Source organism: Pseudoduganella sp. GW821-FHT11H04, from assembly GCF_058807935.1.
This window is the reverse complement of record NZ_JBXARE010000020.1, coordinates 1-57,671: the sequence shown is the minus strand read 5'-3', so window position 1 is coordinate 57,671 and position 57,671 is coordinate 1. Positions and strand designations below refer to the sequence as shown.

General features: G+C 62.9%; 43 protein-coding genes (1 of these 43 running past the window's edge). 27 read left to right on the top strand and 16 right to left on the bottom strand.

Annotated features, from left to right (window positions below):
* The 4 genes from AC1RTP_RS26525 to AC1RTP_RS26510 form a co-directional block, all read left to right on the top strand.
* Positions 1–1,437, top strand: partial view of a glycoside hydrolase family 35 protein gene (locus AC1RTP_RS26525; RefSeq protein ID WP_498611635.1) — the 3' portion only. It extends 387 nt beyond the left edge of the window; only the last 1,437 of its 1,824 coding nucleotides appear in the window; its start codon lies off the left edge, out of view; the stop codon is at positions 1,435–1,437.
* Between the two features lie 242 nt (positions 1,438–1,679).
* Complete coding sequence (locus AC1RTP_RS26520; RefSeq protein WP_498611662.1) at positions 1,680–10,208, top strand: GH36-type glycosyl hydrolase domain-containing protein; 8,529 nt, start codon at positions 1,680–1,682, stop codon at positions 10,206–10,208.
* Between the two features lie 66 nt (positions 10,209–10,274).
* Positions 10,275–12,116 carry a M1 family metallopeptidase gene (locus AC1RTP_RS26515; RefSeq protein ID WP_498611634.1) on the top strand — a complete coding sequence of 614 codons (1,842 nt, stop codon included), beginning with the start codon at positions 10,275–10,277 and terminating at the stop codon, positions 12,114–12,116.
* Positions 12,117–12,118: 2 nt separating this feature from the next.
* Complete coding sequence (locus AC1RTP_RS26510) at positions 12,119–13,732, top strand: serine hydrolase (RefSeq protein WP_498611633.1); 1,614 nt, start codon at positions 12,119–12,121, stop codon at positions 13,730–13,732.
* Positions 13,733–13,964: 232 nt separating this feature from the next.
* Here AC1RTP_RS26510 and AC1RTP_RS26505 read toward each other — a convergent pair whose 3' ends face one another.
* Together AC1RTP_RS26505 and AC1RTP_RS26500 are read right to left on the bottom strand one after the other, a co-directional pair.
* Complete coding sequence (locus AC1RTP_RS26505) at positions 13,965–14,834, bottom strand: substrate-binding periplasmic protein (protein ID WP_498611632.1); 870 nt, start codon at positions 14,832–14,834, stop codon at positions 13,965–13,967.
* Positions 14,835–15,623: a class I SAM-dependent methyltransferase gene (locus tag AC1RTP_RS26500; RefSeq protein WP_498611631.1), complete on the bottom strand. Its 789-nt coding sequence runs from the start codon at positions 15,621–15,623 to the stop codon at positions 14,835–14,837.
* A gap of 261 nt (positions 15,624–15,884) precedes the next feature.
* On the opposite strand from AC1RTP_RS26500, the gene AC1RTP_RS26495 reads away from it, so the two are divergent.
* The 11 genes from AC1RTP_RS26495 to AC1RTP_RS26445 all read left to right on the top strand — a co-directional run bounded on the left by AC1RTP_RS26495 (position 15,885) and on the right by AC1RTP_RS26445 (position 30,023).
* A complete protein-coding gene (locus tag AC1RTP_RS26495; RefSeq protein ID WP_498611630.1) occupies positions 15,885–17,519 on the top strand; it encodes a TldD/PmbA family protein in 1,635 nt (544 codons plus the stop codon).
* A gap of 11 nt (positions 17,520–17,530) precedes the next feature.
* Positions 17,531–18,868, top strand: coding sequence for a TldD/PmbA family protein (locus AC1RTP_RS26490; protein ID WP_498611629.1), 1,338 nt, complete (start codon positions 17,531–17,533; stop codon positions 18,866–18,868).
* A 125-nt stretch (positions 18,869–18,993) separates the two neighbouring features.
* Positions 18,994–20,631, top strand: coding sequence for a TldD/PmbA family protein (locus AC1RTP_RS26485; RefSeq protein WP_498611628.1), 1,638 nt, complete (start codon positions 18,994–18,996; stop codon positions 20,629–20,631).
* Positions 20,632–20,640: 9 nt separating this feature from the next.
* Positions 20,641–21,975 carry a TldD/PmbA family protein gene (locus tag AC1RTP_RS26480; RefSeq protein WP_498611627.1) on the top strand — a complete coding sequence of 445 codons (1,335 nt, stop codon included), beginning with the start codon at positions 20,641–20,643 and terminating at the stop codon, positions 21,973–21,975.
* A 3-nt stretch (positions 21,976–21,978) separates the two neighbouring features.
* Positions 21,979–22,599 carry a DUF4159 domain-containing protein gene (locus AC1RTP_RS26475; protein ID WP_498611626.1) on the top strand — a complete coding sequence of 207 codons (621 nt, stop codon included), beginning with the start codon at positions 21,979–21,981 and terminating at the stop codon, positions 22,597–22,599.
* Complete coding sequence (locus tag AC1RTP_RS26470; RefSeq protein ID WP_498611625.1) at positions 22,596–23,597, top strand: AAA family ATPase; 1,002 nt, start codon at positions 22,596–22,598, stop codon at positions 23,595–23,597. Before AC1RTP_RS26475 ends, AC1RTP_RS26470 begins: the two co-directional genes overlap by 4 nt.
* Positions 23,598–23,599: 2 nt before the next feature.
* Positions 23,600–24,490, top strand: coding sequence for a DUF58 domain-containing protein (locus AC1RTP_RS26465; protein WP_498611624.1), 891 nt, complete (start codon positions 23,600–23,602; stop codon positions 24,488–24,490).
* Positions 24,487–25,485 carry a hypothetical protein gene (locus AC1RTP_RS26460; RefSeq protein ID WP_498611623.1) on the top strand — a complete coding sequence of 333 codons (999 nt, stop codon included), beginning with the start codon at positions 24,487–24,489 and terminating at the stop codon, positions 25,483–25,485. The genes AC1RTP_RS26465 and AC1RTP_RS26460 overlap by 4 nt, the downstream gene beginning before the upstream one ends.
* Entirely contained in the window at positions 25,469–27,526 is a 2,058-nt protein-coding gene (locus AC1RTP_RS26455; RefSeq protein ID WP_498611622.1) for a hypothetical protein, read from the top strand. The genes AC1RTP_RS26460 and AC1RTP_RS26455 overlap by 17 nt, the downstream gene beginning before the upstream one ends.
* Positions 27,527–27,528: 2 nt before the next feature.
* Positions 27,529–29,202 carry a hypothetical protein gene (locus tag AC1RTP_RS26450; RefSeq protein WP_498611621.1) on the top strand — a complete coding sequence of 558 codons (1,674 nt, stop codon included), beginning with the start codon at positions 27,529–27,531 and terminating at the stop codon, positions 29,200–29,202.
* Between the two features lie 26 nt (positions 29,203–29,228).
* Positions 29,229–30,023 carry a PPK2 family polyphosphate kinase gene (locus AC1RTP_RS26445; protein WP_498611620.1) on the top strand — a complete coding sequence of 265 codons (795 nt, stop codon included), beginning with the start codon at positions 29,229–29,231 and terminating at the stop codon, positions 30,021–30,023.
* Here the strand turns inward: AC1RTP_RS26445 and AC1RTP_RS26440 are convergent.
* Together AC1RTP_RS26440 and AC1RTP_RS26435 are read right to left on the bottom strand one after the other, a co-directional pair.
* Positions 30,020–30,469 carry a GNAT family N-acetyltransferase gene (locus AC1RTP_RS26440; protein WP_498611619.1) on the bottom strand — a complete coding sequence of 150 codons (450 nt, stop codon included), beginning with the start codon at positions 30,467–30,469 and terminating at the stop codon, positions 30,020–30,022. The two genes, AC1RTP_RS26445 and AC1RTP_RS26440, sit on opposite strands and share 4 nt — an antisense overlap.
* Positions 30,470–30,490: 21 nt before the next feature.
* The gene (locus tag AC1RTP_RS26435) at positions 30,491–31,132 is read right to left on the bottom strand and encodes a pyridoxamine 5'-phosphate oxidase family protein (protein WP_498611618.1); all 642 of its coding nucleotides are present in this window, start codon (positions 31,130–31,132) and stop codon (positions 30,491–30,493) included.
* Positions 31,133–31,202: 70 nt separating this feature from the next.
* Here AC1RTP_RS26435 and pdxR point away from each other — a divergent pair, with 70 nt between their 5' ends.
* Both pdxR and AC1RTP_RS26425 read left to right on the top strand, forming a co-directional pair.
* Positions 31,203–32,687 carry a MocR-like pyridoxine biosynthesis transcription factor PdxR gene (gene pdxR, locus AC1RTP_RS26430; protein ID WP_498611617.1) on the top strand — a complete coding sequence of 495 codons (1,485 nt, stop codon included), beginning with the start codon at positions 31,203–31,205 and terminating at the stop codon, positions 32,685–32,687.
* Positions 32,688–32,780: 93 nt separating this feature from the next.
* Positions 32,781–33,410: a Crp/Fnr family transcriptional regulator gene (locus AC1RTP_RS26425; RefSeq protein WP_498611616.1), complete on the top strand. Its 630-nt coding sequence runs from the start codon at positions 32,781–32,783 to the stop codon at positions 33,408–33,410.
* Here AC1RTP_RS26425 and AC1RTP_RS26420 read toward each other — a convergent pair.
* From AC1RTP_RS26420 to AC1RTP_RS26385, 8 genes are all read right to left on the bottom strand, one after another.
* The gene (locus AC1RTP_RS26420) at positions 33,407–34,027 is read right to left on the bottom strand and encodes a Crp/Fnr family transcriptional regulator (protein ID WP_498611615.1); all 621 of its coding nucleotides are present in this window, start codon (positions 34,025–34,027) and stop codon (positions 33,407–33,409) included. The genes AC1RTP_RS26425 and AC1RTP_RS26420 overlap by 4 nt on opposite strands.
* A gap of 95 nt (positions 34,028–34,122) precedes the next feature.
* Positions 34,123–34,878 (bottom strand): spermine/spermidine synthase domain-containing protein, encoded by a 756-nt coding sequence (locus AC1RTP_RS26415; RefSeq protein ID WP_498611614.1) that lies wholly within the window; start codon positions 34,876–34,878, stop codon positions 34,123–34,125.
* A gap of 91 nt (positions 34,879–34,969) precedes the next feature.
* Positions 34,970–36,238, bottom strand: a complete 1,269-nt coding sequence (locus AC1RTP_RS26410) for a sensor histidine kinase (RefSeq protein WP_498611613.1) — start codon at positions 36,236–36,238, stop codon at positions 34,970–34,972.
* Between the two features lie 186 nt (positions 36,239–36,424).
* On the bottom strand, positions 36,425–37,777 hold the full coding sequence (locus AC1RTP_RS26405) for a sigma-54-dependent transcriptional regulator (protein ID WP_498611612.1): 1,353 nt from the start codon (positions 37,775–37,777) through the stop codon (positions 36,425–36,427).
* A gap of 187 nt (positions 37,778–37,964) precedes the next feature.
* Complete coding sequence (locus tag AC1RTP_RS26400) at positions 37,965–39,200, bottom strand: ABC transporter permease (protein ID WP_498611611.1); 1,236 nt, start codon at positions 39,198–39,200, stop codon at positions 37,965–37,967.
* Positions 39,201–39,207: 7 nt separating this feature from the next.
* Entirely contained in the window at positions 39,208–40,518 is a 1,311-nt protein-coding gene (locus AC1RTP_RS26395) for an ABC transporter permease (RefSeq protein ID WP_498611610.1), read from the bottom strand.
* 1 nt (position 40,519) lies between these two features.
* The gene (locus AC1RTP_RS26390) at positions 40,520–41,224 is read right to left on the bottom strand and encodes an ABC transporter ATP-binding protein (protein WP_498611609.1); all 705 of its coding nucleotides are present in this window, start codon (positions 41,222–41,224) and stop codon (positions 40,520–40,522) included.
* Between the two features lie 18 nt (positions 41,225–41,242).
* On the bottom strand, positions 41,243–42,508 hold the full coding sequence (locus AC1RTP_RS26385; protein ID WP_498611608.1) for an efflux RND transporter periplasmic adaptor subunit: 1,266 nt from the start codon (positions 42,506–42,508) through the stop codon (positions 41,243–41,245).
* 217 nt (positions 42,509–42,725) lie between these two features.
* Here AC1RTP_RS26385 and AC1RTP_RS26380 point away from each other — a divergent pair, with 217 nt between their 5' ends.
* On the top strand, positions 42,726–44,222 hold the full coding sequence (locus tag AC1RTP_RS26380) for a MutS-related protein (protein ID WP_498611607.1): 1,497 nt from the start codon (positions 42,726–42,728) through the stop codon (positions 44,220–44,222).
* Here the strand turns inward: AC1RTP_RS26380 and AC1RTP_RS26375 are convergent.
* On the bottom strand, positions 44,219–45,322 hold the full coding sequence (locus tag AC1RTP_RS26375; RefSeq protein WP_498611606.1) for an acetyltransferase domain-containing protein: 1,104 nt from the start codon (positions 45,320–45,322) through the stop codon (positions 44,219–44,221). The genes AC1RTP_RS26380 and AC1RTP_RS26375 overlap by 4 nt on opposite strands.
* 103 nt (positions 45,323–45,425) lie before the next feature.
* Here AC1RTP_RS26375 and AC1RTP_RS26370 point away from each other — a divergent pair, with 103 nt between their 5' ends.
* Positions 45,426–46,418 (top strand): alpha/beta fold hydrolase, encoded by a 993-nt coding sequence (locus tag AC1RTP_RS26370; protein WP_498611605.1) that lies wholly within the window; start codon positions 45,426–45,428, stop codon positions 46,416–46,418.
* Here the strand turns inward: AC1RTP_RS26370 and AC1RTP_RS26365 are convergent.
* Positions 46,381–47,517 carry an acetyltransferase domain-containing protein gene (locus tag AC1RTP_RS26365; protein WP_498611661.1) on the bottom strand — a complete coding sequence of 379 codons (1,137 nt, stop codon included), beginning with the start codon at positions 47,515–47,517 and terminating at the stop codon, positions 46,381–46,383. The genes AC1RTP_RS26370 and AC1RTP_RS26365 overlap by 38 nt on opposite strands.
* Positions 47,518–47,624: 107 nt before the next feature.
* On the opposite strand from AC1RTP_RS26365, the gene AC1RTP_RS26360 reads away from it, so the two are divergent.
* The 4 genes from AC1RTP_RS26360 to AC1RTP_RS26345 all read left to right on the top strand — a co-directional run bounded on the left by AC1RTP_RS26360 (position 47,625) and on the right by AC1RTP_RS26345 (position 50,293).
* Entirely contained in the window at positions 47,625–48,149 is a 525-nt protein-coding gene (locus AC1RTP_RS26360; protein WP_498611604.1) for a GbsR/MarR family transcriptional regulator, read from the top strand.
* 94 nt (positions 48,150–48,243) lie between these two features.
* Positions 48,244–48,564: a hypothetical protein gene (locus AC1RTP_RS26355; protein WP_498611603.1), complete on the top strand. Its 321-nt coding sequence runs from the start codon at positions 48,244–48,246 to the stop codon at positions 48,562–48,564.
* Positions 48,561–49,841 carry an SDR family oxidoreductase gene (locus AC1RTP_RS26350; protein ID WP_498611602.1) on the top strand — a complete coding sequence of 427 codons (1,281 nt, stop codon included), beginning with the start codon at positions 48,561–48,563 and terminating at the stop codon, positions 49,839–49,841. The genes AC1RTP_RS26355 and AC1RTP_RS26350 overlap by 4 nt, the downstream gene beginning before the upstream one ends.
* A complete protein-coding gene (locus AC1RTP_RS26345; protein WP_498611660.1) occupies positions 49,826–50,293 on the top strand; it encodes a DUF2269 family protein in 468 nt (155 codons plus the stop codon). The genes AC1RTP_RS26350 and AC1RTP_RS26345 overlap by 16 nt, the downstream gene beginning before the upstream one ends.
* Before the next feature lie 3 nt (positions 50,294–50,296).
* Here the strand turns inward: AC1RTP_RS26345 and AC1RTP_RS26340 are convergent, their stop codons facing one another.
* Together AC1RTP_RS26340 and AC1RTP_RS26335 are read right to left on the bottom strand one after the other, a co-directional pair.
* Positions 50,297–52,150 carry a phosphoethanolamine transferase gene (locus tag AC1RTP_RS26340; protein ID WP_498611601.1) on the bottom strand — a complete coding sequence of 618 codons (1,854 nt, stop codon included), beginning with the start codon at positions 52,148–52,150 and terminating at the stop codon, positions 50,297–50,299.
* Between the two features lie 56 nt (positions 52,151–52,206).
* Entirely contained in the window at positions 52,207–53,880 is a 1,674-nt protein-coding gene (locus AC1RTP_RS26335; RefSeq protein ID WP_498611600.1) for a phosphoethanolamine transferase, read from the bottom strand.
* Positions 53,881–54,255: 375 nt separating this feature from the next.
* Here AC1RTP_RS26335 and rpsL point away from each other — a divergent pair, with 375 nt between their 5' ends.
* The 4 genes from rpsL to AC1RTP_RS26315 all read left to right on the top strand — a co-directional run.
* Positions 54,256–54,639: a 30S ribosomal protein S12 gene (gene rpsL, locus AC1RTP_RS26330; RefSeq protein ID WP_028102972.1), complete on the top strand. Its 384-nt coding sequence runs from the start codon at positions 54,256–54,258 to the stop codon at positions 54,637–54,639.
* A 109-nt stretch (positions 54,640–54,748) separates the two neighbouring features.
* On the top strand, positions 54,749–55,219 hold the full coding sequence (gene rpsG / locus AC1RTP_RS26325) for a 30S ribosomal protein S7 (RefSeq protein WP_028102973.1): 471 nt from the start codon (positions 54,749–54,751) through the stop codon (positions 55,217–55,219).
* Between the two features lie 102 nt (positions 55,220–55,321).
* Positions 55,322–57,427: an elongation factor G gene (gene fusA / locus AC1RTP_RS26320; RefSeq protein WP_090436020.1), complete on the top strand. Its 2,106-nt coding sequence runs from the start codon at positions 55,322–55,324 to the stop codon at positions 57,425–57,427.
* A 77-nt stretch (positions 57,428–57,504) separates the two neighbouring features.
* The coding region (locus AC1RTP_RS26315; protein WP_498611659.1) for a GTP-binding protein at positions 57,505–57,671 on the top strand (167 nt) is incomplete at its 3' end.

The window sequence follows — 57,671 nt, the reverse complement described above, 5'->3', positions numbered from 1 at the left end:
CTGCGTACGCCCGGCTTGCGCGTGCGCAGCATGGATCCGCGCTACATGGAAGCAAGCGCGCGCTACCTGAAGCGGGTGGCGCAGGAAGTGGCGCCGCTGCTGTCCTCGCGCGGCGGCCCGATCCTGATGACCCAGGTCGAAAACGAATACGGTTCCTACGGCGACGACCACGACTACATGGCCGCCATGGAGAAGCAGGTGCGCGATGCCGGCTTCGACACGCCGCTGTTTACTTCCGACGGTCCCGATCCCAGCCTGCTCGACCGCGGCACCCTGCCCGGCGTAACGGCCGTGGTCAATTTCAACGGCAAGGTGGATGAAGTGAAGGACGCCTTTGCGCAACTGGCCGGCTTCCGCCAGAATGTGCCGCGCATGGCAGGCGAATACTGGGCCGGCTGGTTCGACGCCTGGGGTTCGCGCCACAACCAGACCAGCCCGAAGATGGCCGCCGACGCGGTGGACTGGATGCTGGGCCAGGGCATCTCGTTCAACCTGTACATGGCGCACGGCGGCACCAGCTTCGGCTGGCAGCCAGGCGCCAATGGCCAGGGCACCACCTACACGCCCGATACCACCAGCTACGACTACGACGCCGCCATCGACGAAGCAGGCCGGCCGACGCCGAAGTTCTTCGCCATCCGCGAAGCCATCGCGCGCCACCTGCCGCCGGGCGAGCGCTTGCCGGACCTGCCCAAGGCCACCCCGACCATGACCCTGCCGCGCATCACGCTCGATGAATCGGTGGCCATGGTCGACGCGCTGCGCAAGCCGACCGCATCGCACCTGCCGCGCAATATGGAAGCGTATGGGCAAGGCTACGGCTTCATCGTGTACCGCAAGCGTTTTGCAGACGGCGCCAGCGGCAAGCTCGACCTGGGCAGCGTGCGCGATTACGCCCACCTGCTGGAAGACGGCGTCACGTTCGCCACCCTGGACCGCCGCCGCAACGAGCACGAAACGGACATCGACCTGAAGGCCGGCGGCACCTTGGACATCGTGGTCGAAAACATGGGCCGCGTGAATTTCGGTCCGCTGCTGCCGGATGAGCGCAAAGGCCTGGTGCGTCCTGTGCGCCTGGCAGGCAAGGCCTTGCTCGACTGGGAAGTGTTCAATATGCCGCTGGCCGACTTGAGCGGCTTGCGCTTCGCCAAGGGAGCACCTTCGCGCCGCGGTCCGGCCTTCTGGCGCGGCCACTTCCGCAGCGACGCGGCAGGCAGCACCTTCCTCGACATGCGCGCGCTGGGTAAAGGCCATGTCTGGGTCAACGGCCATCACCTCGGCCGCTACTGGCGTGTTGGTCCGCAGCAAAGCTTGTTCCTTCCAGCTCCATGGCTGAAAAAAGGCGAGAACGAAATCATCATCCTCGATCTCGACGGCGCGAAGGAAGCGCCGAGCGTGCAAGGCTTGCCTGATCCGGTATTCAGGACGCCGGGTTAGCCAAACCTATATGTACGCTAGCGAACAGTCGTCTTCCGTGCGCCCGCCTAACATTCTTTGAAAGATACTGCCCGTCTACGCGGCGGTGCGAAGAATAAAGCGAGGCCACCTTGAAAGAGCATCTATTTTTTTGGCCGGCCCCCAGTGCCGGGTTCAAGGAATCGGAATCGGGCTCCCTGGAACGGGGAGCTGGCGAGGAAGACGATTTGCCGCTGCGCGGAGAACTGTTCAGCGCGCAGCAGATGGAACACCATGGCCGTTCGCTGGCGGCCAGCCATGAACTCAGCAAGCGCGGCGGCGGGGATCGCCTGCTCGCGCGGCTCAGCGAAAATGAAGCGCTGATCGCGACTACATGCGAAGGCTTGACCGAGGCGGTGAAGGAGGGGCGCCAGGTCACGCCCGCTTCCGAGTGGCTGCTCGATAATTATTACCTGATCGAAGACCAGATCCGCACCGCGCGGCGTCACTTGCCGAAGGACTACAGCAAGGAATTGCCGCGCCTCGCGAAAGGCGCACCGGAGGGCACGCCGCGCGTCTACCAGATAGCGCTAGAGATCATCGCCCACGGCGACGGCCGCGTTGATCCGGAAAGCCTGTGCCGCTTTGTCGAGGCCTACCAGGAAAAGGAAACGCTGAAGCTGGGCGAGCTGTGGGCGATCCCGATCATGCTGCGCCTGGCGCTGATCGAGAACCTGCGCCGCGTGGCCGCGCGCGTGGCGGAAAACCGCTTCCAGCGCGACCTGGCCAACGGCTGGGCCGACCAGATGCTGGAAATCGCCGACAAGAACCCGAGCGGCTTGATCCTGCTGGTAGCCGACATGGCGCGCTCCGAGCCGCCGATTACCAGCGGCTTCGTGGCCGAACTGGCGCGCCGCCTGCAGGGCCAGAGTCCGGTGCTTACACTAGCGCTGAACTGGATCACTTACCGCCTGGCGGAGGCGGGCCAAACCGTCGAGCAGCAGATCCAGGCCGAGATCCATTTGCAGGCGGCGGAGCAGGTGTCGATCTCCAACAGCATCGGCAGCCTGCGCTTCCTCGGCACCATGGATTGGCAGGAATTCGTCGAGACCATGAGCGTGGTCGAGCAGACCCTGCGCGAAGACCCGTCCGGCACCTATCCGGACATGGACTTCTTCACGCGCGACCAATACCGTCACTGCGTGGAGCGCATGGCCCGCTATTCGCCGGCCTCGGAAGCGGAAGTGGCGCAGCAGGCGCTGGAACTGGCGCGCACCCGCGCCGGCGACCACGACACCCGCCTGCATCACGTCGGCTACTACCTGGTAGGCGACGGCATGCTGCTGCTGGAACGCCAGGTTGGCGTGCGCCTGCCGCCGCTGCGGTCCCTCAAGCGCACTTTGCGTACTTCGCCGCTCCTGTCTTACCTGGGCGCCATTGGCGTGTTGTCGGTGATCGCTACCGCGCTGATGCTGGAACGCGCCTGGCGCGACGGGGTGCAGCCATGGGCGCTGATCGTGCTTGCCATCCTTGGCTTGATGGGCAGCAGCCAGCTCGCGCTCGCGCTGGTGAACTGGGCGGCGACGCTATTCGTCGAGCCGCGACCCTTGCCGCGCATGGACTTCCGCAATGGCATTCCACCGGAAGCGCGCGCCATGGTGGTGGTGCCGACGCTCTTGTTCAGCCGCGAAAATGTCGACGAGCTGTGCGAGCAGCTGGAAGTGCGTTTTCTCGCCAATCGCGACCCCAACCTGCGTTTCTGCCTGCTGACCGACTTTGCGGACGCGCCTGAAGAAATCCTGTCGACCGATGCCGCACTGACCGAACGCGCCGCCGCCAATATCGCGCGGCTGAATCTCAAATACACGGAAGAAGGCGCCGCCGCGCCCTTCCTGTTGCTGCACCGCCCGCGCCGCTGGAACGCATCGCAGCGCGCCTGGATGGGCGAGGAGCGCAAGCGCGGCAAGCTGTCCGACCTGAACCGCTTCATGCGCGGTGGCGCACAAGAGGCGTTTTCCCTGATCGTGGGCGATATCGAAGACCTGGCATCGTTCAAGTATGTGATCACGCTGGACACCGACACCCAGCTGCCGCGCGATGCGGCGCGCCAGTTCGTCGCCACCATGCGCCATCCACTGAATATGCCGCGCATCGATCCCCGCCTGCGGCGCGTGGTGGCCGGCTACGGCGTGCTGCAGCCGCGCGTGACGGTCAGCCTGCCAAGCGATGACGCCTCGCACTATGAAAAGCTATGCGGAGGCGAGCCCGGTATCGACCCGTATACACGTACGGTCAGCGATGTGTACCAGGACGTATTCGCGGAAGGTTCCTTCATTGGCAAGGGCATTTACGACATCGACGTGTTCGAGGAAGTGCTGGGCGAGCGATTCCCGGACAACCGCATCCTGAGCCACGACCTGCTGGAAGGCTGCTACCTGCGCGCGGGCTTGCTCAGCGACGCCCAGCTGTATGAACACTATCCGGCGCGCTACCGCGACGACGTGAGCCGGCGCCAGCGCTGGATGCGGGGCGACTGGCAGCTGCTGGCGTGGCTGGCGCCGCGTGTGCCGCTGGCCGGCAGGAAGCATGAAGCGAATCCGCTGTCCGCCCTGTCGCGCTGGAAGCTGTTTGACAACCTGCGCCGCAGCCTGGTGGCGCCGGTTCTGACGCTGTCCTTGCTGATGGCCTTTGCCTCGCTGCCGCATCCATGGTTCTGGACTTGCGCCGTGCTGGCCATCATCTTCCTGCCGCCGCTGGTGAGTGCCGCCTATGACTTGCTGCGCAAGGGGCCGGATACCTTGTGGAGCCAGCACGTGCCGGCTTCGCTGCAGCGCGCCGGACTGCAGTTCTCGCACGCCGTGCTGACGCTGGTATTCCTGCCGTATGAAGCCTTTGTCAGCCTGGACGCCATTGTCCGCACCGGCTGGCGCCTGCTGGTCTCGCGCCGCCGCCTGCTGCAATGGAAAGCTTCGGCACTGGCGCGTTCAGGAACGAGCTTGGCCAGCAACTGGAGCACGATGTGGGTATCGCCGCTACTGGCGCTGGGCGCAGGCGTGGCGCTGGCGATGCTGCGCCCTAAAGCCTTCGAAGCCGCCTTGATCTTCCTGGTGGCGTGGTTCGCCGCGCCGCTGGTGGCCTGGTGGATCAGCAAGCCTATTGCGCGCGTGCAGACCGCCCTCAATGAGGACCAGCACATCTTCCTGCACAAGTTGTCGCGCAAGACCTGGCTGTGGTTCGAGACCTTCGTCGGGCCGGAAGACAACTGGCTGCCGCCGGATAATATGCAGGAGCATCCGAGCCAGGTGGTAGCGCACCGCACGTCGCCAACCAATATGGGCATGGCGCTGCTGGCCAACCTGACTGCCTTCGACTTCGGCTACATTACCGGCGGCCAGTTGGCGGCGCGCACGGCCAGCACACTGGACAGCATGTCGCAGCTGGAACGCCACCAGGGCCACTTCTACAATTGGTACGACACGCAGTCGATGAAGCCGCTGCTGCCGATTTACATTTCCACCGTCGACAGCGGCAACCTGGCGGGGCATTTGCTCACGCTGCAGGCCGGCCTGGTCGGTGTGGGCGAAACCCCGATCGTGCACCCCAACCTGGCGCAGGGCCTGGCCACCACCTGCGCCCTGGTGCGCGAGACGTTGGTTTCGGCCGGCGGAGCGTCGGCCGAAGTGCTGGTGGCGCTGGAAGCCGCCATCGCCGCACCTCTGCCCGCCGTTCCGGCCAGCTTGCGCCAGCAGCGCGCCTGGCTGGTGCGCGCCTGCGACGGTTGCGAACAATTCATGCGCCAGGCCACTACCCCGCTCGACCCGCAACTGGCGGCGTGGGCCGGCGCCCTGCACGCGCAATGCCGCGGTGCGCTGGACGAACTGGATTCCTTCGCACCCTGGATCACAGCGCAGACGGAGGCGCAGTACGACACCACGCTGGACCGCATCCCCACGCTGCGCGAGCTGGCAAGCTGGCCGCTGCCCGGCGCCGCCATGAGTGACCTGGCGCCGGAAGAACGCGAACGCCAGCAGCAGCTTTCGGCCCTGGTGGAGCAGGGCGCCGCCCGCGCGCGCGAAAGGCTCGACATCTTGAATCGCCTGTCGCACCAGGCCAATGAATTCGCCCAGGTGGAGTATGGCTTCCTGTTTAACCAGACCACCAAGTTGCTGGCCATCGGCTATAACTTGAGTGAGCGGCGGCTTGATGCGAGCTGCTACGACTTGCTGGCTTCCGAAGTGCGCCTCGCCAGCTTCGTCGCCATCGCCCAGGGCCAACTGCCGCAGGAGCACTGGTTCGCCATGGGCCGCCAGCTGTGCATCGTGCACGGCCAGCCGGTGCTGCTGTCATGGAGCGGCTCGATGTTCGAGTACCTGATGCCGCTGCTGGTGATGCCGACTTATCCAAGCACCCTGCTGGACCAGACTTACCAATCGGTGGTGGCGGCCCAGGTGGAATACGCCAAGCAGCGCAATGTGCCATGGGGGATTTCCGAGTCCGGCTACAACACGACCGACGCGGCGCTGAATTACCAGTACCGGGCCTTCGGCGTTCCCGGCATCGGCTTGAAGCGTGGCCTGGCGGAGGACCTGGTCGTGGCGCCCTATGCCACCATGCTGGGACTGATGGTCGATCCGGATACTTCCTGCCAGAACTTGCAGAGGATGGCGGCCATGGGTTTCATCGGCCGCTACGGCTTCTACGAGGCGATCGACTACACTGCGGCGCGCCTGCCGCGCGGCCAGCAGTACGCCATCATTAAATCCTTCATGGTGCACCACCAGGGCATGGGATTGCTGGCCTTGAGCTATGTGCTGAACGACCGGCCTATGCAGCGCCGCTTCGAATCCGATCCATTGCTGCAATCGACGCTGCTGGTGCTGCAGGAACGCAGCCCGCGCATTGGCGCCTTCCATTCGGCCAGCGCCGAGCAGGCCTCGGTGCGCAGTACGGCGCCGGAGCAGGCTGCGCCGATGCGCATCATGAGCCAGCATACGCCGCCGGTGCCGGAGACCCAGCTGCTGTCCAACAGCCGCTATCACGTGATGGTGAGCAGTGCCGGCGGCAGCTACAGCCGCTGGAACAACCTGGCGGTGACGCGCTGGCGCGAAGACAGCACTTGCGACAACTGGGGCCAGTTCTGCTACGTGCAGGACGTCGAAGACGGCGCGGTCTGGTCCACCACCTACCAGCCGACCAAGGCCGAGCCGAAGCGGCTGGAAGTGATCTTCTCCGAAGGCCGCGCCGAATTCCGTCGCAGCGACAACGACATCGAGCTGTACACGGAAATCGTGGTCTCGCCGGAAGACGATATCGAGATGCGCCGCACGCGCGTGACCAACCATTCCGACCGCCGCCGCATCATTGAATTCACCAGCTTCGCCGAAGTGGTGATGGCGCCGGCGCCGGCCGACAACGCGCACCAGGCCTTCAGCAAGCTGTTCGTGCAGACCGAAATCGTGGAGGACGAAAGCGCCATCCTGTGCACACGCCGTCCGCGCGGCAAGGACGAGAAAACGCCATTCCTGCTGCATGTGATGACGGTGCATGATGCGCAGGTGCAGCAGGTGTCCTACGAAACGGACCGCGCGCGCTTCATCGGCCGCGGCAACACGGCGCAATTGCCGCTGGCAGTGCAGGAGCCGGGGCCGTTATCCGGCAGCGAAGGCTCGGTGCTTGATCCTGTGGTGGCGATCCGCTACCGCATTGCGCTGGAGCCGGGACAGGTGTCCGTGGTCGACGTGGTGACAGGCATGACCGACACGCGCGACGCGGCGCAATACCTGATCGACAAATACCAGGACCGCCATATGGCGGACCGCGTGTTCGAACTGGCCTGGACCCATAGCCAGGTGGTGCTGCGCCAGCTCAATGCCAGCGAGGCCGAGGCCCAGCTGTATGCGCGGCTGGCCAACCATGTGATCTATCCGAATTCCGCGCTGCGGGCCGACCCGGGCATCCTGGTGCGCAACCAGCGCGGCCAGTCCGGCCTGTGGGCTTACGCCATCTCCGGCGACTTGCCGATTGTGCTGATGGAGATCCGCGACGCATCCAATATCGAGCTGGCGCGCCAGCTGGTGCAGGCGCACGCCTACTGGCGCTTGAAAGGGCTGGTGGTGGACCTGGTGATCTGGTACGAAGACCGTTCCGGCTACCGCCAGGCGCTGCACGACCAGATCATGGGGCTGATCGCCTCCGGCATCGACGCGCAGGCGATCGACAGGCCGGGCGGGATCTTTGTGCGGCCGACCGAGAGCATTTCGCCGGAAGACCGCGTACTGCTGCAAACGGTGGCGCGCGTTTTCCTGAGCGACGAGCGCGGCACGCTGTCCGAACAGCTGAAGCGCGGTGTGGCGCCGTCGCTGCGCATGCCGCCGCTGCTGGCCGAGCCGCGCAGTGAAATCTCCGAGCGCGAACGCGGCGCCGGGCCTGCGGGAGTGCCGCTGCCAGCGGACCTGATCCTGGCCAATGGCCTGGGCGGCTTCACACCGGACGGTAAGGAATACGTGATTTCCACCGGCGCCGGCCAGCGCACGCCGCTGCCCTGGTCGAATGTGCTGGCCAATCCGCAATTCGGCAGCGTGGTATCGGAAAGCGGGCAAGCGTACACCTGGCAGGAAAACGCCCACGAGTTCCGCCTGACGCCGTGGCATAACGACCCGGTATCCGACCTGAGCGGTGAAGCTTTCTACCTGCGTGACGAACAGACGGGGCGCTTCTGGTCACCGTGCGCCTTGCCGGCGCCGGGGGCTGGCAGCTACCTCACGCGCCATGGCTTCGGCTATTCCTCCTTCGACTATGCCGAAGCAGGGATCAGCAGCCGCATGACTACTTTCGTGGCGCTGGACGCACCAGTGCGCTATACCGTGATCCGCCTGCGCAACGATTCCGACGTGGTGCGCAAGCTCTCCGTGACGGGGTATGTGGAATGGGTGCTGGGCGATATGCGCTCCAAGTCCGGCATGCATATCGTGACGGAGATCGACCCGGTGACGGGCGCCCTGTTCGCACGCAATGCCTACAACACGGAATTTACCGGCCGCGTGGCCTTCTTCAATGCCGACGCCTCGGTGCGCACCGTAACCTGTGACCGCACCGAATTCATTGGCCGCAACGGCAGCCTGGCGCGTCCGGCAGCGCTGCGGCGCTTGCGCCTGTCGGGCAAGGCCGGCGCAGGGCTGGACGCCTGCGCGGCGATCCAGGCTCCGTTCGAGCTGCAGCCGGGGCAGGACCGCGAGATCGTCTTTGTACTGGGCATGGGCGGCCGCCGCAACGCCGACGCCGCCAATATCGTGCAGCGCCATGGCGGGCGAGGTGCCGCGCTACAGGCCCTGTCCGAAGTGCACGCGCATTGGGAAAAAGTGCTGGGCGCCGTGCAGGTGCAGACGCCGGAACCCGAGCTCGACGTGCTGGTGAACGGCTGGCTGATGTACCAGACCATCGCCTGCCGCATGTGGGCGCGCAGCGGCTACTACCAGAGCGGCGGCGCCTTCGGCTTCCGCGACCAGCTGCAGGATGCGATGGCCATGGTGCACACGCGTCCCGACATCCTGCGCGATCACATGGTCTTGTGCGCTGCGCACCAGTTCGTGGAAGGCGATGTACAGCACTGGTGGCACCCGCCGTCCGACCGCGGCGTGCGCACGCACTGCTCGGACGATTACCTATGGCTGCCGCTGGCCGCATGGCGCTACGTCGCCAGCACCGGGGATATGTCGGTGCTGGACGAGAAGGCGCCTTACCTGGAAGGCCGCCCGGTGGCGCCGGAAGAGGACTCTTATTACGACATGCCGACACGCTCGGCGCAAGTCGGCGACCTTTACGAACACTGTGTGCGCGCCATCCGCAACGGCCTGCGCTTCGGCGAGCATGGCTTGCCCCTGATCGGTTCCTGCGACTGGAACGACGGCATGGACAAGGTGGGCGAACATGGCAAGGGCGAGAGCGTGTGGCTGGCCTGGTTCCTGATCGAAGTACTGCAGCGCTTTGCCGAAGTGGCCGACAGGCGCGCTGACACCTCCTTCGCGGAAGAATGCCGCAACGAGGCCAAAAAGCTGGCCGCCAATATCGAAGCCCATGCCTGGGACGGTGAATGGTATCGCCGCGCCTACTTCGACGACGGCACGCCGCTGGGCTCCGCGCAGAACGAGGAATGCCAGATCGACTCGATTTCGCAAAGCTGGGGCGTGCTGACCGGCGCCGCCGACAAGACGCGCGTGGAAGGTGCAATGGAACAGGTGGACAAACGCCTGGTGCGGCGCGATTTCGGCCTGATCCAGCTGCTCGACCCGCCGTTCGACAAGTCCGACCTGAACCCCGGTTATATCCGAGGCTACGTGCCGGGCGTGCGCGAAAACGGCGGCCAGTATACCCACGCCGCCATCTGGACCGTGATGGCCTTCGCCCGCTTGGGTGATATCGAACGCGCCTGGGACCTGATGCGGATGATTAATCCGGTTCGCCACGGCTCCGACCCCGAGTCGAGCCAGCGCTACAAGGTTGAACCGTATGTAGTGACGGCCGACGTCTACGCGGTCGAACCGCACGTAGGCCGCGGCGGCTGGAGCTGGTACACCGGCTCTTCTGGATGGATGTACCGCCTGCTTCTCGAGTCCCTGCTCGGGTTGACGCGCCAGGCCGACAAGCTGCTGCTGTCGCCGCGCCTGCCTGCTGCCTGGCCCGGCTTCACGCTGCACTATAAGCATGGCAGCAGCACCTACGTCCTGCGCATCACCCGCGGCGAAGCCAGCGCATCGCCAACCGATATCGCCCTCGTCGACGACGGCAACACTTACGAGATCGATATCAAGGTTTGAAAAAGGGGTACGTCCCCTTTTTCGGGTGTGCTATCCTCTGCGCGCTTGTAACAACAGAGAGATGCCATGTTCCGACTGTCTTTGCCGGCCGCTGCGCTGGCCGCAGCTTTTGCGATTCCCGCCTGGGCGCAGGATCCGCTGAGCTTTGCCCGCTATGACCAGGTGCGCACCACCGACCTGCACCTGGACCTGAAAGCCGACTTCGCGCGCAAAACGCTCGATGGTTATGCTGAGCTGACGTTGAACTGGATCGACAAGTCTGCGCGCACCCTGGTGCTCGACACCCGTGCGCTGAAGATCGCGCGTGTGCAGGTGCGCCGTCCGGACGGCAGCTGGGCGCCAGCTTCCTTCATGCTCGATAAGCAGGATGAGAAAAAGGGCCGTGCCCTGCGCATCGCCTTGCAAACGCAGCCGGAAAAGGTGCGCATCTATTACCGCACCGCACCTACCGCCAGCGCGCTGCAGTGGATGAATCCAGAGCAGACCCTGTCCGGCAAGCGTCCGTTCATGTTCAGCCAGTCGGAAACCATCGACGCCCGTTCCTGGGCGCCGGTGCAGGATACGCCCGCAGTGCGCTTCACCTACAGTGCCCGCATCGACGCACCCGCCGGCATGCGCGTGGTCATGAGCGCGGAAGGCGACCAGCACGCCACCGGCAAAGGCGGCTGGTCCTTCAAGATGCCGCAGCCTATCCCGGCCTACCTGCTGGCCATCGCCATCGGCGAAATCGAACTGCGCAACCTGGGCCCGCGCACCGCCGTGTACGCGGAGCCTGGCCGGATCGACGCCGCCGCTTATGAGCTGGGCGACACCGAGAAAATGGTGAACGCCGCCGAATCCCTGTACGGCCCATATCGCTGGGGGCGTTACGACATGCTGGTGCTGCCGCCATCGTTCCCGATCGGCGGCATGGAAAACCCGCGCATGACTTTCCTGACCCCGACCATGATCGCGGGCGACCGCAGCCTGAACGACCTGATCGCGCATGAACTGGCGCACAGCTGGTCGGGCAACCTGGTCACCAACGCTTCGTGGAAGCACTGGTGGCTGAACGAGGGCTTCACCACCTACGTCACCACGCGCATCGTGGAAAGCCTGTACGGCAAGGACGTGGCGGACATGAACCTGCAAGTGGAGCAGGCCGAAGCCGTGACGTCGCTGAAGGACATCCCGCCCGCCAAGCAAGCTTTGCTGACCAAGGATCCCGACACCAACCCGGACACCTACACCGACGAAGGCCTGGCCTATCCAAAAGGCGCCTGGCTGCTGCACACACTGGAGCAGCGCGCCGGGCGTGAAGTGTTCGACCCGTTCCTGCGTGGCTGGTTCGACCAGCATGCCTTCCAGTCGGCGACCACCGACGAATTCGTGGACTACCTGCGCAAGAATCTGTTGACGAAGAATCCCGCCATCATGGGCGATGCGGAGCTGGATGAATGGCTGCACGGCAGCGGCATCCCTTCCACCGCGCAGTACGTGAATTCGCCGCGCCTGGCCGCGCTGGACGCCAAGCGCGAATCCTGGCTGAAAGGCGAAATGAGCACCAGCCAGCTGGAGACGCCGGGCTGGATCGCCCTCGAATGGATGCATTTCCTGAACGGCATCGACGGCAAGGCCAACGCCGCCCAGATGAAGGAGCTGGATGATGCGTTCAAGCTGCGCGAAACGAAGAACAATGAGATCGGCTTCCGCTTCCTGCTGGCGTCCGTGCATGCCGGCTATGGCGTGCGCGAGCCACTGAATGCCTTCCTCATGAGCGTAGGCCGTCAAAAGTTTGTAGTCCCGCTGTACAAGGCGCTTCTGGCCAACCCGAACGAAGCTGCCTGGGCTAAAGGCGTTTATGCCAAGGCCCGCCCTCGTTACCACCCTGAGACCCAGGGTTCCGTCGACAAACTGCTGAAGAAATGAACATGCTGCTGAAGAAACCACTCGCCACCTTGCTCATGCTGGCCTTTGCGGCCAGCGCCGCCGTGACCACGTCCGCGCTGGCAGCGCCCGATGCTGCGGCCGCAGCCACTGCTGCATCCGCCGCCACTGCGCCAGCTTTCGACCTTGATCGCGACGTCAACCTGGCGCTGAAGACTTTCGACGTACCGGGCATTGCCATTGCCATCGTCAAGGACGGCAAGGTCGTGGCCACCAAGGGCTTCGGCGTGCGCAAGCTGGGCAACCCGGCGCCGGTGACCGGCAAGACCCTGTTCGAGATCGCCTCCAACTCCAAAGCCTTCACCGCTGCGCAACTGGCGCAGCTGGTGGACGAGGGCAAGCTGTCCTGGGATGATCCCGTCACCAAGCACCTGCCAAGCTTCCAGATGGCGGACGCCTACGTGACCCACACCATGACCGTGCGCGACCTGCTGGTGCACCGCAGCGGCCTTGGCCTGGGCGCAGGCGACTTGCTGTGGTGGCCGACCACCACCTTCAGCACCGATGAAATCATCGACCGCTTGCGTAATGTGAAGCTGGCCACCAGCTTCCGCAACAACTACGCCTACGACAACCTGCTGTACATCGTGGCAGGCAAGATCATCGCGCGGAAGGCCGGCAAGACTTGGGAAGAAGCGACCCGCGAGCATATCCTGGCGCCGCTGGGCATGAGCGGCTCCACCACCAATGTGGACGAGATGCTGAAGACCGCCGACTATTCCGCGCCGCACAGCAAGATCAATGGCAAGGCCGCTGCGGTCAAGCCTATGCCGGTGCAAAACGCCGTCGGCGCGGTCGGCATCCAGACCAATGCCGAGGATATCGCCAAGTGGATGCAGGTGCTGCTCAACGAAGGCAAGATGGAAGACGGCAAGCAGCTGTTCAGCGCCAAGCAGGCGCGCGAGATGTGGAGCCAGCAAACGCCGATGAAGGTGAGCGAGCCTAAGCCGCCGCTGATGGCGACCAAGCCGAATTTCGCGGCCTACGGCCTGGGCTTCCAGCTGCGCGATTACCGAGGTCGCAAGATCGTGATGCATGGCGGCGCGCTGCAAGGCTTCTATTCCCGCATCGTGATGGTGCCGGAAGAGAAACTGGGCGTGGCCATCTTCACCAATGCCGAAAACGGTCCTTCGATGTCGGCGCTGCAGTGGCGCATCCTGGACAACTACATGGGCGTGGCGCCGACCGACTGGATCAAGCTCTATGCCGAGATGGAAGCGGAAATGCACAAGGAAGAAATGGCACGCCAGGGCAAGCTGACTGCTGCCCGCGCTGGGGCATCCAAGCCCTCGCTGCCGCTGGCTTCCTATAACGGCGACTACAAGGACGACTGGTACGGCACGGTAAGCATCAAGCAGGTAGGCGGCAAGCAGGTCATGAGCTTCACCCGCACGCCTGACCTGACCGGCACGCTGGAGCACTTCCAGCACGACACCTTCATCGTGCGCTGGAAGGAACGCAACTTCAACGCCGATGCCTACGTGACCTTCTCGCTGAACCCGGACGGCTCGATCGATCGCATGAAGATGGCGCCGATCTCCACCGAGACGGATTTCAGCTACGACTTCGCTGACCTGAGCTTCACGCCCGTCAAGTGAATACCTGAAGGTGCCGCGCACCGCCAGCCAATTGGTGCTGCGCGGCCTGCGCCGCCTGACCTGGCCGGTGCCTGACAAATTTCATACAAAGCTGTGAGATTTCGTGAGGCTCTTTCATGTGCTAATGCAGCATAATCGCTCTGATACCTGCACATTGGAGCGTGAATGAGTAGCCTGATCTTGTCGATTGCTGTAGTACTGGGCGGCCTGGTAGTCACCGGTTATGGTTTCATTACCTTGATGAGTCGCTTGCAATCCCGCTAGGGAGTTGCAGTTCAAAGACCTTGCGTTTGCGCGCCGCGATTTCCGACAGTGCGCGCCGGAATGCTGGGTAGCCATTCAGGAGCTTGTCGAAACTGCCGTCGGCCAGCGCAAGCTTCAACCCTTTCTCCACCCGCTCCGCCATGGCCTTATTGTCCTTGCTGACGAAGAAGTAGAACGGCACGCGGTAGTGCAGGAAGATGGTGGGCTCCACCATCAAGCCGTCTTTTCCATACTGCTGTTCCTCGGCCCAGGCTTCATGTACGCCGCGCGGCATATAGTCGAAGCGCTTTGCCTTCAGCATGGGAAAGAGGGAGCTGTAATTCACCGCCGTCTCAACCTTCAGCCCATTGTGGCGCAGCACGTCCACCGAGGGCCAGTTGACGCCTGCCCCTGCGGTCAGTTTGCGCAGTTCTTCCATTGACTGCACGTCGCGGAAGCGCGCTTCATCCTCCTTGCGGATCATGAAGACGCGATAGTCGTTCAAGTCCCGCACCAGCGATACGCGGATAGGCAGCAGCTCGTATTCGCGCTGCGCATTGGTGCCATCCCACATGATGTTGATTACGCCATTGCGTTTGAGTTCCAGCGCGCGGCGCGGGCTGGTCAGCTCATGGGGGTAGAACTCGATGGAGAAGGGGCCTTCCGTTTTTTCCAGCGCAAGGCGCAGCAGGAGGTGGAAGTAGGTGACCTGCACTTCCGAGCCCGGCGTGGCAGCGGGCAGGATAAAGCGCATCAAGGGAGCATTGGCCGCCGCATTGGGCGGGTCCGCGGCCCAGGCCAGGGTGGATGCTGCCGCCAGCACTAGTCCGGCGGCAGCGCGTTGCAGCGATTTAAGCACTTATTGCGGCTTGACGAACTTCAGGGTCATGCGGTCGCTCTCGCCGATGGCGGCGTATTTGGCGCGGTCCTTGTCCTTGTTGGTGTAGGTAGGCGGCAGCGCCCATACGCCGTTTTCGTGGCTGGCGTCGTCCTTGGAATTGGCATTGACTTCAGACTTTGCCACCAGCTTGAAGCCGGCCTGCTCGGCCATCTTGATCACATAAGCTTCATGCACATAGCCGGAGCTCGCTTCGGCGTCCTGCTTCATGGAAGTTGGCAGGCGGTGTTCTTCCACGCCGAAGATGCCGCCTGGTTTCAGGCTGTCGTAGATGTTGGCCATCATCTTCTTCATGCCATCGTCGCCGATGCCGATCCAGTTATGGACGTTGCGGAAGGTGAGCACCATGTCGGCGCTGCCCTTAGGCGCGTAGTTGTACACGCCTTTGCCCGGCATGAAGGTGCCATACACCACCTTGTCGCGGCCCGGATCCTTGGCCAGGAATTTCTGGAAGCCCTCGGCGGAGTTGGTGGTGCCGGCGGCGATCAGCTTGCCCTGGTCGCGCAGGTAAGGCGCCAGGATTTCGGTGTACCAGCCGCCGCCCGGCGACAGTTCGACCACGGTCATATTCGGCTTGATGCCGAAGAAGGTCAGGGTTTCGTAAGGGTGGCGGAATTGGTCGCGCTTGACGTTATCCGCGTTGCGGGCCGGGCTGGCGATAGCTGCCTTCAAGGCAGGATCGGCCAGGGCGGCGCCGGAAAAACTGGTGAAGCCAAGGGCCAGCAGGCCGGCCAGGACATACTGTTTCATTCAGAAGTCTCCTATTTTTCGTTAGGCGGGCGACACGGGGGATCCGGTTGCCCGGGAGCTTGATGATCGTGCAAGCTGGCCGCCCGGTCAAGTGTCCGCGCGGACGCTGTGCGGACACTGATCGGACACTAAAAGTTTGTGTTTCGGCGTTTGGGTGCGCCCCACGCACCCAAACTACAAGCTTTACACAATGGCATAAAAATTGCGTACGATTTGTCTCCTGCAAGCTGTCTTAGGTATAACGATAACCCTGGAGAGACTATGGAACGACGTGCATTCCTCAACATGAGCGGCGGTGCAATGGCTGCCATGATGATGCCTTTTGGCCGCGCCATTGCGGCCGACGAGCTGATTAAGCCCGTGGAAGTGAAGTTCAAGAAGATGCTGGCAGATACCGCGATGACCGCGGCCACCCAGGCCGGCGCCAGCTACTGCGACGTACGCATTGGCCGCTACCTGAACCAGTTCATCACCACCCGTGACCTGAACATCGAAAACGTCACCAACACCGAATCCGCAGGCGTGGGCGTGCGCGTGATCGCCAACGGCGCTTACGGCTTTGCCGCCACCAGCGATATGTCGCCGGACGGCGTGGCCGGTGCGGCGCGCCAGGCGGTCGCCATCGCCAAGGCCAATTCCAAGCTGCAGGCACTGGGCGTGGCCCTGGCGCCAACGCCGGGCGTGGGTGAAGTCTCCTGGGCTACCCCGATCAAGAAGGATTGGCGCACGGTGCCGATCAAGGAGAAGGCCGACCTGCTGATCACGGCCAACAAGGGCGCGCTGGACTCGGGCGCTTCCTTCATCCAGTCCTTGCTGTTCCAGGTCAACCAGCAGAAGTATTTTGCTTCCACCGACGGCTCCTACATCGACCAGGACCTGCACCGCCTGTGGGTGCCGTTCTTCGCGACCGCAGTCGACAAGACCACCGGCAAATTCCGCAGCCGCTCGGACCTGGGCACCCCGGTCGGCATGGGCTACGAATACCTGGATGGCCGCAAGGAAGACAAGATCAAGGCTGCGGGCGGCGTGGCCACCCTGTACAGCCGTTCCTACGACCTGATTGAAGACGCCAAGGCCGCTGGCCGCCAGGCAAAGGAAAAGCTGACCGCGAAATCGGTCGAACCGGGCAAGTACGACCTGGTGCTGTCGCCGGAGCATATGTGGCTGACCATCCACGAATCCGTCGGCCACCCGACCGAGCTCGATCGCGTGCTGGGCTACGAGGCAAACTTCGCCGGCACTTCCTTCGCTACCCTGGACAAGCAGCAGTCGAAGAAATTCAAGTACGGATCCGACCTGGTCAACATCGAAGCCGACAAGACCATCCCGGGCTCGCTGGGTGCGGTCGGCTACGATGACGAAGGCGTGAAGTGCAAGCACTGGGACCTGATCAAGGACGGTATCCTGGTCAACTACCAGGCCACGCGCGACCAAGTGGCGGTGATCGGCGAGAAGGAATCGCACGGCTGCTCCTACGCGGATTCCTGGAGCAATGTGCAGTTCCAGCGCATGCCTAATGTTTCGCTCAAGGCGGGCAAGAAAAAGATCACACCGGACGAACTGGTGAAAGACGTGAAGAAGGGCATCTACATCGTGGGCGCCGGCTCCTTCTCGATCGACCAGCAGCGCTACAACTTCCAGTTCGGCGGCCAGATGTTCTACGAGATCAAGGACGGCAAGATCGGCCAGATGCTGGAGGACGTTGCTTACCAGTCCAATACCCAGGAGTTCTGGAATGCCTGCACCGCCATGTGCGATGAGCGCGACTGGCGCATGGGCGGCTCCTTCTTCGACGGCAAAGGCCAACCGATGCAGGTGAGCGCGGTGTCGCACGGTTCGTCGACGACCCGCTTCAACGGCATCAATGTGATCAACACCGCCCGCAAAATCGGCTGAAAGGAGCGCTAATGAAGATCCTGAATCAGGAAGAGACCAAGCGCATCGCCGATAAGGTCATGTCGCTGAGCAAAGCTGACGAATGCGTCGTCACCATCAACGGCAGCCGCACCGGCAATATCCGCTATGCGCGCAATGCCGTGTCGACGGCGGGCCTGGTGGAAAATACCCAGCTGGCCGTTTCCGTCGCCTTTGGCAAGAAGCAAGGCACCTCCGTCATCAATGAATTCGACGACAAGTCGCTCGCCAAGGCGGTGCAGCGCGCCGAGGAGCTGGCCAAACTGGCGCCGGAAAATCCGGAGTTCATGCCGACGCCCGATAAGCAGGCGTTCAAGTCATCCGACACCTTCAGCAAGTCGACCGACGCCATCAACCCTGAGTACCGCGCCCAAGTGGCGGCCTACAGCATCGAGGCTTGCCGCAAGAAGGGCCTGGTGGCTGCGGGTTTCTTCACCGACCAGTCCTCGTACGAGACGGTCGCCAACTCGCGCGGCGTGTTCGGCCACCAGTCGCAGACCGGCATCGACTTCACCTGCACCGTGCGCACCGAAGACGGCCGCGGTTCGGGCTGGGTGCGCCGCGATGCGCAGGACGTGGCGCGCTTCGACCCGCGCGCAGCGGCTGAAGTGGCGATGGAAAAGGCGATCCGCTCGGCTGAAGCCAAGGCGCTGGAGCCGGGCCGCTATACCGTGATCCTGGAGCCTGCTGCGACTTCCGACCTGCTGGCGTACATGTTCAACAGCTTCGACGCGCGTTCGGCCGATGAAGGCCGCAGCTTCCTGGCCAGGAAGGGCGGCGGCAACCGCATGGGCGAGAAGCTGTTCGACGAACAGGTGAATGTGTGGGCTGACCCGTGGGACAAGGATATTCCTGTGCTGCCTTGGGATAACCAGACCTTGCTGGCGCGCGAGCGAATGGATATCATCAAGAATGGCAAGATCGCGTCGATGAACTATTCGCCGTTCTGGGGCAAGAAGATGGGCCAGCGTGCGATTGGCGCGCCGGGCAATATCCTCATGTCGGGCGGCAGCAAGTCGACCGAGGAGCTGATTGCTTCGACCAAGAAGGGCATCCTGGTGACCCGCACCTGGTATATCCGCATGGTCGATCCGCAGACCGTGCTGCTGACTGGCTTGACCCGCGACGGCACCTTCTATATCGAGAACGGCAAGATCAAGCATCCGGTGAAGAACTTCCGCTTCAACGAAAGCCCGGTGTCGATGTTGAACAATATCGAGGAACTGGGGCGGCCGGAGGTGCTGGCGGGCGATGAGTCGCAATTCCAGCTGCTGATTCCGGCCATGAAGGTGCGCGATTTCAATTTCACCTCGCTGTCCGACGCAGTCTGAAACCGGTACTGCGGTGCCTGACCCGCGGGGTCAGGCACCTCGGCCCGCGCCCGCCGCGTCATAAGTGTCGGACCCTGTGGGTCTGACACTGTTTTACCGGTTTTAAAAGATTTTGGAGCAACACATTGGAACGCAGATCCTTCCTGAAAGTCGCCGCCGCAGCTGGCGGCACCATGCTTGTCCCCGTCTTCGGCAGCGCCATCGCCGCTGAAGATTTGCTGAATCCGATGGCCCGCAAGTTCAAGAAAGAACTGGCCGATGCCGCCATGAACGCCGCTACCAAGGCTGGCGCCAGCTACTGTGATGTGCGCATTGGCCGCTACCTGAACCAGTTCATCACCACCCGCGACACTCGCGTGGAAAACATCGTCAACACCGAATCGACCGGCGTTGGCATCCGCGTGATTGCCAACGGCGCCTACGGCTTCGCCGCCACCAACGCGCTGACGTTGGACGCCGTGGCCGAAGCTGCGCGCCAGGCTGTGGCCATCGCTCGCGCCAACGCACGCCTGCAAACTTCGCCGATCGAACTGGCGCCGGTCAAGGGCGTGGGCGAAGTCGCATGGCAGACGCCTCTCAAGAAGGATTGGCGCGAAGTGCCTATCAAGGAAAAGGCCGACATGCTGCTGGCCGCGAACAAGGCCGGACTGGAAGCTGGCGCCTCCTTCATGACGGCCAACCTGTTCCAGGTCAACCAGCAGAAATACTTCGCCTCCACCGACGGTTCCTATATCGACCAGGACATCCACCGCTTGTGGTCCCCGTTCACCGCCACGGCCGTGGACAAGGCAACCGGCAAGTTCCGCAGCCGCGACGGCCTTTCCTCGCCGGCCGGTATGGGCTATGAGTTCTTTGACGCCAAACCTGAACACAAGGTGCGTGCGCCGGGCGGCGTGACGCCGCTGTACAACGGCGGCTACGACATCATCGAAGACGCCCGCGCCGCCGGCAAGCAGGCGCGCGAAAAGCTGACTGCCAAGTCCGTCGAACCGGGCAAGTACGACCTGGTGCTGAGCCCTGAACACCTGTTCCTGACCATCCACGAAAGCGTCGGCCACGCGACGGAGCTGGACCGCGTCCTGGGCTATGAAGCCAATTACGCCGGCACCTCCTTCGCCACGCTGGACAAGTGGAAGGAGAAGAATTTCAAATACGGCTCCGACATCGTCAACATCGTTGCCGACAAAACCACCCCGGGTTCGCTGGGCTATGTGGGCTACGACGACGAAGGCGTGGCCTCGAAGAAGTGGGACCTGATCCGCAACGGCATCCTGGTGAACTACCAGGCCACGCGCGACCAGGCGCACATCATCGGCGAAAAAGAATCGCACGGCTGCTCCTATGCCGACTCCTGGAGCAGCGTGCAGTTCCAGCGCATGCCGAACGTTTCGCTGGAGGCGGGCAAGAAGGCTTTGTCCGTGGACGATATGGTGAAGGACGTGAAGAAAGGCATCTACATCCTGGGCCGCGGCTCCTATTCGATCGACCAGCAGCGCTACAACTTCCAGTTCGGCGGCCAGCTGTTCTACGAAATCAAGGACGGCAAGGTAGGCCAGATGCTGAACGACGTGGCTTACCAGTCGAATACCCAGGAGTTCTGGAATTCGTGCTCGGCCACCTGCGACCAGCGCGACTGGCGCATGGGCGGCTCGTTCTTCGACGGTAAAGGCCAGCCTAGCCAGGTGAGCGCCGTGTCGCACGGATCTTCGACCACGCGCTTCAACGGTATCAATGTGATCAACACTGCCCGTAAGATTGACTAAGGACGCCCAATGAAACTCCTGAGCAAAGATGAAGCAAAAAGCATTTGCGACAAAGTTATGGCCATGTCCAAGGCCGATGAATGCCGCGTCAACCTGAGCGGCAGCCGCAAGGGCAATGTGCGCTATGCGAACAATAGCGTGTCCACCGCGGGCCTGATCGAAGACACCACGCTGGTGGTCAGCGTCGCCTTCGGCAAAAAGCAGGGCTCCGCCACCTGCAACCAGTTCGATGCCAAGTCGCTGGAAGCCGCCGTGCGCCGCGCTGAGGAAATCGCCCGCCTGGCGCCGGAAAATCCGGAATTCATGCCGGCCGTGGGCAAGCAGGAATTCAAGGCTTCCAATACCTTCAACCGCAATGCCGAAGCATTCAATCCTGAGTACCGCGCCGACGTGGCCTTCGCCAGCATCGATGCAGCGAAGAAGGCGGGCTTGCAGGCTGCGGGCTTCTTCAACGACAGCGTCGGTTTCGATTGCATCGCCAACTCGAACGGCGTGTTTGGCTTCCAGGAGCTGGGTGGCCTCAATTTCACGGTCACCACGCGCACCAACGATGGCCGCGGTTCGGGCTGGGTTAATCGCTCGGCCTACGATCCGAAATCCTTCGACCCGCGCGCAGCATCCGAGATCGCCATCGAAAAGGCGCTGCGTTCGGCGGACGCCAAGGCGCTGGAGCCTGGCCGCTACACCGTGGTGATGGAACCTGCCGCAACCAACGACCTGCTGAATTTCATGTTCAGCGCTTTCGATGCGCGTTCCGCCGATGAAGGCCGCAGCTTCCTGTCGAAGAAGGGCGGCGCCAACCGTCTGGGCGACAAGCTGTTCGATGAGCAGGTGAATGTATGGACCGACCCGTGGGACGCCAATGCACCGGTGCTGCCATGGGACCAGGGCACGATGCAGGCGCGCGCACGCCGCGACCTGATCAAAGGCGGTGTGATCACCTCTATGGATTACAACCGCTACTGGGCGCAAAAGCAGGGCAAGGCTGCGACTCCGGCCGCCGGCAATATCATCATGGCGGGCGGCTCCAAGTCGACCGAGGAGCTGATTGCTTCGACCAAGAAGGGCATCCTGGTGACGCGCACCTGGTATATCCGCATGGTGGACCCGCAATCGGTGGCGCTGACCGGCCTGACGCGCGACGGCACGTTCTACATTGAGAACGGCAAGATCAAGCACCCGATCAAGAACTTCCGCTTCAATGATAGCCCGGTATCGATGCTGAATAATATCGATGAGCTGGGTCGTCCTGTGCTGATCGGCGATACCGATTCGCGCAAGCTGATGATTCCGGCGATGAAGGTGCGCGACTTCAACTTCACGTCGCTGTCCGACGCGGTCTGAGGAATGCCCGCTTACGACTTCTACTTCACTCGCCTGACCTACGAATCAGGCGATTGGGACGTCGACATCCGCATGCCGAGCAATGTGCTCAACTCCCTGGTCGAATACACTACGCTGAAAGTCGACCCGGTTGAGCGCATTGTGGCGCTGTCCGACCCGAAGATGCTGGAGGCGCCGTTCTGCTACCTGGCCGGCCACAAGCTGGTGCAATTTACCCCGGCTGAACGCAAGAACTTCGAACGCTATGTCAGGGGCGGAGGCTTCGTTTTCGTGGACGACTGCAACCACGACATCGACGGCCTGTTTGCGAAGTCGTTCGAAACGGAAGTGGCAAAGATATTCGGGCCCAAGGCCCTGCACAAGATCCCCAACAACCATCCTCTGTATTCGGCCTTCTTCAAATTCGACGGGCCGCCGAATACCGCGATGGAGTTGAATGGCTGGGGCGACGACCTGGTTCACGAGTACCTGAAAGCCGTTGAATTCAACGGCCGCATCAGGCTTTTGTATAGCAACAAGGATTATGGCTGCGAATGGGACTATGATTTCCGCAATAAGCGCTGGCTGGCAATCGACAACACGCGCTTCGCAGTCAACATCATTCAATACGCGTTGGGAGCATGACCGTGGCTGAAAGCGGCTGGAGCGAAAACGAAATCGGCGTGTTGCACGCCAGGGTAAAGGCACTCAAGGCGAGCATGGGTCGCGTCATCATCGGCCAGGAATCCGTGATCGACTCGCTGGTCATCTGCCTGCTGAGCGGCGGTCATGCGCTAGTTGAAGGCGTGCCTGGCCTGGGCAAGACGCTGCTGGTCAAATCGCTGGCGCAGGCCACCGATATGGAGTTCCGCCGCGTGCAGTTCACGCCGGACCTGATGCCGTCCGATATTGTCGGCACCGAGATACTGGAAGAGGACCACGCGACCGGCAGGCGTGAATTCCGCTTCCAGCAAGGGCCGGTGTTCACGCAGGTTTTGCTGGCGGACGAGATCAACCGCGCGCCGCCGAAGACCCAGTCGGCCCTGCTGGAAGCCATGCAGGAACGCTCGGTGACTTTCGCCGGACGCACGCACAAGCTGCCGCGCCCATTCTTCGTGCTGGCAACGCAGAATCCGATCGAGCAGGCGGGCACCTATCCGCTGCCGGAAGCGCAGCTGGACCGCTTCCTGCTGCACATCGACGTCGGCTACCCAAGCGAGGACGAAGAGATTGCGATGGTCTCCGCCACCACCCACGCCGGCCTGAAAGACGCCGAGCCAGCGATGGACGTGGAGACCTTGCTGCGCTTGCAGGCGCTGGTGCGCGATATCGAAATAGGCGAACATTTGCTGCGTTACGCAACGCGCCTGGTGCGCGCTACCCGTCCGCGCGAAACGACGGTGGAGGCGGTGAAGAAGCACGTCGGCTGGGGCGCCGGTCCGCGAGCAGGGCAGGCGCTGGTGCTGGCTGCCAAGGCGCGCGCCCTGATGCAGGGCCGCCTGGCGGTGACGCGCGAGGATATCGGCCATATGCTGCAGCCGGTGCTGACGCACCGCGTGCTGCGCAACTTCGAAGCGGAAGCCGACGGCATCGCGATCGCCGACATCCTTGCCGCCCTGCGCGACGCAATCAAGCCAGAATAAGCATGCTGGAAACACCTGCGCTGCTGGCGCATTCCGCCGACCTTGAGCTGGTGATCCGCCACGTGCTGGCGGGACTGGGCCATGGCATCCACGCGGGCCGCGAACGCGGCGCCGGCGTCGAATTCTCCGAGTACCGTGCTTACGCGCCGGGCGATGAATGGCGTCGCGTGGACTGGAAGCTGCTTGCGCGCGCCGACCGCTACTACGTGCGAGAGGCTGAGCGCGATAGCCACGTTGCGACCTGGCTGGTGCTGGACGCCAGCGCGTCGATGGCCGAGCCAAGCCGGCGCGTGGATGGTTTGAGCAAGCATTGGTACGCGCGCACGGCGCTGGCCTGCGTGGCTGCGATTGCCCAACGCCAGGGTGACGCTTTCGGCCTGCTGGTGTTGTCCGGCGGGCGGGTTGAGTTCACGCCAGCCTCGCGCGGCCCTCGCCATTTGCAGCGCGTGCTGGCAGCTTTGCAGCGTGCCACGCCAACCGGTGAATTGCCGGACGCTGATACGCTGCGCACCAGCCTGCATTTCGCGCGTTCGCCAAGTATGGTGTTCGCCGCCACCGATGCGCTGGATTGGCCGTCGCCGCTGGGCGAAGCGCTCGTGCGGCTGCGTCATATGCGGCACGACGTGCGCCTTCTTGCCCTGCGCACAGAGGCGGAAGTCGAAGCGAATTTCGCTACCGGCCACGCCTACCGCGATCCGGAAGCTGGTGCGGGACTGCACTCCTTTAGCCGCGAACTGCGCGATGGTTATCGCGCGGCGCTGGACGCGCATTTCGATGTCGTGCGCAGCGCATGCCGCCAACATGACGTGCCGCTGTGCGAGGCGCGCATCGAACAGGCGTTGGGGGAAGTGCTCCGCGCCTGGCTGCGCAACCCGGAGGCGCGGCGGCCATGACCAGCATGCAACCTATGTGGTGGTTCGCCTTGCCGGTACTTTTGCTGCCGGTATGGTGGCATATGCGCAAGCGTGAACGCACGCGCACCGAGCTTCTCGCCACCGCACACTTCCTGCCGAGCGCCGCGCCGCAGCAGCAGCGCGTGCTGCGGTGGATGGACTTGCTGCTTCTGTTGGTGCGGCTTTCTTTGCTGGCCGCATTGATCGCCTGGCTCGCAGTTCTCGCCATGCCGTGGAAGGGTGATACCGTCTTCATCGACGCGTCGCTCGAGTCCTCGCCGTGGGCTACGCAGCAAATCCAGGCCGCCGGAATGTCCGCCGCCGCCCGCGAGCCGCTGCCTTCCGACCCATGGAATTGGCTCGTGCTGAACGAGCACGAATGGCGCCCGCAAGCGCGCTTCCTCATACTCGCTCCAAGCGCCGCCATGCCCGCGCTCCGTCCCCGCCTGGCTCACCCCGCCGACCTGCGCATCGCGCCCGCCGCTGGTGCGCTTGCCACATCGCCCCAGGCAGCTCACGAGCGCCACGTCGTCGTTGTCGCGCCCCCCCAGCGCATCGCGGCCTGGCACGCGCTGTTTGCCGCCTTCGGCACCGCAGGCGACGGTGTGAACCGTTACTTGGTCTCGGAGACGCCCACGCCAAAGACAGAACTGATCGTCTGGGACCGCGAGGGCAGCGACCCGCCGCCAAGCTGGCAAGCCCCCCTCTGGTGGCGCACCGCCGGCGCCACCGGGCAAACGCAAAACAAGCAAGGCATCGCTTGGACCGCCCCTCAATGGCCCCTGCACGACATCGACGCCGCCCGAGCCCTTTACGAGCGTTGGCAAGGAGCTTCTGCGCTCCCTGCCGCCTACCCGATGCAGGCGCAAGCCATCGAAGCCGCGCGCGCCAAACCGCTGCCGACGCCTTTGGCCCGCTCCCCCGAATGGCTGGCGCTAGCCTTGCTGGCATTGTTCGCAATTGAAAGGATCCTGACTCATGCCCGCCGCCGCTGACCACCTGGCCAGCGTGCGCCAACGCATGCTGCACGCACTGATCCGCCGCCGCGCCGCAAGCTGGCTCCTTCCGCTGCTCCCAGCCGCCGCCCTGGCCGCATCCGGTAGCGCCGCCGTAGCGCTAGCCCCGGCCGCACCGATCGGCCTGGCAGCAGCAGCCATCTTCTGGGCCGGCATAGACTTTGCAATCTGGCGCAGGCGCATCGAGGACAAGCTGCCGTCCTGGCTGAACGACGCCGTCCCCGAACTGGAAGACAGCAGCGCCATGCTCGCAGTGCCAAGCAGCAGCCCGCTTGGCGAACTGCAACGCAACCGTCTTCTGGCGCGCCTCGACCAGGCGCTGAGCAAGGAGCGCCTGTGCAATATCGCAAAACAAAAATCCCGCTTCAACGCCATTCCGCTGGCATTGGCGGCAGTCGCCGCAGCAATGACTTGGGCGTATGCCGCTGCGCATAGCGGCCGATACGCCGCGCCGCAGGGGGCGGGCGCGGCAAGCCAGGCCGCCATTGCGGCCGCCGGCATCAGCCTGCACGCCGAGCCGCCGGCCTACACCGGCGTCCAGCCAAGCGACGGTGCGCCGCGCGACTTGCAGATCCCGCAGCACAGCAAAGTGCGCTGGTGTGCCGTCAACGCCGACGCCACCATCGAACTGGGAGACGGCCAGTCGCTGCAAGCCCTTCCAGGAAAGTGCGCGGAGTGGACCGCCAGTGATTCGACCTTCTGGCGCAGCCGCGGCAACTCTGCCCAGCGCTACACGATACGCGTAACTCCGGACCAGCCGCCGCAAGTCGCCATCGCCACACCAAACGAATCGGTCAGCCTCCTGAAGGCGGAAGCACAAAGCGCACAAATCAATGTCAGCGTCAGCGACGACTACGCAATCACCAAAGCTACGCTGCACATGACGCTTGCGCGCGGAAGCGGCGAAAACATCCGCTTCACCGACAAGGAAACGCCATTGCCAGCGTCGTCCGACCCGCGTAAGCGCAGCTGGAATAAGCAATGGATGTTGAAGGAGCTCGGCATGGAACCCGGCGATGAGCTGTATTTCTTCGTGCGCGCCAGCGACAACGCTCCGGTCCCGCACATCGCCCAATCGCCGACCTACACCCTGCGCCTTCCCGGCCCGCCCGGCGAAGCGCAGGAATCGACGGCCTTGCCATCGTTGGCGAAGCCGGAAAACCTGCGCAGCCAACGCCAGATCATCATCGACACCGAACAACTGGTAGCCGACATGCCGCGCCTCGCCGCCGCTGAATTGCGCGCCCGCAGCGAGGCGATCGCCGGCGACCAGGCCAAGCTGCGCCTGCGCTACGGCCAGTTCCTCGGCGAAGAATCTTCGCTGTTCGGCGGCGAGGAGCATGGGGATGGCGATGGCCACGAGCATGGCGGCGCTGCCAGCACAAAGGGCCCCGGAGGATTCGGCACCGGCAATATCGCCGCCGAATTCGGCCACACCCATGATCAGGAAGGCAACGCCACCATCTTCGACCCCGCGACCAAAGAAGTCCTGCGCCGCGCCCTGCGCGCCATGTGGGACGCCGAAAAGCAGCTGCGCGCCATCGCGCCGAAACCTGCGCTGCCTCCGGAATACAAGGCGCTCGGCGCAATCAAGGAGCTGCAGCAAGCGGAACGCGTGTACCTGCACCGCACCGCCTTCGTGCCGCCAGCAATCAAGGAAGAGAAACGCATGAGCGGCGAAATGACCGGCGCCGCCAGCTACCGCCGCGCGCAAGGCGCTGCAAACGAATTCGTTCCCGCCGATGTGCGCGATCTGGTGCGAGCGCTGGAAGGCGACGGCGCGCTGCCAGCCCTGTGGAGCAAGGCCGCGCGCGAAGCCGTCGCTCATATCCCGGACGGAGAGCAGCGCTTGGCAGCGCAGGCCGCGGTTCAGGACGTGGCCGACGGTTGCCAGCCATGCCGCGCACAGTTGCGAGCCTGGCTGCGTGCCACCGTCCAGCAACCTGCCGTGTTATTGCAGGCTCGCCAGCAAGCCCAGACGCGCTTTGGCCAGGCCTTGCAAGGGAAGGGGGCGCCGTGAGCATGGACATCAATCTGCTTTACGCAGGCGCCGCGCTGACTGGTGCGGGGAGTGCCATGCTATACGCCCACAAGCGGCGCTGGCTTGACGCCGCGTTAGCCCTTGCGGCTGGCTTGTCGCTGGCAACCTTATTGGCTGCGCCGTCAGCGCCCGGCGCAGCCACGCAAACCGTGTGGTTGGACACTGGCCGCGTGGCGGCGAACGATCGCGTGGCGGTTGACGACCGTCTCGCGGCGGGGCTGGCGCAGTTGCCATCAACCCCGCGCAATGCAGTGCTGGAAGTGAGAGGCCAAGGCCTGCATGAAGCGCAATGGCGCGACATGCCAATACGCCAGGTCCGATGGCAGCCATCGAACGAAGGCTTGCTGTGGCTGGACTTCCCGCGCAGCCTGTCGCTTGGACGCAGCTTCTCCCTGACCGCGCGGCGTGGCGCGCCGCAAGCCGGTTGGCGCTTGCAGCTGCTGGCAGAAAACGGCCAACTGCTCGCCGAATCGCGCGCGCCCAATGCCGCAACCCAGGCGCTGACCGTGCAATGGCAGCCGCCGATGGCGGAAGCGATGGTGCTGCAGGCGCGCTTGCTGGACATGGACGGCAAGGCCGTCGCGCAAGGCCCGGTGCCGCTGCGCGTGCTGGAAGCCGTGCCTTTGCAGGTACAGGGCCGTTTCGGCACGCCATCCTTCGACACCCGTGTGCTGAACCAACTGCTGACCGATTCGAACGCGATCGTAGACTGGCAAACCACGCTTGGCAAATCGCTGACTCGCAGCGAGGAGGCCCGTGGGCCGCTGACGCACGCTAACTTGCTGGTTGCCGATGCGGCCTGGATGGAAAACGGCGGCATCCGTGCAGCACTTACTCAGGCGGCGCAAGGCTTGCCCCTGCTGGTGCTGGGCGGCAACGTTGGCGATGCGGCGTTGTGGCAGCGCGAGCTGGGTTTGAAGATGGCGCCGCAGTCTGCCACCACGGAGAGGGAAGACATGCGGCACATGGCGTTGCCCGGTGCGACGCTGGAGTTCGCGCCAGGCGCGCAAATGCCGGCTGCGGGCGGCGCCTGGCAAGCCGTTGCGCGTGATAAGGACGGTAAGCCGTGGCTTTGGCAACGCGAATGGCAGAAGGGGCGCATCCTGTGGCTGGGCGTGCGTGATTGGCACCGTCATGCGATCAGCGAGCCGGCGGCTTTGGGGCAGTGGTGGCAGCAGGTGATGGACCTGGCTGCGCTGGGCAGCGAGCAGAAAGTTCGCTGGCTCGATGCGGAGCGGATGCCGTTGGCCGGATTGCGCAGCGAAGTTTGCGCGCAAGGCGTCGCGGGTGGTGGTGCGCTCACCGTCGGGCCGGAATCCATGCGCTGGCGAACGCGCAGCGACCGTGCTGACGCCGCCTGTGTGGCGCTCTGGCCGCGTGCCGCCGGCTGGCTGCCGGTGAGCAGCAACGGCGTCGACAGCGCAATCTATGTATTCGGAGCGCAGGACTGGCCGGCATGGCAAGCCGCACTGCGCCACGACGCGACTGCGCGCTACGCGAGCCGCAGCACCGAGCCTGTCGCAGCTTCGGTCGACATTGGAAGCGTGCGCGTCGCCGATACGCAACAGGCATGGGCCACGGCAGTGCCGCGCTGGCTGTTGGGCTTAGCCTTCGCCGCGAGCGTGCTGCTGCTTTGGTGGCGCGAACGCCGCTGAGCCGTAAGCTGTGCTAATGTCATCGCATGAAAGCCATCGACCAATTCAGGGCCAAACCGGGCCTTAAGCTGCGCGATAAGGACGCCAGGGCGGACGCTAAACCCGACGCCGACGCCGAAGGCCTGGCCAAGACGTTGGAAGAAATCGCCGACCTGCAGGAGATGCTGTACGCCGAACACAAACGCAAGCTGCTGATCGTCTTGCAAGGCACGGACACCTCCGGCAAGGACGGCACCGTACGCCACCTGTTCAGCAACATCAATCCCATGGGCTTGCGCGCAACCGGCTTCCGCGCACCGACCGACATCGAAGCAGCCCACGACTTCCTGTGGCGCATACACCGCGAAGTGCCGAAGGCTGGCGAAATCGGCGTCTTCAACCGCAGCCACTACGAGGACGTGCTGATCACGCGCGTGCTAGGCATGATCACCCAGGCCGAATGCAAGCGCCGCTACGCGCAAATCCGCGACTTCGAGCGCATGCTCGCAGAAAGCGGCACCACCATCGTCAAGTTCTTCCTGCACATCTCGAAGGACGAGCAGCGCGAGCGCCTGCAAGCGCGCGTCGACGACCCGCACAAGCACTGGAAGTTCGATCCTGAAGACCTGAAACAGCGCGAATTGTGGAAGGATTACCAGAAGGCGTACGAAGATGCGATCGCTGCGACCGATGCCGACCACGCCCCGTGGTACGTGATCCCCGCCGATTCAAAGCGCTACCGCAACGATGCAGTCGGCCGCGTGCTGCTGGAAACCCTGCGCGGCATGCGGCTTGACTGGCCGCCGCCAGACAAGCGCCTGCTGAAGCTTAAGGTGCGCTAGAGCATGCAGTGATAGACAAAGAACTTGTCATCGCGCGCCCAACCGGCGGATTGGTAGAGCGCTTGCGCCGTTTCGTTCGTGACTGCTGTCGATAGCGTGAGCCGGATTGCGCCCAGCTTCCCGGCATGGCTGGTAGCGGCCGCGAGCAGTTGCGTGCCCACGCCTTTGCGGCGTCCGCGCGGGCTGACGAACAAGTCCTGCAGGATGAAGGTCCGTGCCAGCGACACCGTGGAAAAGCTCGGATAGAGTTGGGTAAAGCCGACCGCATCTTCGCCGTCGAATGCGACGAAGATGGTGGACTCGCTGTGATTGAAGCGCGCCAGCAGGAAAGCCCTGGTGGCCGACGGATCGCTCTCGCGGCCGTAGAACTGGCGATAGCCGTCAACCAGCGGAACCAGCGTATCGAGATCAGGCAGCAAAGCCTGGCGGACGGTAACGGTAGTCATAGATCTCCTTTCGTGAAAAAATCAGGCAGCCCAGTTGCGCACATAGTCCGGCGCTTCCGCCGTGCAGGCCGGGTCCTGCTGCGGCGCCATGCGCAGCTGGGTGAAGGGCAGGATGCCGGCCCACGCCTCTACGCCCATATCTTCCTCATCGTCTTCGACGCCGCCGCTGCGCACCTTGCACGCTGCTTCGGCCAGCGCAATGCGCAGCACCGTGGTGGCGGCAAATTCCTTGTCGTTGCCGGCTCGGATTTCAGCCTGCCGGCCCGGCGCCAGGTGCTCCATGAAGGCCGCCAGCGTAGCGCGCTTGCCTGCTTCGTCGACTTCCTCAAAACGCCCGTAAATCATCACGGAGCGGTAATTCATCGAATGGTTGAAAGCCGAACGGGCCATCACCAGCCCATCCAGGTGGGTGATGGTGACGCAGGCATCCTGCGCCATCAGCTGCTTCAGCATGCGGCTGCCATTGGAGCCATGGATGTACAGGTACTCGCCCTCACGCCAGCAGGCAGTGGGAATGCAATGGGCGCCATGCGCGTCGCCGAAGGCGATATGGCAGATATAGGCCGCATCGACGATGGCGCGGACCAGGTCCTGTTCATAGCTTGCGTTGAGGGCGATGCGCTTGACGCGCGTGCGGTCGGATGGAGGTGGTGTCGTTTTCATAACGACGGACTATAATGATCCGCTGGCCCCTGCAACAGGTCCAGGGGTGTGTAAAACCATGGAGCCATGATTGGACTACTCGCTGCTGATTTCGAATTTCACCGCCAGCCACGGACACCATGGCTGGCCGCGCCAGCGCCTTCTGCATGAATGCCTGCGCGCCGCCATCCGCGACGGCATGCTGGCTCCCGGTACGCGCCTGGTTGCTACGCGCGCATTGGCATCGGAGTTGGGCGTGGCCCGCAACACCGTGCTGTACGCCTACGAGCAGCTGACCAGCGAAGGCTATGTGACGACTGACCGCAGCGGAACCATCGTCGCCGCCGTGGCGCCCGCGCGCCAGCACCAGGCCAGCGTGGTCGTGCCCTGCAAAGGCTTGTCGCAGCGCGCGCAGAACCTGCGCCACAGCACCGCCTCCGCTGCCGCCGGCACGCCCTTCGTGCCCGGCGTGCCGGACTTGCCCAGTTTCCCGATCGGTCTTTGGCGCCGCCTGCTGGAACGCGCCTGGCGCTCGCTGCCAACGGAAAAACTGAATTACGGCGACCCATGCGGCGAGCCGGTGCTGCGCGAAGCCATCGCCGACTACCTGCGCGCCTCGCGCGGCGTGGTCTGCGAACCGGAGCAAGTGTTCATCACCGACGGCAGCCAAAGCAGCCTTGACCTGTGCGGCCGCGCCTGTGCCGACGCCGGCGAAACGCTATGGATGGAAAACCCGGGCTACGGCGGCGCCATGGCAGCCTTCCGCGCCGCCAGCGTCAAGCTGGAAGGCATAGACGTCGACGACGACGGCATCGCGCCGCGCCCTGATGACTGGCAACAGCGTCCCCCGCGCCTGATCTACACCACGCCCTCGCACCAATATCCGACCGGCACTGTACTGTCGCTGGCGCGCCGCATGGCCCTGATCGACGGCGCCCGCTCCTGCGGCGCCCTGATCATTGAAGACGACTACGACAGCGAATTCCGCCACGACGGCCCGCCGCTGGCGTCCATGCAGGGCCTGCAGCCGGACGCCCCGGTCCTGTACTGCGGCACTTTCAGCAAGACCATGTTCCCCGGCCTGCGCATCGGCTACCTGGTGGTACCGCCCTGGCTGGTGCAGCCGCTGGCAACCATGCGCCAGCAATCGGCTTCACGCGGGCGCGCCGCCGACCAGCTGGCGTTGGCCGAATTCCTGCGCAGCGGCCAGTTCGCCCTGCACTTGCGCCGCATGCGCCGCCTGTACCGCGAGCGGCGAGACGCCCTGGTGGAATCGCTCGATAAGCACCTGGGCAGCATCGCCACCGTCTGCGGCGCCTCGGCCGGCATGCATTTATCGCTGCGCTGGCAAGACCCGCGCCTGTCGGATGTGGAGATCAGCCGCCGCGCCCGCGAGCAGGAAGGCATGATTGCCAACGCCCTGAGCGTGCATGCCGTGGCCGGCCAGAGCAACTGGCACGGCTTAGCCCTGGGATACGGCCAGGTTGCCCCAGCGCAAATGGACGGGCTGGTCAAACGCCTGGCCGGTGTTGTGCATATGACAGCGTACGAAAATTTTTACCGAAAGTTCAAATAGTTTATCTAAGCCGGGCCACCCTTGTTTTTAGAATGAAGTAAATCTGGCCTGACCAGATGTAGTCAAAAAACAAGAGACATGAACTGGGGTGCAATGAATCAACATTTCCTAAAACTGCGGCAGCATTTCAAGGCCGATATGATGGCGCGCTATGGCGTCGACGAACAGCTGTTTGACGAAGCCACCCGCCGCATCGAGCCGCTGGCCGTACCGTTCGCAGCCCGTCGCGGCGAGCTGCTGCAGCGCGTCGGACAGACCGGCCGCGAAGTATTCTGGCTGACTGGCGGCGTCGCTCGCGTCGGCTATGTGAGCGAAGGCGGCAACGAAGTCACCATGCGCTTCGCCACCGAAGGGCATATTGCAAATGCCTACGAAGACCTGCTTGAAGTGCGCGGCGAACAGCCATCGCGTTCCTTCATCGTGGCGGAAACCTCGGTGCAGGGTTACCGCTTCGACTGGGAGCAAATGAGCGCCCTGCGCAGCCAGGACCCGACACTGATGGCCTACATGCTGCGCCTCCTGGAGTTTGCTGTTGCCAGCCAGGCGCGCCGCTTCATCACGCATACCGCTTCGAGCGCGGAAGAACGCCTGTACAACTTCAGGGAAGAATATCCGCAGCTTGAGCGCCGCATTTCGCAAAAGGTCTTGGCGTCCTATCTGCAGATTACGCCAGCCTACCTGTCGCAGCTGATGCGCCGCGAACAGGAACAGGAAGCTGCTTAGCGTTCCTGCTCCTGCTTCAGGAGCGTGGACATGTATTGAGGAGTGATACCCAGGAAGGAGGCCAGCGATTTCTGCGCGATACGCTGCTCCAGGCCTGGGTATTGTTCGCGGAAGGCGGCCAGCCGGCAGTTGGCCGAAGTCATGCTGCGAATCAGGCTGCTCTGCGAATAACGGCGGATCGACTGCTCCGACACCTTCAGGTAGTACTCGCGCATGATGCTGTGCTCTTCGCGCAGCCGCGCCAGCGTCGCCCAATCTACCCGCACCGACGTTATCGGCGTCTCCGCAATAATGAATTCCTGCGCCGGCAAGCCATCCTGGGCCGCCAGCAGGTCGTGGTGCGAGCCGCAGGATTCGCCTTCCGACGAAAACGCCATCGTCACTTCGCTGCCGTCCTTGGTCAGCATGCCGCGCCGCGCCACGCCGCGGTACAGCCAATAGGCCACGCTGGCCGGCACGCCCGCGTGCTGCAGGTAATCGCCCTTGCGGAACTCCAAGTGAACCACATGCGGGGCGAGTATGCGGTTGAATTCATCGAACAATTCACGCGATACGCCGACCTGGCTCATCGATTGACGAGCGAACTCTTCACGCTGTTTGAGGAATACGTCGGACATTGCGGAACTCTTGGTATTTCTGACAATGTTGTTTCTGGTTTGAAACAACGAACCCTGCAATATAGCACGACCGAGCGCTGTGAAGTGTAGCCAGACTACGCGTTAGCCATCCAGTCCCTCATGCCATCGACCCAGGGCTTGGCATTCAGGTTCATGGTCTTCCTGATCTGGCTGGCGCGCTCATACAGCACGGCAAAATCGATCGAAGGCGCGTTCTTGAAGGCAATCACCACGATGTTGGCGTCATGGACTTCGGGCAGCCAGACCACGGCATCGAAGACCAGCTCCATATGCTGCAGGTTTTTGCCGTAGTTGTCGAAGTCGCCGAACACATTGGTGGTCATGATGCCTTCCGGGCCCAGGCAGTCGAAGCAGGCCTGGTAGAACTCGGGCGTGTCGAGTACCGGGCCGCGCGCTTCCTCGTCGTACAGGTCGACTTGCAGCACGTCGACCGTGCCGTGGTTGCGCGGGTCGAGCACGAAATCCATGGCGTTCATCTGGCGCACATCGAGCCGCTCGTCATTGGGCGGCAGGCCGAACTTTTCTTCGCAAATCGCAATCACGTTCGGATTGAGCTCGATGGCGGTGACGCGCGCTTTGGGAAACTGGCGGTAACTGAATTTGGTCAGGGCCGCACTGCCCAGACCGAGCTGGACAATATGGCGAGGGGCGGGCAGGAACAGCGTCCACATCATCATCATGCGTACGTATTCGAGCTCGATCACATCGGGCTTGGAGATGCGCATGGCGCCTTGCACCCAGGAGGTGCCCAGGTGCAGCGAACGCACGCCTTCAAACTCAGTGATGGTGGCGGGAGGAAAACCAGGCTGGTTGAATCTTCGGGATGACATAGGCCGCTAGTTTACCAGCCCGGCCGCCTACTCGCGCCGACGGCTCCGCCAAAGGCCGCCACGCCCAGTCCCGCCAGCGGCATGGTCTGGATCAAAGGGGGAATATCAAAGTCACGGCAAGGCCGCCGCCTTCGCGGTTGGCCAGCGTGATGCGCCCGCCATGGGCCTCGGCGATCTCGCGCGCCAGGGCCAGGCCGAGGCCGGTTCCGCTGCGCTTGGTGGAGTAGAAGGGCACCAGGGCGTTGGCCAGCACCGCCTCGCTCATGCCGGGACCGCGGTCTTGCACTTCGATGCGCAGCATTCCTTGCATGCGACGCAATTCGAGGGCGACTTCATCGGGCGGCGAACCCGATTCATGGGCGTTTTTCAGCAGGTTCAGCAAGGCTTGCTCCATCTGAGCCGCATCGAAGGCATGCGCTTCCTCCGGCACCTCGCCGAGCAGCTTGAACTGCACCTGGTCGGACAGTGCGGAAAGGAAGGTGCGCCAGTCCTGCTCGTCCAGCCGCGGCGTGGGCAGCTTGGCGAAGCGGGCGTAGCCGAGGATGAAGCTTTCCAGGTGGCGCGTGCGTTCCTCGATGGTGGCCAGGATTTGCGGCAGGCGCTCGGTCTGCCCGCGCCGCACCAGTTCGGCGCCCGAATGGGCCAGCGAGGTTAGCGGCGCCAGCGAGTTGTTCAGTTCGTGGCTGATGACGCGGATGACTTTTTTCCAGGTCTGCACTTCCTGGCGGCGCAGCTCTTGTGTCAGCTGGCGCAGCAATAAGAGTTCATGTGGACGGCCATTCAAGCTAAAGCTACGGCGCGCAAGGTGGAAAACTTCCTCCTCCTCGCTGTCGCCGATGGTGAACAGACCGTCGCCGCCGCGGCCCAGGGCATCACGCAGGGCTGGCTGCACGCGCGCCAGCAGCTCCGGCAGGTGCAGGCCCTCCAGCTTGCGCCCCTCGTTCACCAGCTGGCGCGCTGCCAGGTTGGCGAAGACGATGGCGTCGTTGTCAGTCACAAGAAGCATGGCCACAGGCGTGTGCTGCACCATGGTATCAAGCAACAGTTCGCGCTGCACCAGGCCCAGGCGCTGCTCACGCAGCACGTGACCCAGTTCATTGTGGGCAGCTACCAGGTCGCTCAGCTCATCATTCTGAGGCCAGTGCAGGCTGAAGGAAAAATCCCCATCGCGGTAACTGGTAACTGTGCCGGTCAGCGCGCGATAAAGCGAGAGCTGGCGCTGCAATTGGGCACGGATCGTAATGACGGCCAAGGGTACCAGGCACAGCAAGGAAATGCCGACCACGATGGTGGGATGCTTCGGCAGCAGCTGATCCAGCCCAAGCGCGATCAGGATGCCCGTTGCAGTGAGCGTCCCCACTAGCGCCGACCAGCGAGTTAAAAGTGACAGCCGCATCTCAGCCCACACCCGAGCCCGTGTCACACCTTGGGGTCACACCCCAAGTGTGACACGGCCTCTGCCATGCAGCGGCTGGGCTCGTGTCACACTTGGGGTGTGACCCCAAGGTGTGACACGAACTGGACAGGAGCGGCGGATGGTGCGGCGTCATGGGCGGGCGATGCCGAGGCGTTCCATGCGGCGGTAGAGGGCTTGGCGTGAGAGGCCGAGCTCGCCGGCGGCTTGGGCGACGACGCCGTTGGCGCGCTGCAGGGCGGCGATGATGGCGTCGCGGTCGGGTTCCTGGTCGGGGCCTGCGGCACTATTGGCTTGGCCGTTGCTGGCGGCGGGCAGTCCGAGGTCGGGTACGGTGATGGTGTCGCCTTGCGCTAGCAGGCTGGCGCGGGCCATGACGTTTTTCAGTTCGCGTACGTTGCCTGGCCAGCTGTGTGCGAGCAGGGCGGCTTCGGCGTCGGGGCGGAGCTGGCGTTCTGTACCGAGGAAGTGTCGTGCCAGCGGCAGGATATCGCCGGGGCGTTCGGCCAGCGGCGGCAGGCGCAGTTCGATGACGTTGAGGCGGTAGTATAGGTCTTCGCGGAAGCTGCCGGCGCGGATCATGGCGGGCAGGTCGGCGTTGGTGGCGCTGATGACGCGCACTTGCACCTGGCGTTCGCGGTTGGAGCCGAGGCGTTCGAAGCGGCCGGTTTCCAGTACGCGCAGGAGCTTCATTTGCCCGGCCAGCGGCAGGTTGCCGATTTCGTCGAGGAACAGGGTGCCGCCGTCGGCTGCTTCGAACTTGCCTTCGCGGGCTTTGGAGGCGCCGGTGTAAGCGCCGGCGTCGGCGCCGAACAATTCGGCTTCAATCAGTTCGGCTGGCAGGGCGCCGCAATTGAGCACGACGAAGGGGCCTTCGCGTACGGCGGAATTGGCTTGGATGATTTCGGCGATGCGTTCTTTGCCGGTGCCATTGGGGCCGGTGATCAGCACTGGCACATCGGCGCGGGCGACCTGGCAGGCGAGCGAGATCACGCGCTCTGTGGCGGGGTCGTTCCATACCATCTTGCGCAGGTTGTAGCGTTCCAGTTCGCGGCGCTGGCGCAGTTCGTCGTTGCGGTGCTGGTTGAGGGCGCGGTTGGCCTGGCCCAGTTCCAGCAGGTTGCGCACGGTGGCGATCAGGCGCTTGTCGTCCCAGGGCTTGGAGAGGTAGTCGGCGGCGCCGGCTTTGATCAGGTCAACGGCGGCGTCGAGGTGGGTCCAGGCGGTGAGCAGGATGACCGGCAGGTCGGGGTGGTGCTTGCGGATGGCGCGGAATAGTTCGATGCCTTCTTCGCCGGAGGTGGTGTCGGCGGTGAAGTTCATGTCCTGCACGACGAGGTCGATGCTGGCGCTGCGCTGGTCGAGCAGGGCGAGGCCTTCTTCGGGGGAGGCGGCGTGCAGGGAGTCGATGTCGTGCAGGGAGAACAGGACTTCGAGGGCGACTGCTACGGCGGCGTTGTCGTCGATGATTAGTACGGTTGGCATTTTGGCAGCATACATGAAAACCGGTAGTTCTGGGTCAGACCCGAGGGTCTGACCATGTACGGTTTTGCGGTTTGTAGTTTGGGTCGTGCGCCTTTGACTTTCGACGAAGATCAAAGGCGTACAACCCAGGTCCGCGGCGCTAGCGCAGGCGGGTCTGACCCTCGGGTCAGACCCAGGTTTGCCGGGTTCAGGCCGAGCGGGTCGCCAAGGCCGGCGAGATGGAGGCGGCGCGCCACGCCGGGCCGTACACGGCGGCGATGCCAAGCGCCCAGAACGCGGCGGCGCCAATCACCATATACTCCGCCGGCAAGCGCGCCAGTTCCAGCTTGGACACCAGCAGCTGGTTCAATGCCAGCGCCCCCAGCAGACCGCCAGCAATCCCCGTCGTAGTGATCATCAGGTTCTCGGTCACAAAGTAGCGCAGGATGTCGAACTTGCGCGCCCCCAGCGCACGCCGTACGCCGATCTGCTTGCGGCGCTGCGTGACCCACAGGCTGGCCATGCCGACGATGCCGCTGGCCGTCACCATCATCAGCAGTACGCTGACGGTTATCAGCATCCATGCCAGCGCATAGTCGGCCTTGTAGCGGTTCACTCGCTGCTCCGACTGCGTTTTGCTGTGCACAACCACCTGGCCGTTATGCAGCTTGCGGATCGCCTCTTCGGCATCCTTCATGGCGCGGTCGCGCTGGCCCGGTTCGGCACGCAGTGTGTACAGCGTGCGGGAGGCGCCGGAGGTGCGCGCCGGCACCATGGTCGACATCTCGCCGTCCGCACCCATTGCGGCGCTCGGGGTTTCCAGCGTGTCGATCACGCCGACCACGGTGACTTCGCGCGCTTCGGCGCCGGTGCCGTAAAACATTTTCTTGCCGACGAAGCTGGCCGCATCCGGCCACACTTTCTGGCCGAGGGCCTTGGTGATCAGGGCGATGGTGGGAAAGGCCTTGCTGGTCTTCTGGTCGAACTCCAGCACGTCCTGCGGCGTGAAGTCGCGGCCATCGATAATCTTCAGGCCCCAGGTCTTGACCAGCGACTCGGAGGTGACGTACATCGACGGGCTGGCGGAGCTGCGCTCCTGTTCACGGCTGGCCGCTACGCTGTTGTAGTTGCCGGAACGGGAGAGCACGATCTGGTTGGTTGTGGCCACCGAAGTGATGCCCGGCACGGCGCGCAGCGCGGCCGCCTCCGCGTTCTGGGTGGCGATCTGCTGCTCGTGGCCGCCAGGGTTGAGCGCCTTCACGTTGATGCTGAACACCTGCTCTTCGTTGGCGATGCCGGTCGGGCGCGCCGCAACGGCCTGGCGCACGCTGACGATGTGCAGGGCGTTGGCCAGGATGGCGAGGCTGAGGGCCACTTGCACGGCCACCAGGATCGGGCCGGTCTTGGAGCGCATCAGCGCGGAAAAGATTGGTTTGATTTCCATATTGTCCTCACTGCGATTTCAGTTGCAAGGCCGGGGTGACCTGGCATGCGCGCCAGGTCGGCAGAAGGCCGGCCAGGATGGCGGCGCACACCGACATGACGAAGGTCACCAGCAGCATCATCCAGTCCATGCGGGTGGTGACGGCGATCTGTTCGGAGATGCTGCCGATCAGGGCCAGTGCGCCGAGCGCCAGAAGCAGGCCGAGGATGCCGCCGGCCAGGCCCACCACCGCGCTCTCGATCAGGAACTGGGTGAAAATTTCCTTGCGCGAGGCGCCCAGGGCGCGACGCACGCCCACTTCCGGTGCACGCACCGAGAACTTCGCCAGCAGGAGGCCGATGGTGTTGACCAGGCAAAGCAGCAGGAAGCCGAAGGCCAGCATGGCCGACAGCCGGCTGTCGTTGCCCACCACCTTTTGTTCTTCCAGCCATTCCATCACGTTGAACAATTTGTTCGGGGCATTGCGCTGCAGGCGGCCCAGCTTGCGCTGTTCGCCAGCGTAGGCGTCGAGCCAGGCTTGCAGTTGCGGGCGGTCGGACACCGAGTGCAGTTCGAACCAGAACTGGATCCAGATGCATTCGGAATCGAGCAGGGCCTGGTAGCCGGGGCCGCGGTCGCTGCTGCAGTTCATATTGCCGTTCTGTCCCATTTCGTGGCGGATCGCGTTGTGGAATGGGATGTAGAACTCGTCCTCGTCGCCGAAAGCGCCTGGGCCGCCGACGATGCGGTGGTAGCGGGGCACGGGGTTCCATTTGCCAAACACGCCGACCACGGAGTAGTCGAAGCCGAACATGCGCACGCGCTGGCCGACCGGATTGGCGTTGCCGAACAGTTTTTCAGCCAGCTTGCTGCTCAGGACCACCACATCGGAACCGGCTTTGTCGTCTGCTTCGCTCCATGGACCGCCGTGCAGGAAGGGCACTTCGAACATGGCAAAGAAGTCGCGTGTCGGGGTCAGGCCTTCGACGGTGAATACCGGCATGTCCTTGCGCACTGGTTCCACGGTGCCGGAAGCCCCACGCATCGCGGTGCGGCGGTCGCCCTGGCCGGAAGCGAGCAGGTTGACGGCGTCGCGGTAAGACATTTCATCGCCTTCACGCTCGCCCGGGGTGTAGCCTTTCAGCGGACCGTTATCAACCATCGGCACGATCAGGCGCTCGCTCTTGCCCGGGATCGGGTCGCCCGACATCACGTGCAGGATGGTCAGGGTGGAGACGCTGGCGGCCACGCCGATCGCCAGGATCAGCACCATCAGCGCGGTCAGCACCGGGTTGCGGCGCAGGCTGCGTACGCCCAGCAGGAAATAGTATTGGAACATCTCAAGCCTCCTTGGCAACCACCAGCGATGGCGATTTGCGCACCAGGTCCGACACCTGGCCGTCGATGATGTGGACATTGCGCTGGGTGCGCTGCGCCAGTTCCGGATCGTGGGTCACCATCAGGATCGTTGTGCCTTCGGCATTGATCTCTTCCAGCAGTTCCATCACGCCGCGCGCCATCTGGGTATCCAGGTTACCGGTCGGCTCGTCGGCCAGCAGCAGCTTGGGCGAGCCGGCCAGTGCACGCGCAATTGCCACGCGCTGCTGCTGGCCGCCCGACAGTTCGGCCGGGAAGTGGCGCATGCGCGATGCCAGGCCGACTTTGGACAGCGCGTCTTCGATGCGCTCCTTGCGTTCGGCGGCGTTGAAGCCGCGATAGCGCAGCGGCACGTCGACGTTGTCGAACAGGTTCAGGTCGGGGATCAGGTTGAAGCCCTGGAAGATGAAGCCCAGTTTTTCATTGCGCAGGCGCGAGCGGGCGTTGTCGTCCATGCCTTTGACGTTGATGCCATCGAGGACGTAGTCGCCGCTGGTGAAGTCTTCCAGCAGGCCGGCGATGTTCAGGAAGCTGGTCTTGCCGGAACCCGATGGGCCGGTGACGGTAACGAACTCGCCCTGCTTGACGTCGATCTCGAAGCCGCGCAGCGCGTGGGTTTCGATCATGTGGGTGCGATAGACTTTGCTCAGGTTATTCATGCGCAGCATGTTTAATCTCCGTAGGGGTTATTTGTTGATCGAAACGCGCTTGGCGTTCTCGAAGTTTTCAGTACCGGCGATCACGATCTTGTCGCCTTGTTTCAATCCATTGACGATTTCCACTGCCGCCACGCTGGTCGCGCCCAGTTGTACAGGGCTGCGCACGGCGACGCCGTCCTGCACCAGGTAGACATAGCGGCCGCCTTCCGATTCCACGAACGGGCCGCGCGGCACCATCAGCACATTGTGCTTTTCGTCGATCAAGAGGCGGGCGGAGAGGCGTTGGTTCTGGCGCAGGCCTTCCGGTTGCTGGTCGAAGCGTACGCGCGCCAGCACCTGGTTCTTCACCACTTCCGGCGACAGGGCGGACAGCTTGCCTTTGGCCTTCACGCCGGCCACCTCGATTTCGGCGGTCATGCCCAGGCCCAGGTCGTTGACATAGGTTTCAGGCACTTCCAGTTCGACTTCCAGCTGCGACAGGTCAACCAGTGTCATGAGCGGCGTATTAGCCTGCACCACGCTGCGGTTGGCCACCGACAGCGTACCGATGAAGCCATCAACCGGCGCGCGCACGGTCAGCTCGTCGACGCGGCGCTGGGCGTTGGCCAGCGACAGCTTCTGGCGTTCCATTTGCGCGGTCTTGGTTTTCAGTTCCAGCGCCACGTTGTCGCCTTCCAGTTCTGCGGCTTGCTTGGTGTGCTTGGCGCGGATGTCGGCGGCGGCCACGGCGTCCTTGGCTTTCTGCAGGTCGATCTTGGCGATGATGCCTTCGGTCGACACGCTTTCGTAGCGCTGCAAGGTGCGTTGGGCAGACACACGGTCGATTTCTGCGGTGTCGGCCTCGCGCTGGGCGGCCAGTTTCTGCTTGCGCGCCAGGATCTGCTGGCGTGCGACTTCCGCTTGCAGCTCGTTGAACAGGGTCTGTTCTTTTTTCAGTTCGTCGGTCAGGTCGGGCGATTCCAGCACGGCCAGCACCTGGCCTTTCTTGACCGTGTCGCCGGCGTGTACTTTCAGTTCGACTGTGGAAGTGGAGGTGGAATACAGCGTCGGGCTGACGGCGGCCACGATGCGGCCGTTGACGGCGGCGTCGCGGATCAGGGTACCGCGCGTGACTTCGCCGATGCGCAAGCGGGCGGCGCTGATCGAATGCTCGCTGCTGCTCCAGCCTTTCAGCAGCAAGTATCCGGCCGCGGCAATTGCCACGCCGCCTGCCAGCAGCAGCAATTTGCGGCGCGAAAAGCGGCTGGAGGGGACGGCGATCACTTGGTCCTGGTGTGAGGTGTCGCGGATCATGTTCTTATTCCTGGTGTTGATGATTTCGTTAATCTTGCTATTGCACAAAATGTGCCAGCTGCTAAGTAATTGATTTATATGAGGATGGTTGAGCTGTACGGGCTGTCCGCGAGCGTCCACCCTGTCCACGCTGTCCGCTCGTCCGCCAATCGGGCTACTTGATTTTTTAGTAAGCGGCTATACTTGCTGACTTATCTTTGTGGCAAGGAGTCGTTCTGTGGAGTATCCGTTCCCGGAAAGCATGCTGGCGCGATACGACGAGCTGGCCGGCACCGACGGCAATGGCGCGGTAGATGGACAGACCTGGCAGGACCTGCTGCTGACGGCATATCTGGCGCAAGTTGGCGCCGGCGCCAGCGTTTTCGGCCGCCAGATGCTGTATCGCCGCCTGCGGCGCGGGCAGGCTCACGCTGCGGCGTCTGCGTCCGCCTCGTCCGCGCGAGTCCGCGCGCTGCTGGCCGACAGTGCCGCACGCGAGCGCCTTGCTACCCGACTCACGCCTCTGCGCCAAGCCAGTGCCGAAGTCAGTGAAGCGCTCATCGTCCGCCAGGCGGACAGCGCCGCCAATGCGGCGGAAGCCTCGCCGTTGCCGCCCGCGCCGCACTGGTCGTTCTGGCTTTGGCTGCTGCCGTTCGCCTTCCTCGCCAGCGCTGCCGCAAGTTTCTTCTGGCTGCCCGCCTTGGCGCCGACCGTCGTGCTGTCGCTTGTGCTGGCCGCCATCCAGGTCGCCTTCAACTCCCGCATGCAGCAATGGCAGCCCGTCGCAGAAGCCCTTCAGCTGCAGCTTTATGCCCACAGCCAGCAGGTGGATGCTCCGGGCGCTGAACATGCCGCCCACCTGCGAGGCAAGCTTGCGCGCAATGCGATCTCCACCGCGCCCGGCGTCACTGAATACGCCGACTGGCTCATGCTGGCCAACCTCAAGCACTACTTCGCCACGCGCCGCCTGGTGCGCGAACAAGCCGCCTTCCTGCGCGAGAGCTACGAGCTGGTGGCCGCATTGGAAGCCGACCTTGCCCTGGCCCGCCATTTGTCGGAGCAAGAGCAGTGGTGCTGGGCGGAGGAAGGATGGGAGCGCGAGATCCAGCTGCAAGCCGTGCGCCACCCACTGCTGGCTGACACCGAAACGCTGGACCTCTCACTGGAAGGCAAGAGCGCCTTCATCAGCGGTCAGAATGGCATCGGCAAAAGCACCTTGCTGCGCATGGTCGGCCTGAACCTGCTGGCCGCGCGTGCGTTCGGTTTCTGCTATGCCGAATCCGCGCGCGTGCCAAACCTGCCCGTCTACGCCAGCATGCAGAACGAAGATGCGCTGGAAGGCGGCGAGAGCCTGTATCAATCGGAGCTGCGGCGCGCGCAGGAATTGCTGGCGCTGGCCAAGGAACCGCAGCGCGCCGTGTTTATCATCGACGAAATCTTCCGCGGCACGAACCACCTGGAATCAGTGTCCGCCGCCGCTGCGGTCTTGGAGCAATTGTGCGGACGCGGCACCGTTCTGGTGTCCTCGCACAACGTTGTGCTGGCCCAGTTGCTTGAGCCGTGCTGCGTTCCCCTGCTGGTGCAAAGGCGCGCCGGCCGCCTGTCGCTGACGCCTGGAGTTCTCGCCGACACCAACGGCCTCACCCTGCTGGCCCAATCAGGCTTTGACGCCTCGATCGAGCAACGGGCCCGCGACGTCTACAAGCGCCTCTCCGGCCGGCTGGTTTCTGCTTAAGTGGCTTTGCGTCGGCGCAGCCATAGCTTGGTCAGGCCATACATGATCGCAATCATCGCAAGCCAAGCGATATAGACCACGGCCAGCGAGGGCTCATAGCCCTTGGGCAGCGTGAGGCCGCCCGGGCCGCCTTCCGGAATCGAACCAAAGCGCAGCAGGAAGTACACGCCGGACAGGAAGTGGATTAAGGCGATGTGGACCACGTAAAAGAACATCGGCGTCGCGCCAAACAGCAGCAGCAAAGAAATCGGCCGCACGCGTTCCAGCCACGCCAGGGCAGGCAGCGCGATGCCGATCGTCACGCAAAGGTAAAGCAGCGAAGGCGGATACTTATGCACGCGCATGAAAGAGATGAAGTCCCACACGAAACCGCGTCCCTGCGGTGACCAGGGATCGGGATCGCCGTAGAAGTTTCCAGCGCGGAGCACGACGAACAGCATCAGCAGCGCGACTCCCGCAAGCAGCAGGAAGCGCTGCCTCCGCGCCGCCTCCCACTTGAACACTGGACCCATCGCGTAGCCAGCCGCGATCAATCCAAGCCAGGGCATCAGCGGATAAGCGATGAACACGCCGTAATTACCGGCCACAGGCCAGAAGCCGCTCTGGTGCCACATCATCCACAAGGGATTGTTGGACTGGATCCCGTCAAGCAGGTTATGCGGCAGGATCAGCAAAGCGGCGATGACCGCAATGGCCGGCCGTGGCAGCCACACCAGCCCCGCCAGCGTGATCATGCCCATCCCCAGCGCCCAGATCACTTGCAGCACGGTGACGTTGTAGCCAAATTGCCAGCTGAATGAGATCCAGGTTACCTCCAGTAGCAGCAATAGCAAGCCGCGCGTAAACAGGTAGCGTGACAGCGCCGGAATCCCGCTCTTGGTACCGCGCAGGAAGGCCGAACTCCCCGCCAACAGCACAAAGGTGGAGGCGCACAAATGCGTGATCCAGCGCGTGGCAAACCACCATGGCGTCGTCTGCGCCAGGTCTTCCGGCTGGAACAGGGCAGGCCCGAAAAAGTCGCGCGTGTGGTCCAAGGCCATCAGCACGATCACAAAACCGCGCAGCATATCGATGCTGGCCAGCCGTCCTTTATTATCCATGTCTCCCCCAAATACTTGACCTTTGGTCATTCTAGCAAGATATACTAGCCTGGTTATCAATTAACTAACTTGTCAACCTATGCGCCTGCTCTTGCTGTTGTTATTGACGTTCAATTTATCGCCTTCCTTTGCCAAATGCGAGGGCGGCCCGATCAACGAGCAGCGCTTTATTGAAGCGGGCGGCATCAAGCACTGGGTGACCATGGAAGGCAGCAATTGCTCCACCCCTGTCGTGCTATACGTGCACGGCGGCCCGGGCAATCCGCTTACTCCTTACGGCAGCGCCTTGTTCGCCGCATGGCGCGAGCGTTATACCGTGGTGCTGTGGGACCAGCGCGGCTCCGGCATGACCTACGGCGCCAATCCGTCGCCGGAAGACTCGCTTTTGACCATCGAGCAATTGCGCGATGACGGCATCGCCGTGGCGGAAAAAGTGGCGGCGCAGCTGGGACAGCGCAAACTGATCCTGATGGGCAGCTCCTGGGGTTCCGCGCTGGCGGTGCATATGGCGCAAGCACGGCCGGACCTGTTCCATGCCTATGTCGGCGTCGCCCAGATTGTCAGCGAACGGGAAAACATGACCGACGCGTACCAGAAGGTCCTCGCCCTGGCCCAAAAAGCCGCGGACCCGGAGCACCAGCCAAAGCTTGAAGCGCTGGGCACTCCGCCATGGACCAACCCGCGCAACTTCGGCGTGATGCGCCGCGCCATCCGCAAATATGAGGGCTTGGCGACCGATGCCCCGCCGCGCCAGTGGTGGCAACCGGCAGCTATCTACACCACGCCAAAGGCGATGGCCGACTACGATGCGGGTGAAGACTATTCCTTCCTGCAGTTCGTCGGCATGCACGGCGACGGCATGCAGTCCAAGCTGGACCTGTATGCGCTTGGCACCAGCTTCAAGCTGCCGGTTTACCTGGTCCAGGGCGAGCAGGACTTGCTGACATCGGTGACTGTAACGCGGCGTTACTTCGAACAGCTGAAGGCGCCGCGCAAGGAAATGGTTTTGGTGCCGCGCGCAGGCCACGACCCGAATGCGCCGTTGATGGACGCTCAATTCAAGGTGCTGGAACAGCGCGTACGGCCGACGATTTAAGCTCCCGTCGCTGCACCCAAAGCCTGGTCAAGCCATACATGATGGCGACGACCAGCGCCCAGGCGCTGTATAGCACCGCCAGCGAAGGCTGATAGCCCGACGGCAGCCACCATCCCAGCGGACCTTCTTTTGGCAGGGCGCCATAAAACCCGATGAAATAGGGCCGCGACAGGAGGTGGATCAGGAAAATGTGCACCAGGTAGTAGAACATCGGCGCGCCGCCAAACAGCATCAGCAGCGGTATCGGACGAGGCAGGAGTTCGAACCATGCCAGCAGCGGCAGCACAATGCCAAGCGTCACGCACAGGTATTGCAGCGATGGCGGATGCTTATGCACGCGCAGGAAGGAAATTAGGTCCCACACCAACCCGCGCCCTTGCGGCGACCAAGGTTCGGGATCACCGTAGAAATTAGCGCTGCGCAGCACCACAAACAGCAGCATCAGCGCGCCGCCGGCGATAAGCAGGAAACGCTGCCGGCGCGCCGCTTCCCACTTGAATATCGGGCCAAGCGCATAACCGGCAGCGATCAGGCCAAGCCAGGGCATCAGCGGGAAGTTGAACCACACGCCGTAATGTTCCGTGATGGTCCAGAAGCCGCGCTGGTGCCAGGCCAGCCACAAGGGATTGTTCGACTGGGTCGAGTCGAGCAGGTTATGCCCCATGATCAGCAGCTGCGCCCCCACGGCGATCAAGGGCAGCGGCAGCCAGACCAGGCCGGCCAGCGTGATCATGCCCACGCCCAACACCCACAGCACGCCCAATACGGTCACATTGAAATCGAAGCGCCAGCTGAAACTGATCCAGGTCGCCTCCAGCAGCACCAACAGCAAGCCGCGCGTGAACAGGTAGCGGGAAAGGGCAGGGATGCCGCTCTTTGTGCCGCGCAGGTAGGCCGAGGTGCCCGCCAGTAGAACGAAGGTGGAAGCGCATAAATGTGTGACCCAGCGCGTGGCGAACCACAGCGGCGTGGTCTTGGCCAGGTCTTCCGGGTCGAAGGCCGCCACGCCGAAATAATCGCGCGTGTGGTCCAGCGTCATCAGGATTACCACCAAGCCGCGCAGCATGTCGATGCTGCTCAGGCGCGCCGCCTTGATCATTGCCACTCCCCTTATCTTTGCCCTCTATTGTCCAAGAGGAAGGTTTTCAAGGCAAATATTCAATTTCTGTGTTGACAGAAATGAGAGAAGGGCGAAGAATGGACGGCATGGAACTTAAACCGATAGCCGAACGATTCGTATTGCACTGGGGCGAGATGGGCTCGCGCTGGGGGGTCAACCGCACCGTGGCGCAAATCCACGCGCTGCTCTACCTGGTGGCGCGCCCGATGGATGCTGAAGAAATCCAGCAAACGCTGGGTGTGGCACGCTCCAACGTCAGCAACAGCCTGAAAGAGCTGCAGTCCTGGAACCTGGTGAAGGTGGTCCATTTGAGGGGCGACCGTCGCGATCACTTTGAAACGTCCACCGATGTGTGGGAACTGTTCAAGCTAATCGTCGCCGGCCGCCGCCAGCGCGAGATCGATCCCACCGCCGCCGCCCTGACTGAATGCCTGGCCAATCCTGCGCTGGTTGACGAAGATGAAGGCACGCGCGAGCGCATCGAGGAAACGCTGAAGTTCATCGAAATCATGGCGACGCTGTCCGATGAACTCCTGCGCTACAAGCCGGAAACGCTGATGAAGACACTGGGCGTCAGCGCCAAGATCAGCCGGGTCATGCGCGGCAAATAGGGAAGTTGTCGTAAAGCGAGCGGGCAGTAATGCCCGTTTTTTTGAAGTGTCTATTTCTGTTTTTACAGAAATTACAGTCGCAAAGGAGAATGACATGCTGATCTTCGTGGAAATCATGATCCCCCTGCTGGCGGGCCTGGCCATCAGCCTTTACCTGCACAGCGTGTTGCGCAAGTTGTTAATCGACTTGTGCAGCACGGCGGAACGGTCCGACTTTTGGGTGCGCTTAAGCACCATCCTTATCACCGCCTTCCCGGTCTTGCTCTCGCTTTGGTTCGGCCATAGCAGCATGCCCGCGGTCAGCCTGGCGGAGGTGCTGCGCGCCACCCTGATTGCCACCACCAGCGGCATTGTGATTGGCGTGGCCGTGATGGGCTGGAATATTTCGAAGTCGATTCCGCGCGTGGTGAAATGAAGATCCTGGTGTGCGGCGCCAGCGGTTTTATCGGCAGCGCCGTCTGCGCGCGGCTGAGAGCCGACGGACATGAAGTGCTGTGCGGCGTGCGGCGCGTGGCGCACGCCGGCGAACTGGCAATCGACTACGCCGCTGACACGCGGCCTGCCGTATGGCGCGAACGCCTGCGCGGCGTGGACGCGGTGGTCAACGCGGTCGGCGTCATCCGCGAGCAGGGCGCTGCTACGTTTGATGCGCTGCATGCGCGCGCCCCGGCCGCCTTGTTTTCCGCCTGCGCGGAAGCCGGCGTTCGCCGCGTGGTGCAGGTCTCCGCACTGGGCGCAGCCGATGGCGACAGCGCCTATTTCAGCAGCAAGCGCGCGGCCGATGCGGCGCTGATGGCCTTGCCGCTGGAATGGACCGTGCTGCGGCCATCCCTGGTGTTCGGCCGCGACGGCGATTCGGCTGCGATGTTCTGCCAGGCCGCCAGCTTGCCCGTGATGGTAGCGCCGGCGCTGGGCGCGGCGCGCTTCCAGCCGGTCCATATCGACGACGTGGCGCAGTCCGTGGTCGCGGCGCTCGATCCCGCCAAGCCAGCGCGGCGCGTGTTGGATCTGGCGGGGCGCGATGCGGTCAGCTACGACGCCATGCTGGCGGCGTATCGCAGCGCAATGGGCCTGCCGCAGGCGCCGCTGCTGCATGTTCCGGCGCCGCTCATGGCCGGCGCAGCCTGGCTCGGCGGCAAACTGCCCGGCATGCTGCTGACGCCGGACAACTGGCACATGCTGCGCGCCGGCAGCGCACTGCACGCCGACGACGAAGGCAGCGCCGCCGCCACGCGCGAACTGCTCGGCCGCACGCCGCGCGCGCTGTGCGACTTCATCGTACCAGCCGAGGCGGAGCTGTTCCGCCTGCGCGCGCTGGCGCGTTGGCGCAGTACCTTGCTGCGCTGGACTCTCGCCATCGTCTGGCTGGCGACCGCCGTGGTGAGCGCCTTCATGTACCCGCCAGCTGACAGCCTTGCCATGCTGGACCGCGTCGGCCTCGAAGGCTGGATTGCGACAGCGGCGCTGTACGGCGCCGCTGCGCTGGATGCGGCTTTCGGCATTGCGTGCCTGGCCCGCCCGAGCCGAGCGCTTTGGCTGGCGCAGGGCGCGCTGATACTCGGCTACAGCTTCGTGATCGCCGCCTGCCTGCCGGAATACCTCTGGCATCCCTTTGGCCCCTTGCTGAAGAACGTGCCGATCCTGGCGATCCTGTTGATATTGTTTGCGGAGGAAAAATCGTGGACTACCTGACCATCAAGACCATCCACATCCTGTCGTCGGTGCTGATGGTCGGCACCGGCTTTGGCACGGCCTTCTATTTGTTCTTCGCCAACCGCTCCGGCTCGGTGGAAACCATTGCCGTCGTTTCGCGGCTGGTGGTGCGCGCCGACTGGTGGTTCACCACGCCGGCCGTGATTGTGCAGCCATTGTCGGGCGCCTGGATGATCCATCTCGCCGGCTATCCGCTGGACGCCTTATGGATCAAGGCTTCGATGGCGCTGTACGCGCTTGCAGGAGCATGCTGGCTACCCGTGGTGTGGTACCAGATCCGCATGGGCAAACTGGCGCTGGCCGCCCATGCCGACAACAAGCCGCTGCCGGCGCAATACTGGCGTTACGCGCGGCGTTGGGAGCTGCTTGGCTATCCCGCCTTCATTGCCATGCTGGCGGTGTACTGGCTGATGGTGCACAAGCCGGTGTGAAGATTACTTGTCCTGCTCCTGCGGCTTGCCCTTGTCCATCACCTCGCGGCAATCGCCCTTGAAGGTGGCGTTGTCGTAATTGGTCCAGCCGTAGCTGTCCACAACGCGCTTGTGCACCTTGAAGTCCTTGTTGAGGAAGCTCCAGCCTGGCTTGTCGTCCGGATAGCGGATATTGGCCACGTCCAGCATGGTGTGGAAGATGTTCTCCGTCGCCAGCTTGGCTTTGCGGTTGCGGATCAGCGCTTCCACCTTGTCCGGGTAGCGTTCGCGGTACTGCTCCGAGTACCACATGAAGGCCGGCACATGGAATTCATACTGCGTGTTGTGTCCGTGGAAGGCCAGGCGGCAGGAGCCGTCGTATAGAGTCTGTCCATGGTCGGCCACATAGAGCATCGATGACAACTGGCCGGTGGCCTTCAGGTCGCCGATCACCTGCTCCAGGAACCAGTCGGTGTACAGGATTGAGTTGTCGTAGCTGTTATTCAGCTGCGGCTTGATTTTCAGGTCGGTGTAGACCGGCTTGTCGATGCCGAACAGCGACGGCTGCCATTTGTCGAACTGTTTCGGATGGCGCTGGCTGTAGTTCCAGTGGCTGCCCAGCGAATGCAGCACGATCAGTTTTTTCGGCGCCGGGTCGGCCAGCGCGCGCTTGAGCGGTTCGAACAACACTTCATCGTAATTGGAGTTGTTAGTGAAGCCGCCCAGGTTGAGGAACTGGATCACGTCTGCTTCCTTGGCGAATACCGAGACCGGCGTGTCATATTGGCCGAAGGAGATCTGGTTCGACAGCCACCAGGTCTTGAAGCCCGCCTCTTTATAAGCGGTGAGGAAGGATTTCTCGCTGAAGCCATCCTTCAGGCTTTGCATGGCGGGCTTGCGCGAAATGATCACCGGCACCGACAGGCGCGTGGCCGAGACCGAGGTAATCAAGTCGGACAGCGGCACCAGGTTGCCTTCCTTGCCCAGCAGGGGATTGGTCTCGCGGTTATACCCGTTCAGGCTCCAGCGGTCGAAGCGCGACGATTCGCCCAGCACCATCACCACGATTTCCGGCTGGTGATTGCCATCGAGCTGGCGTGCGCCGAAAGCAAAGCTGGCGCTGCGCTCATTAAGTTCGGACAGGTAGCGGCGCTCTTTGTAAAAGTCGTAGCCGCGCGCAGCCAGGCCGAATGGCCAGGATTCGATGAAGGCTTTCGGCTCGAGCGGCACGCGCGCCCAGTGCGGCAGGGGAGGGCCGGGCAGCTTCAGCGTGTGGGCGCCGTTTTGCGCTGCGGTGGCCGAAGCGCTTTCTTCCTCGTCTTCCGAGGCCCTGGCGCTGGCCTTGCCGCTGTGGGCGTATGGACCCGATGGCGGCGCCGCATCGACACCAAATTCATAACCCCAGGCTGCCACTGTTCCCAGGATCACCAGGATCGCCAGCGTCGTCCAGCGCGAACCATCATGCCAATCCAGCTCGCGCGTCTGGCGCGCGGCGCGGAAGCTCAGCACCCACCACACGGCAACGGCGATCATCACCGCCACCATGCTCCAGACTTTCTGCCCTAGGAATTCCAGTGCCTCGCGCGGGCTGGTCTCGGCCAGGATGCCAAGGTGGTGGGTGGAGATGCCCTGGCCGTAGAACACGAACAGGTAAATCTCGGTCGGCAGCGCCAGGAAGGCAGGGATCAGCAGCCAGTGGAAATAGGCAGGCCGCTTGAACAGCGCCCATACCGCGACCCAGGCCACGATCTCCATCCCCAGCAACTGCCAGGGCTGCTCCATCGGCTTGCCCAGCAACAGCGGCACAAACGGCACCGCCGACAAGGCCAGGTAGCTCAATATGATAAACAGGTGGGCGGGGCGCAGCAGCAGTCGCATCAGGAGCAGGAATGTTTGGTTGAGGCAATATTATCCCGCCTTTTGCCTTTCGAAAGCTATTTTGCCGTGTTCGCGTGTGCCAGTACGCTACACGGCCCTTTCCGTTCGGCCGTGTCATAGTCGGTCCAATTGTCGCTGGCCACCAGGCGCGGGCGGGCAATATAGCCAGGCTGCGCGAAACTCCATTGCAGCCGCTCGCCGGGGTAGCGGATATCGGCCAGGTCCAGCACCGTGTGGAAGATATCGGGCGTGCCGAGGCGCGCGGCGCGGTGGCTTTGCAGCGCCGCCACCTTCTCCGGATAGCGGTCGCGATAGCGGTCGGTGTACCAGACCAGGGCCGGCACATGGTATTCGTGCTGGGTGTGGTGGTCGTGCAGGAACAGGGGGCAGGTACCTTCGCCCAGCACTTCGCCATGGTCGGATACATAGACCAGCACCGCGCGTTGCCCGCCCTGTTTCAGCATGCCGATCACTTGGGCCAAGAACCAGTCGGTGTAGCGGATGCTGTTGTCATAACTATTCCCCGCCTCGCGCTGCAGTGCGGGATCGCCCAGTCCGGGCGCAGCCAGCCCGCTCAGTGAAGGCTGCCAATGGTCGAACTCTTTAGGGTAGCGGCGCCCGTAATTCCAATGGCTGCCCAGGGTATGCAGCAGCACCAGCTTGCGCGGCGCCGGCGCGGCCAGTGCGCGCTGCAAGGGCGCCAGCAAAGCTTGGTCAAAGCTTGAAAGTTCGGAGTAGCCGCCAGGATTGACGTGCTTTACCTCGTCCGCCTCGGCCGAATAGGCGGCGAATGGCGTGTCGTGCGGACCGTAGGTGAGCTGGTTGGACAGCCACCAGGTGCGAAAGCCTGCTTCCCTGAAAGCGCTGACGAAGGATTTTTCGTGGAACTCGGGAATTGCCGCCATGCTGGGCGGCTTGCGCGTGACGATCTGTGGCACCGACAGGCGAGTGCTCGATACAGGCGACACCACGTCCGCCAGCGGTATTAAATTGCTTTCCTTCGAGAGCAGGGGATTGGTGTCGCGCTCGTATCCGTTAAGGCTCCAGCGGTCGAAACGCGACGATTCGCCCAACACCACCACCACGGTTTCCGGCGCCCCGTCAGGCAGCCGCTGGCGGGCCTGGAAGATGAAGTCCCGGGCTTGGGCGGCCAGCCTGGCCTCTTCGCTGCGCTCCTTGTAATACTCGACGAAGGTGGCGGCGAGGCCAAAGGGCCAGGTGCCGGCGACGTCGACTTCGCGGCCCAGGTCCATCGAGGGCGGCAACGATGGCATGTCCGCAAGCCCCAGCGCGCGGGCCGGAGTGAGTTCGCGCCCGGCAAAGCCGAATTCGTAGCCGTAGGCGCTGACGGCCGCCAGCGATCCCGATAGCGCCAGGAAGACCCAGCGCGAGCGCCCGCGCCAGCGCAGGCGCACACTGCGCGCCGCCACAAAGGACAGCACCCACCAGGCCGCCGATGCCAGCAGGAAGCCTAAGGCCGCCCACACCCGGCTGCCCATGAATTCCAGTGCTTCAGCCGAGGTGGTTTCAGCCAGGATGCCCAGGTGATGCGGCGACAGGCCCTGGCCAAAGAACAGCAGCAGGTAGAGTTCCATCGGCAGGGCGAGGAAAGCGGGGAGCAGCATCCAGTGGAAATAGGCCGGGCGCCCGAACAGGGCCCAGACGGTGGCCCATAAGAAGAGTTCCGAGCCGAGGATGGTCCAGGTATGCGGTACTGGATGCCCTGCCAAGAGCGGCAGCAGGGGCACAAGTGACAGAGCAAGATAGCTGGCCGCCAGGAACCACGTACGAGAATGTTGCGGGCAGCCCATTAATCTTTCGCGCAAAGAATCGAAAGATCCATTATGCCCAAAAGCCAACTATTGAAGTAATGATTAACGTTTCTTTTTTGGCTACAAAACCTTGAGCAGGATGCTGCCCAAAAAACACGCAATCCCGTTGACTGAGCGGTGAAGCAGGTATATACTCGCGAGTTCTCAATTTAGTCTGCGCATCGTATACGCGTTTGTTTGAGCGACGAACAGCGCACTCTAAGAGATACCGTTTTAGTCCCCGGGCAGGGATGCCTGGGTTGTCAATGCTGTAATTTTGTTGGATTTAAAACGATGCCAACCATCAACCAATTGATTCGCCAACCACGTACCAAGCTGGTCGTGAAGAGCAAATCGCCGGCACTTGAAAACTGCCCGCAAAAGCGTGGCGTGTGCACCCGTGTGTACACCACCACTCCTAAGAAGCCTAACTCGGCACTGCGTAAAGTTGCAAAAGTGCGTCTGACCAACGGTTTCGAAGTGATTTCGTACATCGGCGGTGAAGGCCACAACCTGCAGGAACACAGCGTTGTTCTGCTGCGCGGCGGTCGTGTAAAAGACTTGCCAGGTGTGCGTTACCACATGGTCCGTGGCTCTCTGGATACCCAGGGCGTTAAAGACCGTAAGCAAGCTCGTTCCAAGTACGGTGCGAAGCGCGCTAAGGCCGCTAAGAAGTAATTTGCAGTTTAACTGAGTTGAGGCGGTCGCGAGACCGAGTAAGTGGATGGCTATGATGGCCGCCGCGAGTGCCATAACAGGGGCGCTCAACTGAAGAAAAGGAAATGACATGCCACGTCGTCGTGAAGTACCCAAGCGCGAAATTCTGCCGGATCCAAAATTCGGTAGCACCGAAGTCGCTAAATTCGTCAACGTTCTGATGCTGTCCGGCAAAAAGTCGGTTGCAGAAAACATCATCTACGGTGCCTTCGATCACATCCAATCCAAGTCCGGCAAGGATCCACTGGAAGTGTTCACCGCAGCGATCAACAACGCCAAGCCAATGGTTGAAGTTAAGTCCCGCCGCGTTGGCGGTGCTAACTACCAGGTTCCAGTCGAAGTGCGCCCAGTGCGCCGCCTGGCCCTGTCCATGCGTTGGCTGCGTGAAGCCGCTAACAAGCGCTCCGAAAAGTCCATGCCACAGCGCCTGGGCGGCGAGCTGCTGGAAGCCGCGGAAGGCCGTGGCGGTGCAATGAAGCGCCGTGACGAAGTCCACCGTATGGCTGAAGCGAACAAAGCGTTCTCGCACTTCCGCTTCTAATACGATTGGCCGGCCACTCGTGGCTGGCCTAGTTCAAGCCGGGCGCATTTTTCTAGAAAAAATGTTGCTCGGTTTTGTCCATTCAAAGATTTAGGATCAATTATGGCCCGCAAGACCCCCATTGAGCGCTACCGTAACATCGGTATCTCCGCTCACATCGACGCCGGTAAGACCACCACGACCGAACGCGTCCTGTTCTACACCGGCGTGAACCACAAGATTGGTGAAGTGCACGACGGCGCTGCCACCATGGACTGGATGGAGCAGGAACAAGAGCGCGGCATTACCATTACCTCGGCAGCGACTACCTGCTTCTGGAATGGTATGGCGAACAACTTCAAGCCACACCACATCAACATCATCGACACCCCAGGGCACGTTGACTTCACCATTGAAGTTGAGCGTTCCATGCGCGTGCTGGATGGCGCTTGCATGGTTTACTGCGCAGTGGGCGGCGTGCAGCCACAGTCTGAAACCGTATGGCGCCAGGCTAACAAGTACAAAGTGCCACGTCTGGCCTTCGTGAACAAGATGGACCGTACCGGCGCCAACTTCTTCAAGGTCTACGAGCAGATGCGTTCGCGCCTGAAGGCCAACCCAGTCCTGATCCAGATCCCGATCGGCGCCGAAGACAACTTCAAAGGCGTGATTGACCTGGTCAAGATGAAGGCCATCATCTGGGACGACGCATCCCAGGGCATGAAGTTCGACTACATGGACATCCCGGCCGAACTGGCTGACTCCGCACAAGAGTGGCGCGAGAAGATGGTTGAAGCCGCTGCTGAAGCGAACGAAGACCTGATGAACAAGTACCTGGAAGAAGGCGAACTCTCTGAAGAAGAGATCAAGACCGCCCTGCGCCAGCGTACCATCGCTTCGGAAATCGTTCCGATGATGTGCGGCACCGCCTTCAAGAACAAGGGCGTGCAAGCCATGCTGGACGCCGTAATCGAATACCTGCCGTCGCCGATCGACATCGCCGACGTTGCCGGTACCGACGACGATGAACAGCCAGCTACCCGTAAAGCTTCGGACGACGAAAAGTTCGCTGCGCTGGCATTCAAGATCATGACCGACCCGTTCGTGGGCCAGCTGGCCTTCTTCCGCGTCTACTCCGGCGTGGTGAACGCAGGCGACACCATTTACAACTCGGTGAAGCAGCGTAAAGAGCGTCTGGGCCGTATTCTGCAGATGCACGCTAACCAGCGTGAAGAGATCAAAGAAGTCCGCGCCGGCGACATCGCCGCTGCAGTGGGCCTGAAGGACGTGACCACCGGCGAAACCCTGTGCGATCCATCCTCGATCATCACTCTGGAAAAGATGGTGTTCCCAGAGCCAGTGATCCAGCAGGCAGTTGAGCCTAAGACCAAGGCTGACCAGGAAAAGATGGGCCTGGCCCTGAACCGCCTGGCACAGGAAGATCCTTCGTTCCGCGTGAAAACCGACGAAGAATCCGGCCAGACCATCATCGGTGGTATGGGCGAGCTGCACCTGGAAATTATCGTTGACCGCATGAAGCGCGAATTCGGCGTGGAAGCAACCGTTGGCAAGCCACAGGTTGCATACCGCGAAACCGTGCGTAAGTCGGTGTCCGACGTTGAAGGCAAGTTCGTTAAGCAGTCCGGTGGCCGTGGTCAGTACGGTCACGCCGTTGTTACCCTGGAACCACAGGAACAAGGCAAGGGCTTCGAATTCGTCGACGCGATCAAGGGCGGTGTGATTCCTCGCGAATTCATCCCCGCGGTGGAAAAAGGCGTGCGCGAAACCCTGAACAACGGTGTTCTGGCAGGCTACCCAGTGGTCGACGTCAAAGTCACCCTGACCTTCGGTTCCTACCACGACGTTGACTCGAACGAAAATGCATTCCGCATGGCCGGTTCGATGGCGTTCAAAGAGGCTTGCCGTCGCGCTAGCCCAGTGATTCTGGAGCCAATGATGGCAGTGGAAGTCGAGACTCCGGAAGACTACGCCGGTACTGTGATGGGCGACCTGTCGTCCCGCCGCGGTATGGTGCAGGGCATGGACGAGATCCCAGGCGGCGGCGGCAAGATCATCAAGGCAGAGGTTCCTCTGTCCGAGATGTTCGGCTACTCGACCATCCTGCGTTCCGCGACCCAAGGCCGCGCGACCTACACCATGGAGTTCAAGCACTACTCCGAGGCGCCTAAGCACGTGATCGACGCGATCGTCACCGCTAAAGCGAAGTAAAATAAATAATTACCCGGGCGGGGGAGATCCTCCCGCCCGGTTTGACCTTAAATCTAAAGTTCTGAGGAAGAATTAAAATGGCAAAAGAAAAGTTCGAGCGGACTAAACCGCACGTGAACGTTGGCACCATCGGTCACGTTGACCACGGCAAAACCACCCTGACCGCAGCTATCGCAACCGTCCTGTCGAAGAAATTCGGCGGCGAAGCTAAAGCTTACGACCAGATCGACGCTGCTCCAGAAGA

Bases quoted from the DNA above. Each gene is read 5' to 3' on its own strand.
- AC1RTP_RS26520 (WP_498611662.1), top strand. From the start codon at position 1,680: ATGGAACACCATGGCCGTTCGCTGGCGGCCAGCCATGAACTCAGCAAG.
- AC1RTP_RS26515 (WP_498611634.1), top strand. From the start codon at position 10,275: ATGTTCCGACTGTCTTTGCCGGCCGCTGCGCTGGCCGCAGCTTTTGCG.
- AC1RTP_RS26510 (WP_498611633.1), top strand. From the start codon at position 12,119: ATGCTGCTGAAGAAACCACTCGCCACCTTGCTCATGCTGGCCTTTGCG.
- AC1RTP_RS26500 (WP_498611631.1), bottom strand. From the start codon at position 15,623: ATGAAACAGTATGTCCTGGCCGGCCTGCTGGCCCTTGGCTTCACCAGT.
- AC1RTP_RS26495 (WP_498611630.1), top strand. From the start codon at position 15,885: ATGGAACGACGTGCATTCCTCAACATGAGCGGCGGTGCAATGGCTGCC.
- AC1RTP_RS26490 (WP_498611629.1), top strand. From the start codon at position 17,531: ATGAAGATCCTGAATCAGGAAGAGACCAAGCGCATCGCCGATAAGGTC.
- AC1RTP_RS26480 (WP_498611627.1), top strand. From the start codon at position 20,641: ATGAAACTCCTGAGCAAAGATGAAGCAAAAAGCATTTGCGACAAAGTT.
- AC1RTP_RS26475 (WP_498611626.1), top strand. From the start codon at position 21,979: ATGCCCGCTTACGACTTCTACTTCACTCGCCTGACCTACGAATCAGGC.
- AC1RTP_RS26470 (WP_498611625.1), top strand. From the start codon at position 22,596: ATGACCGTGGCTGAAAGCGGCTGGAGCGAAAACGAAATCGGCGTGTTG.
- AC1RTP_RS26465 (WP_498611624.1), top strand. From the start codon at position 23,600: ATGCTGGAAACACCTGCGCTGCTGGCGCATTCCGCCGACCTTGAGCTG.
- AC1RTP_RS26460 (WP_498611623.1), top strand. From the start codon at position 24,487: ATGACCAGCATGCAACCTATGTGGTGGTTCGCCTTGCCGGTACTTTTG.
- AC1RTP_RS26455 (WP_498611622.1), top strand. From the start codon at position 25,469: ATGCCCGCCGCCGCTGACCACCTGGCCAGCGTGCGCCAACGCATGCTG.
- AC1RTP_RS26450 (WP_498611621.1), top strand. From the start codon at position 27,529: ATGGACATCAATCTGCTTTACGCAGGCGCCGCGCTGACTGGTGCGGGG.
- AC1RTP_RS26445 (WP_498611620.1), top strand. From the start codon at position 29,229: ATGAAAGCCATCGACCAATTCAGGGCCAAACCGGGCCTTAAGCTGCGC.
- AC1RTP_RS26440 (WP_498611619.1), bottom strand. From the start codon at position 30,469: ATGACTACCGTTACCGTCCGCCAGGCTTTGCTGCCTGATCTCGATACG.
- AC1RTP_RS26435 (WP_498611618.1), bottom strand. From the start codon at position 31,132: ATGAAAACGACACCACCTCCATCCGACCGCACGCGCGTCAAGCGCATC.
- AC1RTP_RS26425 (WP_498611616.1), top strand. From the start codon at position 32,781: ATGAATCAACATTTCCTAAAACTGCGGCAGCATTTCAAGGCCGATATG.
- AC1RTP_RS26420 (WP_498611615.1), bottom strand. From the start codon at position 34,027: ATGTCCGACGTATTCCTCAAACAGCGTGAAGAGTTCGCTCGTCAATCG.
- AC1RTP_RS26415 (WP_498611614.1), bottom strand. From the start codon at position 34,878: ATGTCATCCCGAAGATTCAACCAGCCTGGTTTTCCTCCCGCCACCATC.
- AC1RTP_RS26405 (WP_498611612.1), bottom strand. From the start codon at position 37,777: ATGCCAACCGTACTAATCATCGACGACAACGCCGCCGTAGCAGTCGCC.
- AC1RTP_RS26400 (WP_498611611.1), bottom strand. From the start codon at position 39,200: ATGGAAATCAAACCAATCTTTTCCGCGCTGATGCGCTCCAAGACCGGC.
- AC1RTP_RS26395 (WP_498611610.1), bottom strand. From the start codon at position 40,518: ATGTTCCAATACTATTTCCTGCTGGGCGTACGCAGCCTGCGCCGCAAC.
- AC1RTP_RS26390 (WP_498611609.1), bottom strand. From the start codon at position 41,224: ATGCTGCGCATGAATAACCTGAGCAAAGTCTATCGCACCCACATGATC.
- AC1RTP_RS26385 (WP_498611608.1), bottom strand. From the start codon at position 42,508: ATGATCCGCGACACCTCACACCAGGACCAAGTGATCGCCGTCCCCTCC.
- AC1RTP_RS26375 (WP_498611606.1), bottom strand. From the start codon at position 45,322: ATGGATAATAAAGGACGGCTGGCCAGCATCGATATGCTGCGCGGTTTT.
- AC1RTP_RS26365 (WP_498611661.1), bottom strand. From the start codon at position 47,517: ATGATCAAGGCGGCGCGCCTGAGCAGCATCGACATGCTGCGCGGCTTG.
- AC1RTP_RS26360 (WP_498611604.1), top strand. From the start codon at position 47,625: ATGGAACTTAAACCGATAGCCGAACGATTCGTATTGCACTGGGGCGAG.
- AC1RTP_RS26355 (WP_498611603.1), top strand. From the start codon at position 48,244: ATGCTGATCTTCGTGGAAATCATGATCCCCCTGCTGGCGGGCCTGGCC.
- AC1RTP_RS26350 (WP_498611602.1), top strand. From the start codon at position 48,561: ATGAAGATCCTGGTGTGCGGCGCCAGCGGTTTTATCGGCAGCGCCGTC.
- AC1RTP_RS26340 (WP_498611601.1), bottom strand. From the start codon at position 52,150: ATGCGACTGCTGCTGCGCCCCGCCCACCTGTTTATCATATTGAGCTAC.
- rpsL (WP_028102972.1), top strand. From the start codon at position 54,256: ATGCCAACCATCAACCAATTGATTCGCCAACCACGTACCAAGCTGGTC.
- rpsG (WP_028102973.1), top strand. From the start codon at position 54,749: ATGCCACGTCGTCGTGAAGTACCCAAGCGCGAAATTCTGCCGGATCCA.
- fusA (WP_090436020.1), top strand. From the start codon at position 55,322: ATGGCCCGCAAGACCCCCATTGAGCGCTACCGTAACATCGGTATCTCC.